The organism is Pseudomonas sp. N-1-13 (assembly GCF_057787095.1).
In genome coordinates this window covers 3,221,090-3,277,480 of record NZ_JBYNRI010000001.1, presented here as the reverse complement: position 1 = coordinate 3,277,480, position 56,391 = coordinate 3,221,090, and the positions used below count along the sequence as shown (strand labels likewise).

Here is a 56,391-nt window from a genome sequence, read left to right as displayed (position 1 = left end):
CACGCGTTCGAGCTCAAGCAGCTTCAACTGCCCGTCCATGAAGCCGCGATGCACCTGCTCCAGCTGCATTTTGGAGATGCAGAGAACGGCCTGATCATGCCCACCGCGGATGCGACGCCTGCGCAGATCCTGGAGCAGGCCGAGCGGGTAGGGCTGACGCAAATCAGGGTTGTCGATCAGCACATAATTGATTAATTAAAATAACCAGTTGTTCTGGTTTTTTGATCGTGAACCGTGTTTTACCGCCCATGAAAAACACCCACTACGGGTTTCCTTCTTTGCTGGTCTGAACCGGATATTATCGGTACTTCCGTTTGTTTATAGGGCTTATAGCCTCGCGTCTGGATATTTGTAAATTAAGAAACCTAGTGGTTTCCTTTCTGTTGTTTTTTGGCATACTCACCCAGCGAGTCGACATAGATGTCTGCTCGAAATGGTATTTAGTGCTGTCTAATAACAATATAACCAGCAGGAACCCACGCCATGCACAGTCCCGATCACCACGCTACGCCAGTCGGCGCCGAACAACTCACTGCCACGCTCGCACGGATGAAACAGGCCCACTTGGTTGACGGACCGGCCAGCCTGGAGCTGCGCCGCGACCGCCTCGATCGGGCCATTGCGCTACTGCTGGACAATCGTGACGCCATCGTCGCAGCGGTGTCGGCGGACTTCGGCAATCGTAGCCGCGAGCAGACGCTGCTTTCCGATATCGGCGGTTCGGTGGCAAGCCTCAAGCATTGCCGTGAGCATCTGGCCGAGTGGATGCAAGCGCAATCGCATCCGTCACCCTTCCCCGGCAGCGAGGCGCGGGTCGAGTACCAGCCGTTGGGCGTGGTGGGCGTGATCAGCCCCTGGAATTTTCCCATCGTACTGGCGTTCGGGCCTCTGGCGAGCATCTTCGCCGCCGGTAACCGGGCCATGCTCAAACCCTCGGAACTGACCCCACGCACCTCGGCATTGATGGGCGAATTGATCGCCCGATATTTTGACGAGAATGAACTCACCACGGTGCTGGGCGATGCCGAAGTCGGCGCGCTGTTCAGTGCCCAGCCGTTCGATCACCTGATCTTTACCGGTGGTACGGCGGTGGCTCGGCACATCATGCGTGCAGCCTCGGACAATCTGGTGCCGGTGACCCTGGAGCTGGGGGGCAAGTCGCCCGTGCTGGTGTCCCGTAGCGCCGATCTGGCGACGGTGGTGCAGCGGGTCATGACCGTGAAGACCTTCAACGCCGGGCAAATCTGCCTGGCCCCGGACTACGTGCTGCTGCCGGAAGAATGCCTGGAAGACTTCGTTGCCGAGGCGGTGCGCTTCGTCGGTGCCATGTACCCCTCCTTGCACAGCAACCCGGACTACACCTCCATCATCAACCCACGCAATTTCGACCGCCTGCAGGGTTATCTGGTCGATGCTAGCGCCAAAGGGGCGCGGCTGATCGAGATCAACCCGGCGCAGGAAGACCTGGGCGATCGCCAGACCCGCAAGATCGCTCCGACGCTGGTGCTGGATGCCACTGAACAGATGCAGGTGCTGCGCGAGGAAATCTTCGGCCCGCTGTTGCCGATCAAGACCTATCGCGATTTCGCCACGGCGATTGACTACGTCAACGGTCAACCTCGGCCCCTTGCCGCTTATTACTTCGGCGAGGACGCCGGTGAGCGCCAGCAGGTGCTGGAGCGCACGACTTCGGGCGGTGTGGTGATCAATGATGTCATGAGCCATGTGGTGTTCGAGGCGCTGCCGTTTGGCGGGGTCGGTCACTCGGGGATGGGGGCGTATCACGGTGTCTACGGTTTCCGTACGTTCAGCCATGCCAAGGCGGTGGTGGTGCAGAGCCCGCTCGGTGAGTCCAACCTGGCAATGCGCGCGCCTTACGGCGCAATGATCCACGGTCTGCTGGATCAATTGCTGACTGCCCACTGAGTCTTCAGGAGTTTGATCATGAACGTGTTGTCGACTCTCAAGGCCAAGCTGCTGCGTGCCTTTGCCAAGCGCATGAAAGCCAAGTTCACCTATGACGCGGCGCAGTATCCGTTGCGCCTGTTCGAGGAGAAGCTCATCCCCACGGCGTGGGGCCCGGCACGGGCCTTGTTCTATTGGCCCCAGGCGCCGTCCAGCGAACCTTTGCCCGTGTACCTGAACCTGCATGGCGGCGGTTTTGTGGCCGGGGTGCCGGAGCATGACGACAGCTATTGCCGGCGGTTGGCCCACAACCTGGGTTGCCTGGTGGTCAATCTGGATTATGTCCTGGCCCCCGAGTTTCCCTTTCCCGCCGGCTTGCGACAGAGCTTCGCGGTGCTTGAGTGGCTGGCCGAACAGGCCGCGGCCCTGGGTATCGACCCACAACGCATCGCAGTCGGTGGGCACAGCGCCGGCGGTAACCTGGCCACCGGCGTGGCCAATCTGGCGCGGGAGCACCAACGGTTGCGGGTGGTGCATCAGGTCATCGACTATGCGGCCGTGGACTTAGCCGCGGATCCGGAACTCAAGCGCTCGACCTCTGACAAACCCTTGCTCGGCCCGGGCCTGATGCGCTTCTTCAATCGCTGTTACCTGAGCAATCCGGCGCATGCCCGCGACCCTCTGGCATCGCCGTTACTGGCGACGGTCGAGCAATTGCAGGGCATGCCCCCCGCGACGGTGATCACTGCCGAGTACGATATCCTGCTCGCCGAGGGGCAGGCCTACGCGCAGAAACTGCGTCAGGCCGGTGTGGCGGTGACCGAGAGAATGTTCACCGGGTGCGACCATATGTTCACTCACCTGGGACCGGATGCTTCGGCACAGCAGGCGTGGCAGCTCATCGAGGACTCCCTGCGCGAGGCGTTTGCGAGCAGGCTGCGTTAAGCTGGGCACCTTTGTGAAACCACCATCAGGACATGCGCACCATGCCGTTCAACAGGACCCGTAATGCCTGAAACCGTAATGCCTGAAACCACCGGGCTGCCCACCCGGCGCGGTCGTCCGCCGGTGCGCAGCCGTCAGGAGCAGATGACCTCGCTGTTGGATGCGGCGGCGCAGGCGCTTGGCAGCGGCAATTTTGCCAACGTCACCATGGATGCTATCGCCCGCGCCGCCGGGATCTCCAAGAAGACCCTGTACCTGTTGGTGGCGAGCAAGGAAGCGTTGCTCTCGCAACTGGTGGCCAGGGACTTGTCCACCCTTGAACTGCTGTTGGAAAGCGGTATTGATTGCGCCGAGGACCTGCTCAGCGAGTTGCGCATGTACCTGACGTTATGGGCGCGCCTGACCCTGTCGCCGTTGGCGCTGGGGCTCTACCTGTTGGCTGCCCAGGGACGCGAAACGGCGCCGGGCCTTGCCAGGATCTGGTATCAGGAAGGTGCCGGGCGCTGCCTGAGCTTGTTGCGCGGCTGGCTGGGCAAGGCCGCCGGCAAGGGATTGTTGGCACACGAAGATGTCGAGTCAGCGGTGGAGCTGATCGACTCGCTGTTGATTTCCCAGCCGCTCAAGCTGTTCACCCTGGGGGTCCAACAGGCCTGGTCCGACGAGCAGATCGAGCAGCGGGTCGAGGTGACCTTGGGCCTGTTCGGCCGCTGCTTTATCCATCGATCATCTACGCCATAAGGCGCGCCTATTCGCTGGCCGAGCGTCGCGACAGGCGATAGGACAACTGAGCACGGGTCAGACCCAGACGGCGGGCCGCTTCAGAGACGTTGCCTTTCACTTCGCCCAGGCAGTGGTCAATGATGGTGTCCTCGATCTCTTGCAACGACAGCCGGCTCGGGTCCTTGCCGCCGAACAGCTCCAGACTCGCACCACTGCCGGTACTGGCTGCGGCGCTCGTTGCATGGCGGGCCGGCGGCGGGTCGTTGGGGCTCGCAGCCAGTTGGCCACGGGTGCCGATGGAGAACATGGGCTGGGCCAGGCGTTCACCGCTGGTAAACAAGTGCGCCAGGTCGATGGCGCCGCCGTCCGGGGCGCTGATCACGCCGCGCTCCACCAGGTTCTGTAGCTCGCGGATATTGCCCGGAAAGTCATAGGCCAGCAGCGTATCGGCCGTGCGCGGCGTGAAGCCGCTGATCTGCCGACCATGGCGCTGGGTGAAGCGATGCAGGAAGTGGGTCATCAGCAGCGGGATGTCTTCCTTGCGTTCGCGCAGCGGCGGCAGATGGATCGGAAATACATTCAAGCGAAAGAACAGGTCTTCACGGAACTCGCCCCGTTGCGCGGCGGCGCGAAGGTCGACGTTGGTCGCAGCGACCACCCGTACATCGACTTTCAACGTGCGGCTGCCACCGACTCGCTCGACTTCGCCCTCCTGCAAGGCGCGCAGCAGCTTGCCCTGGGCCACCAGGCTGAGGGTGGCGATCTCGTCAAGGAACAGGGTGCCGCCATCGGCACGCTCGAAGCGCCCGGCGCGCGATTGAGTGGCTCCGGTGTAGGCACCGCGCTCGACGCCGAACAGCTCCGACTCCATCAGGTTTTCCGGGATGGCAGCGCAGTTTATGGCGACGAAGGGTTCATCGTGGCGCGGGCTGATGCGGTGCAGCATCCGCGCAAACATTTCCTTGCCGACGCCGGACTCGCCAGTGAACAGCACCGTTGCCTGGGTCGGCGCGACCCGTCGCAACATGTGGCAGGCGGCGTTGAAGGCCGAGGAAATCCCCACCATGTCGCTGTCTTGTGCGGGAGTCGGATCAACCAGCAAACTGGTCGGCAGGGCGCCTTTATCGCTGCGGCTATGGGCTGTCACGCTGCGTCCGCCGGTGCTGACGAAAGGTTCGGCGTTCAGGTCGGCCAGGTCCGCTTCGGCGTCGTCCCATTCCTCCGCGGGTTTTCCAATCAGCCGGCAAATGCTGGAACCGGTGGAACGGCATTCGACCTCGCGGTAGAGAATCAGCCGGCCGACCATCGCCGAGGTGTACCCGGTGGCATAGCCGGTCTGCATCCAGCAGGCCGGTTCGGTGCCGATGCCGTATTGGGCGATGTGCTCGTCGTCCTCGCTGGAGTGATGCCAGAGGAATTCGCCGTAATAGGTGCCCAGGTTCATGTCGAATTCGAAATGCACCGGCTCGACCTTCACCGCGCCTTCGATCGCATGAATGATCGGACCGGCGGCGAACAGCGCCAGGATGTCGGCCTCGGGGAAGCGCTCCTTGATCAGGGCGGCGTCCCGGGCGCCGCAATGGTAGCCGGTGCGCAACATGATGCCTCGGGCGCGGGCCAGGCCCATGCTTTCAATCAGTTCTCGGCGTAGCGCGCCGATGCCGCTGTTGTGGATCAGCAGCATGCGCGCGCCGTTCAACCAGATGCGGCCGTCGCCCGGACTGAACATCAGGCATTCAGTCAGGTCCTGCAGGGTAGGCGGCGCCCCTGGTGGCAACTGCTCGCTGGCACCCCGCACGGGTTTGTTTGGCGTTGCGCGAGAGAGTTCGGCCAGGGAAATCAGCTTGTTCGCCATCACAAATCCTTAAACGGGATAATCATAATCCGCATAGTGCAGCATGAAATTGCTGAAATCATCACTTTTTTCACACGCCTGAATCCCCCCTCAAGATACCCACATGCCTCTGTTTGCGCTGGATGCCGCGTGCTTGAGCGGTTGCCTTGCGATTACTCAGAGATGGCATATCGCTTGCTACAACTAGTTACCGAGATTAACTAATTCGGCAATAACAATATGGCTTGGCTGTCGCCGCCTTCGAGCAGGCAGTACAAGCAAGAATCGGGAAGCCCGTATGAAGTTGACCAACAAGAGGATAGTCGTGACCGGGGTTTCCTCGGGCATCGGCGCCGAAACCGCGAGGATCCTGCGTGCCCACGGGGCCATCGTCATCGGCATGGATCGCAATGAGCCCAACCTGAGCCTGGACGATTTCATCCAGGCTGATCTCAGCCACCCGGATGTCATCGATGCGGCCGTGCAGCAGTTGCCGCAGGCGCTCGACGGCCTGTGCAACATTGCAGGAGTCCCCGGTACCGCCGATCCGCAAGCGGTTGCCCAGGTCAATTACCTGGGGGTGCGCCATCTCTGTGGGGCAGTGCTACCGCGCATTGTTACCGGAGGCAGCATCGTCAACGTCGCCTCGATTCTGGGTGCGCAATGGCCGCAGCGCCTGGACTTGCACAAGGCCCTGGCCGATACCCAAAGCTTTGCCCATGGCCAGGCCTGGCTGGCCGAGCATCCGGTGCCTCGGGAGAGCTGCTACCAGTATTTCAAAGAGGCCTTGATCGTCTGGAATTACCAGCAGTCCCAACCCTGGTTCCTGCAGACCTCTGTGCGCATGAACTGCGTGGCGCCGGGCCCGGTGTTCACGCCCATCCTGGGTGATTTCGTCAGCATGCTCGGTCAAGAGCGCGTCGAGGCTGACGCTCATCGTATGAAGCGCCCGGCCTACGCCGATGAAGTGGCGGCTGCCATCGCCTTTCTGTGTGCCGACGAATCGCGCTGGATCAATGGCGTCAATCTGCCGGTCGATGGTGGCCTGGCGTCCACCTACATCTGAACGAGGAGCCCTGGGCGAGTGACCACCGGCCGACTACGAGCGAACGGCCAGTTCAAAAAACATGCTTCCAACAACAAGAACAATGAGGAACACCATGCACAACTCTCGATGCTATCCAGGCTTCAAGCGTTCAGCCCTGGCACTCTCGGTCTGCCTGGCCGGCTGGGCCTCCCAGCCCCAGGCTGCGCAAATAGACTTGGGCGACAGTCAATGGCGCCTGCGCTGGGATAACACCCTCAAATACAGCCAGGCGTGGCGTCTGCAAGGGGCCGACGACAATCTGGTCAACGCGCCGACGGCGGGGGGCCTGTACCCCTCGATCCAGAGTCAGGGCGACAAGAATTTCAGCAGCGGCCTGGTCTCCAACCGCCTGGACCTGTTCAGTGAGATGGACCTGAGCCGGGAAAACTATGGCCTGCGCCTCAGCGGCGCGGCCTGGTACGACGATATCTACAACAAGAACACCGACAGCAGCGAGCAACGGCACTTTCTCGACGATACCCGCGAACTGCACGGGCGCGACGCCGAATTGCTTGACGCCTTCGTGTTTGTGCGGGGTGATGTCGGCGAGTCGAGCCAGGGCACCGTGCGGCTGGGCCGGCATAGCCTGATTTATGGCGAAAGCCTGTTCTACGGGGGCAACGGCATTGCCAATGCCCAGGGGCCGAGCGATATCGTCAAGCTGCTCAGCGTACCCGGCACCCAGTTCAAGGAAATCCTGCGTCCGGTCAATCAGGTGTCCGGGCAGTTGCAGATCAACCCGCAGTTGTCTGTGGGTGCCTACTATCAGTTCGAATGGGAGCGTTCCAACCTGCCGGGGGCGGGCAGCTACCTGAGTGACAACGATGGTATCGGCGAAGGTTCCGGCGACTGGACCCAGGTGTTTGGCAACACCACCGTGCATGCCTCCGATATCGAGGCCAGGAACTCCGGCCAAGGCGGCATGCAACTGCGCTACAAGCCCGAAGGCACCGAACTGGAACTGGGCTTCTACGCTGCCAAGTATCACGACAAGGCGCCGAGCGCGCTCTATGCCTATCTGGACGGTGCAGCGGCCGCGGCCACCGGGCTGCCGATCCTGGGGTCCTATCGCCAGGTTTACGCCGAAGACATCAAAACCCTCGGCGCCAGCTTCTCCACGGCTTATGGCCCGTTCAATTTCGCCGGCGAAACCTCGGTGCGCTGGGACGCACCGCTGGTGAGCAACCTGCAGGTGGTGACACCTGCCATGGCGGCGGACAACAACGGCGATGCGCTCTACGCCAAGGGCAAGACCGCCCACGTCAACCTCTCGACCATCTATCTGCTGTCGCCCGGCCCGCTGTGGGATGGTGGTTCGGTGCTCGCCGAACTGGCCTGGAACCGCACCCTCAGCGTCACCGACAACCGCGCGGCATTGGACGCCAACACCACCCGGGACGCCACGGCGCTGCGCGTGCTGGCCGAACCGGCTTATTTCCAGGTGGCCGACGGTCTCGACCTGAGCGTACCGATGGGTTTTGGCGTGGTCCTCGATGGGCGCTCCTCAGCGGTCAGCAAGGCCGGGTTCGGCAATACCCACGCAGGCGACTGGAGTGTCGGTGTCAAAGCCACTTACCTGCAACGCTGGGACTTCGGCATCAACTACGTGAACTTCTTCGGCAAGAAGGAGGCAGGGCTGCGCGAGGACGGCAACTTCAGCTACGGGCAATCGCTGGCCGACCGTGACTTTGTCTCCATGTATGTGAAAACCACATTCTAATAAGAGGTTTCATTCGTTATGCACAGCAACCTTTCCTTGCGTATTTCGGCCTTGGCCATTGCCTTGCTCAGTGCCGGCCTGGTGCACGCGGCCGTTTCCCCGGAGCAGGCCGCACGCCTGAACTCGGACCTCACCCCCCTTGGCGCCGAGCGCGCCGGCAACAAAGACGGCAGCATTCCGGAATGGACAGGTGGCTACACCACAGCACCGGCCGGCTACAAGAATGGCGATAAACGCGCTGATCCGTTCGCCGCCGACAAGCCGCTGTACTCGGTCAGCGCGTCCAACATGGCGCAGTACGCCGACCAATTGGCCGAAGGCACCAAAGCCCTGTTGCAGAAGTATCCCGCTTACCGTCTGGACGTCTATCCCACCCGGCGCAGTGCCGCAGCGCCTCAGTGGGTGTATGACAACACCCTGAAAAACGCTACCCGCGCGAACCTTGAGGTGGCCACCGAAAAGGTCAGCGGCGCCTATGGCGGGATCCCATTTCCATTGCCGCAAAACGGCGCCGAGGTGCTGTGGAACTACCGCCTGTCCTGGCAAGGCGGAGACACCTTCTATTCGCCTTTTGATACCTGGCTGATGACCGCAGGCGGCAAGAAAATCCAGGCCACCCGCGCGCGCTTCTGGTACCAGCAACCCTACTACTTCAAAGACGGCAGCCTGGAAACCTTCGCAGGCAAGTTTCTGATTGGCAAACTGGCCACGGAGCAACCGTCCTCCAAGGCCGGCGAGGGTCTGATGACCCACTGGGACATGGACCCCGGCAAACGTGCCGCCTGGCAGTACCTGGTCGGCCAGCGCCGGGTGCGTCGTGCGCCGAACGTTGCCTACGATACGCCGGACTTCGTCACCTCGGGCGTCGGTTTCTTCGACGAGGCCTTCATGATCTTCGGTCCGACCGACCGCCACGACCTCAAGCTGGTTGGCAAGAAAGAGTTGCTGGTGCCCTACAACAACAACCGCGCGGCAGCAGCGAGCAGCGACGAGTTGCTCAAGCCAGGCTTCCTCAACCCGGATCTGGTGCGGTGGGAGAAGCATCGGGTGTGGGTCGTGAGCGCGACACTCAAGGATGGCAAACGTCATGTGGTGCCCAAGCGCACCTATTACGTGGACGAGGACTCGTGGCAAGTACTGCTGCTCGACGGCTATGACGCCCAAGGCAAGTTGGGGCGGCATAACTATTCGCTGACGTTGCTGGCGCCTGAAATGCCCGCGCTGACCGCTCAGATGATGTGGGGCAGCTACAACCTGGAGACCGGCGCCTACTTCCTGAACTCCTCGGCCAACGACCTGGATGTGCAGTACCAGAGCTATCCGCGTCCGCCGTCCGCGTTCTTCACCCCTGACGCCATGGCCAGCGACAGTATGCGCTAAGCAATTGTGCAAGGCGCCGGAGCCCAGGCATCGGCGCCTTGTGCGATCAGCGGTTGGATAATTCTTATGCGGCGGTTGGAGCGGACATGATCGGTAATTTTTCACTCATGCGGGCGCTACCGGTGGCCTTGCTGCTGGCTGCGTTATCAGTGTCAGGCTGGGCGACGGCCAGCCCGGGCATAGCACTACTCAACCAGCCGGCCTTGCAAAGTGCCAAGGCACCCCGTGCGGTGCTGCTGGCGGTAACCCGGGCGGGCGATCGGCTGGTGGCGGTCGGCGAACGCGGCATCGTGCTGCTCTCTGATGACTCCGGCCAGAGCTGGCGCCAGGCCCGTGTGCCGGTCAGCGTCAGCCTGACGGCGGTGCAGTTCGTGGATGCCGAACGGGGCTGGGCTGTCGGTCATCTGGGCGTGATTCTTCACAGCACCGACGGTGGCGAAACCTGGGTCAAGCAACTCGATGGTGTCGCAGCGGCGCACCTGGCGCTGGTTTCGGCTCAACAAGGCAACGACGCCAAGCGGCTCAAGGACGCCGAGTGGCTGATCGCCGATGGCCCGGACAAGCCGTTTCTCGACCTGTATTTCAGCGACCGTCGCAACGGTTATGTGGTCGGCGCCTATGGCCTGATTCTGCGTACCGCTGACGGTGGCGACAGTTGGCAGCCGTGGATGCAGCAGGTGGATAACCCCGAGGGCCTCAACCTGTACGGCATTCGCCCGGCAGGCGGTGCGCTATTCATCGTCGGCGAACGCGGTCTGCTGCTGCGTTCGACTGACAACGGGAGCCGCTTCGAGGCCCTCGATTCACCCTATGACGGCAGTTTTTTCGGTGTGCAGGGCAGCTCGGCCGGAGAGTTGTTGGCCTTCGGTCTGCGCGGCAATGCTTATTGGTCGGGCGACCAGGGTGTGAGTTGGCGGCGGATCGAGACGGGGCTGGAAGTGGCTTTGTCGGCCGGCACTCGCTCGCCTGATGGCACGTTGATCCTGGCCAGCCAGGCCGGCGATCTGCTGCTCAGCCTCGATCGAGGCCGCAGCTTGCGGCACTTGAAAGGACCGACCGGCACCTCGATCGCCGGCCTGGTGGCCGCCCCGGACGGCAGCTTGATTGGTGTCGGCCTCAGTGGCGTGACCCGCCTCAAGCATGACCTTTACTCGGCGCAACGTTGAAACACTTGCCAGAGCCCTATGCGGCCGTATTCGGAGTCCGATGTGAACGACCATAATCCCGCCCTCGAACAGCAAGTGGTAATCGCCCGTCTGGAGGATTTCGATCCGCGTTCCGGAAACATGGGCGAGCGGGCGATCTTCAATCATCGCCCCTGGGTGATTCTGCTCTGCCTGCTGGCCACCCTGGTGCTGGGTTACCAGGCTAGCAAGATCGGTCTCAATGCCAGTTTCGAAAAAACCATTCCGACGTCGCACCCTTACGTCGCCAATTTCCTTGAGCGACGCAGCGAATTGAGCGGCCTGGGTAACTCAGTGCGCATTGCCGTGGCGGTCAAGGACGGCAACATCTTCGACAAGGATTACCTCGACGTTCTCGCCAGGCTCAACGACGAGATCTATTTGCTGCCGGGTGTCGACAAGCCTTATATGAAGTCGCTCTGGACGCCGACCACGCGCTGGACGGCCGTGACAGAGGAGGGCCTTGATGGCGGCACGGTGATCCCGGACACCTATGACGGTTCCGCCGCCAGTCTGGAGCAGGTGCGCACCAACGTTGCCCGCTCCGGCGAGATCGGCCAACTGGTGGCGGGCAACTTTCAGTCCAGCGTGATATTCGTGCCGCTGCTGGAAATCAATCCCGTGACCGGCAAGGCGCTGGATGCCGGCGAATTTTCCCGGCAGCTGGAAGCTTTGCGCGACAAATACCAGAGCGATCGAATCCAGATCCACATCACTGGGTTCACCAAGATCATCGGCGACCTGATTGCCGGACTGGTCCAGGTCATGCTGTTTTTCGTGGTTGCCGTGCTGGTGACGGTCGTGGTGCTCTACTGGTACACCCGTTGTGCCCGCAGCACCGCGCTGGTGGTGCTCTGCTCCCTGGTGGCGGTGCTCTGGCAGGTCGGGCTGCTCGCCAGCCTTGGTTACGACCTGGATCCCTATTCGGCGTTGGTGCCTTTTCTGGTGTTCGCCATCGGCATGAGCCACGGCGCGCAGAAGATGAACGGCATCATGCAGGACATCGGTCGTGGCACGCACCGGGTGGTCGCCGCGCGTTATACCTTCCGCCGCTTGTTTGCCGCCGGCATGACCGCGTTGCTTTGTGATGCGGTGGGGTTCGCGGTGCTGATGGTGATCAAGATCCGCGTGATCCAGGACCTGGCGATTACCGCCAGCATCGGAGTGGCGGTGCTGATCTTCACCAACCTGATCCTGCTGCCGATTCTGCTCAGCTATATCGGTGTCGGCGCCAAGGCGGCCGAGCGCAGCTTGCGGGCCGAAACCGCTGAGTTGAAAGCAAACGTCAAGCATCCGCTCTGGAGTTTCCTCGACCTGTTCACCCGGCGCTCCTGGGCTTACGGCGCTTGCCTGGTGGGCCTGGCGCTGGCGGTCGGCGGTTTCGCCGTCAGCCTGCACCTGAAAATCGGCGATCTGGACCCAGGCGCTCCGGAGCTGCGTCCAGACTCGCGCTACAACCGCGATGCGGCTTTCATGACGCAGAACTACGCGGCCAGTTCGGACATTTTCGTGGTCATGGTCAAAACCCCGGAAGACCAATGCACCCGCTATCCGACCCTGGCGGCGGTGGATGCTTTGGCCTGGCAACTGGAGCAATTGCCGGGCGTCGAGTCGACCAACTCCATGGCGGCCCTGAGCAAGATCGCCGCCGCCGGATATAACGAGGGCAACTTCAAATGGTACGAGTTGATTCCCAATGACGGGGCCCTCGGCGCGGTACAGACCCGTGCGCCGCGTGAGCTGTTCAACCAGGGCTGTTCGCTGCTCTCGCTTTACGTCTACCTGGCCGACCACAAGGCTGACACTCTGGAGCGGGTGGTGCAGACCAGCGAAGCCTTTGTCGCCCAGCAGCAACTGCCGGACGTGAAGTTTATGCTCGCTGCGGGGAGCGCCGGCATCGAGGCAGCCACCAACATTGTGGTGAAGAAGGCCATGCGCGAGATGCTGTTCTGGGTCTACGGTGCCGTGATCCTGCTTTGCTGGGTGACCTTCCGTTCCTGGCGCGCGGTACTCGCCGCGGTGCTGCCGCTGATGCTCACCTCGATCCTCTGCGAGGCGCTGATGGTGGGTCTGGGCATGGGCGTGAAGGTGGCGACTTTGCCGGTGATCGCCCTCGGGGTGGGCATTGGGGTCGACTACGCGCTGTATGTGCTGAGCGTGATCCTGACCCACATGCGCGCCGGCGCCACGCTGTCCGAGGCCTATTACCGCGCGCTGCTGTTCACCGGCAAGGTGGTTCTGCTGACCGGCGTCACCCTGGCTATCGCCGTGGCGACCTGGGCTTTCTCGCCGATCAAGTTCCAGGCCGACATGGGCATCCTGCTGGCCTTCATGTTCCTGGTGAACATGCTCGGCGCGCTGATCCTGTTGCCGGCACTGGCGTACTTCCTGTTGCCACAAAGGCTGTTCGCAAAAAAGCCTGAGGCCGCCGGCGTGTTGCAGCCGGTCGGGGAGGGCTGACTGACGGTCCGCTGGCAACCGAAGGGCCAGACCAGGCAAGCCAATGCGGCTTGCCTGGTCTGGCCATTTCCACGATCCGATGGAGACAAGTCAAAACGGTTTTTCTGCCGTTTATCTGGCGTCAAAACATAATCTTTCACGCCGTATTTAGCCTTCAGCCAACTCGCCGATACCCTCAATAAGGTCCGATCGATTTGTGGGTTCGCCGAGGGTACGTCATGTTTAATTCAACGCTGAAAAGTGAATTGATGGCTAGGACAGCCGAATTGGCAACGTACAAAGGATTGGTGGGTGCTCTGGAGCGGTCGATGGCCGTTGTGGAGTTCAGCCCAGATGGCAAGGTACTGCGCGCCAATGAGAATTTCTTGCATACGATGGGGCATCGGGCAGATCAACTGGCCGGTATGTCTCATCGGGATTTCTGCACGCCCGCGCTGGTCAGCAGCGCCGAGTATCGTCAGTTCTGGGACCGCCTGCGGTCCGGTCAATTCGTGTCCGGCACTTTTCAGCGAGTCAATGGCAAGGGTGGGAATGTCTGGCTGGAGGCCAGCTATAACCCGGTAGTGGACGAACAAGGCCGCGTTGTAAAAGTGGTCAAATATGCACTCGACGTCACCGCGCGGGTAGCAAACGAGGCGCAAACCCAAGGCAAGCTGGCCGCACTCGATCGCGCTATGGCGGTGATCGAATTCGATCTGAACGGCAACATCCTGACCGCTAACGACAACTTCCTCAGTGTCATGAATTACTCGCTGGCGGAACTCAAAGGCAAGCACCACCGGCTGTTCTGCGAGCAGGAGCTGGTGAGCAGCTCCGAATACAGCGATTTCTGGCGTCGCCTCAATAGCGGTGAATTTTTCAGTGGTCAATTCAAACGTCTGGGCAAGCACGGCAAGGTTGTCTGGTTGGAGGCCAGTTACAACCCGGTCTACGATGCCGAAGGCAAGCTGAGCAAAATCATCAAGTTCGCCAGTGACATCAGCGAACGAGTCGAGAAATTCGAAGAGGATTCGCGCGGCGCTTCCCGTGCCTACCACATCTCTGCCGAGACCGAGAAAGTCGCTGAACAGGGCTCGCAAGTGATTCAGCAGACGGCCAAGGAAATGCGCCAGATCGCTGACAATATCGGGGCCTCTGCACGATTGGTCGGCCAGTTGGGCGCGCGTTCTGAAGAGATCACGGCCATCGTCAATACCATTCGCGGCATCGCCGACCAGACCAACCTGCTTGCCCTTAACGCGGCCATCGAAGCGGCGCGGGCCGGCGATCAAGGGAGAGGGTTTGCGGTAGTCGCCGATGAAGTCCGGCAACTGGCCGGGCGCACCAGCCGTTCGACGGCCGAGATTGCCGAGATGATCGGCCTGATTCTGTCTGAAACCCGTGACGCCGTCGCCAGCATGACGGTGACCCAGGAGGGCGCCCTGCGTGGCGTAACCCTGGCCGATCAGGCCGGATCGGTTATTCTGCAGATCAGAACCGGTACCAGTGACGCACTCGAAGCGGTGAGCATGTTTGCCTCCAAACTCGATGAGTCCGAGGTCATCCCGAAAACGGCCATCGGCTGGGTAGGTTGATGCGTATGGGCGGCCCGAACCTCCTCACCAGCCTTTGACGCCGCTCATATCAGGCAACTTGTGAGCGATGCCCTTGTGGCAATCGATGCAGGTTGCCTCGCCATTGGCCAGTGAGGTCGAGTGCATGCTCGAGGCGCGCTTGCTTTGCCGGGTGAAGTCCATGAATTCGAAGTTGTGACAATTGCGGCATTCTCGCGAGTCGTTGGCCTTGAGTCGGGCCCATTCGTGCTCGGCCAGTTCACGTCGCAGGGCGAGGAATTTGTCGCGGGTGTCGATGGTACCGAAAATCTTGCCCCAGACCTCCTTGGAGGCCTGCATCTTGCGCGCGATCTTATGGGTCCACTCGTGTGGCACGTGACAGTCCGGACAACTGGCGCGTACGCCGGAGCGGTTGGTGTAGTGGATCGTGTCCTTGAGCTCGACAAACACGTTGTCACGCATTTCATGGCAGGACACGCAGAACGTCTCGGTATTGGTCGCCTCCAGTGCAGTGTTGAAGCCGCCCCAGAAAACGATACCGGCGATAAAGCCCCCAAGCGTCAGGAAACCCAGGCTGTAATACAGGCTCGGACGACGCAGGACGCCCCAGTAGTCCTTGAGCAAGGCGAACAGTGCTTTCATGTTGCCTCCTCAAGGTTTCTTCGTGGCGTTGGCGTTGTCTTGCAGCAGTTTGTCGATTGTCTCGAAATTGTTTCCCACCAAAGGCTTCACGTCCGCCTGCGGTACATGGCACTGGTTGCAGAAGTACCGACGTGGTGAGACGGCCGCCAGCGCTTGGCCATCGCGGTCCATGTAGTGGGTGATGCTGATCATCGTTGCCTGGGTCCGTGCGCTGTTGGCACGGCTGTGACAGGACAGGCACTTGTTGCCGTTCGCGTCGACCTGATAGCCACGGATGGTGTGGGGAATGGTCGGCGGCTGATCCGGGTAATTACGCTCGCGTTTGAGGTCTTTGTTTTCTTCATCGGTAATGGGCGGGGCGGGCATGTTCTGGGACAGAGTGCCGCCGGGGCGACGCCCATCCGGAGCTGGCGCGTCGAGCGGGTAGTTGATTTCAGCCGCGATCACCACGCCAATCGCGGCAAGCAGAAACAAGGGCAGCATTCGAAAAAGCATCAGGGTTCTCCTCAGGCCACGCTGACCAACTCGATGCGTATCGCGCACTTTTTGTAGTCGGTTTGCTTGGAGATCGGGTCGGTGGCATCGAGCGTGACCTTGTTGATCAGCTTGTTGGCGTCGAAAAACGGCACGAATACCAATCCTTGAGGCGGCTTGTTGCGCCCGCGGGTTTCGATGCGCGCACGGATCTCACCGCGTCGGCTGATCAGCTTCACTTCACTGCCGCGCCGTGCTTTCAAGGCCTTGGCATCCTCGGGATGCATGTACACCAGCGCATCCGGCACGGCTTTGTAGAGTTCTTCGACTCGCTGGGTCATGCTGCCCGTGTGCCAGTGTTCAAGAACGCGCCCGGTGCTCAGCCAGAACGGGTAGTCCGCATCCGGTGCCTCGGCCGGCGGTTCGTAGGGGAGGGCGAAAATGATCGCCTTCTTGTCCGGATAGCCATAGAACTGCACCTCGCTGCCTTTCTCCACATAGGGGTCCAGCCCCTCGCGATAACGCCAGCGGGTTTCCTTGCCATCCACCACCGGCCAGCGCAGGCCCCGTTCACTGTGGTAACGGTCAAATGCGGCAAGGTCATGTCCATGGCCGCGACCGAATTGGGCGTACTCCTCGAACAGCCCCTTCTGCGGGTAAAACCCAAAGGCCTTGGCTTCATCGTTTTTGTAGCCGGCTTCCAACTGCTCGACGGGGAACTGGTCCACCTGGCCATTTTTGAACAGCACCTCGAAGAGGGTCTTGCCCTTGAGCTCAGGTGCCTTGGCGAGCAATTCGGCGGGCCAGGTTTCATCGGTGGTGAAGCGCTTGGAAAATTCCATCAACTGCCACAGGTCCGACCGGGCGTCTCCCGGTGCCGTCACCAACTGATGCCAGAATTGCGTGCGTCGTTCAGCGTTACCGAAGGCGCCTTCCTTCTCCACCCACATGGCGCTGGGCAGAATCAGGTCGGCGGCCTGGGCGGAAACGGTGGGGTAGACGTCGGAGACAATCATGAAATTGTCCGGGTTGCGCCAACCCGGCAGGACTTCCTGCATGATGTTCGGTCCGGCCTGCATGTTGTTGCTGGCCTGGGTCCAGCACACGTTGAGCACACCGTCCTTGAGCATGCGGCTCTGTTCCACCGCGTGGAAGCCGGGCTTTTCCTGGATGGTGCCGGCGGGCAGCTTCCAGATTTTCTCGGCGGTGGCGCGATGCTTGGGATTGGTGACCACCAGGTCGGCCGGTAGTCGGTGGGAAAAAGTCCCCACTTCACGTGCCGTGCCACAGGCCGACGGTTGACCGGTCAACGAGAACGGGCTATTGCCCGGCTCACTGATCTTGCCGGTAAGCAGGTGGATGTTGTAGATCAGGTTGTTGGCCCAGACGCCACGCGTGTGCTGGTTGAACCCCATGGTCCAGAACGACACGACCTTACGCTTGGGGTCGGCATACAACTGCGCCAGGCTTTTCAGTCGCTCAGGTGCAACCCCCGTCTCCCTGGCGGTTCGCTCCAGCGTGTAAGGCTTGACGAAGGCGGCGTACGCCTCGAAGTCAATATCCGTCCAGGTGTTGGCCTTGCCGGCATTCTTCGCGCTGGTTTCCCGTGGGTCGTCAGGACGCAGACCGTAGCCGATGTCGTCGGCACCCCGGGCAAAGCGGGTGTGCTTGCTGATGAAATCCTGGTTCACCGCGCCGCTTTCAATGATGTGGTTGGCGATGTAGTTAAGAATCAGCAGGTCGGTTTGCGGCTTGAACACCATGGGGATGTCGGCCAACTCGAAACTGCGATGTTCGAAGGTGGACAGCACCGCCACTTTCACATGGGGCTGGCTCAGGCGGCGATCGGTGACCCGGCTCCAGAGCACCGGGTGCATCTCGGCCATGTTCGAGCCCCAGAGCACGAAGGCATCGGTGGCTTCGATGTCGTCATAACAACCCATGGGTTCATCGGCGCCAAAGGTGCGCATGAAACCCATCACCGCCGAGGCCATGCAATGGCGGGCGTTGGGGTCGATGTTGTTGGTGCGAAAGCCGGCCTTCATCAGTTTGTTGGCGGCGTAGCCTTCCCAGACCGTCCACTGTCCGGAGCCGAACATACCGACCGATTCGGGCCCCTTGCTTTTCAGGGCCTGCTTGAACTTCAGCTCCATGATGTCGAAGGCTTGCTCCCAACTGACCGGCTGGAATTCGCCCTGCTTGTCGTACTGACCGTTCTTCATGCGCAACAGCGGCTGGGTCAGGCGATCGACGCCATACATGATCTTTGAAAGAAAATAGCCTTTCACGCAGTTGAGCCCACGATTGACTTCGGCCTTCACGTCGCCATGGGTGGCGACCACCCGGTTATCCCGGGTCGCGACCATCACGCTGCACCCGGTGCCACAGAACCGGCAAGGCGCCTTGTTCCAGTCCAGGGTGACCATGTCCGCTTCGGTCACCAGGTTGCTGGCAGAGGTTACGATCGGCAGGCCCGCAGCGGCGGCTGCAATGGCGGCGGCCTGGGTCTTGACGAATGCACGGCGGGTCATGCTCATTCGATGTCTCCTTCGGGCTCGAGGAGTTCGTGATAGATCAACGCCGCGTTGAGTACGCCGGGCAGGTTGTTGATCTGGTCGATGCGTTGCAGGATCTGGTCTTCATGCACGGCTTCAAGCACTACCACCAGTTTTCCGGCGGCACTTTCCTGATGCAGCTCCAGGCCATCGAGCAGGCGCAGGTTGGCCTTGACCGCGTCGAACATCTCCGGTCGGGCAAGTACGACAAGACTGGCGATATGCAGGGTTTCGTCCATGAACGGGCTCCAATAGCCTCAAGAAAAAGCCACCGGTCAGTGGGGAGGGCCAGGAGGGCCATACAGCATCTGGAAAAACCAGACGAGGAAACCGTAGCCGCCGACGATGGCGACCGACAGCAGCGGAAAGAGGAACACGACAAGGAAGAGGAACAGCCGGGTTTCCTTGCGGCGTTCAGGTTTGCGTTCTTCAGCCAACGACATTGGGGCTTCTCCAGCCGAACCTGCGTTGATACTAGATCACGATTGCTGGACTGGCCTGTGTGCCCGATTTTGCTTTCGACCAACGGTCCCACCAAGGGCCAGTAAATGACTCTGACGATTGACCCGGACGGCGCGATGATGGGGAACATTTCTGAACTTTCACTGGGCAAATACTTCCACTACTCAGAGAGTCATACCACTGCCTGGCGCAACGCGAGGTACCCAACACGTGCATGTTTGAAGCAGAGCCAGAATATGAAAGTAACGCCCCCTAAATCCCGGACCTCCTTGCGCCGGGCGGTGACAGGACCGATGCTGTTTCTTTTCATTCTTGGCGATGTACTCGGCGCCGGCGTTTATGCGCTCGCCGGCACGATCGCGGGGGAGGTGGGCGGCGCGATCTGGGTGCCGTTGCTGGTCGCATTATTCTTCGCAATGCTGACGGCCGGTTCGTATGCGGAGCTGGTCACCAAATACCCCCATGCGGGAGCGGCGTCGGTGTATGCCGAGAAGGCATTCAAGTCACCGCTTATTTCGTTTTTGGTCGGGTTCTGCATGCTGGCTGCGGCTGTCACAAGCGCTGCCGGTCTTTCGCTGGCTTTCGCGGGTGATTATCTGGGCGCATTTGTTCAGGTCTCACCGCACGTCGCGGCCCTGGTGTTTCTGGTGGTCATAGCGCTCTTGAATGCCAGGGGAATAAAAGAGTCTCTGGGGGCGAATCTGGTGATGACGCTCATAGAACTGTCAGGCCTGATTCTGGTCGTTGTGGCTGCCGCCTGGTTTTTCCGTTCCGGTGATGCTCACCTGGAAGCCGCGTTGCAATTCAAGCCGGGGGTCAGTCCGATGCTGGCGGTGTTGGGGGCGGCATTGCTGGCCTTCTATTCGTTTGTCGGCTTTGAAACATCCGCCAATCTGGCTGAGGAAATACGTGATGTTCGAAAGGTCTATCCGCGCGCCTTATTTGCGGCATTGTTGACCGCCGGGGTCGTCTACATGGCCGTTGGTGTCGCAGCCTCTTCAGTGCTGCCGATGGAGCAACTGGTCGCAACGTCGGCCCCGTTGCTGGAAGTCGTCCGGGCATCGGGATTGAACATTCCACCTCGCGTGTTTGCCTTTATCGCGCTCATCGCCGTGGCCAACGGAGCGTTGCTGACTCTGATCATGGCCAGTCGACTCGCCTATGGAATGGCGTGTCTGGGGCTGTTGCCGGAGGCCTTGGCGCAGGTACTGCCCAACAGACGTACGCCTTGGGTCGCTATCATCGCCACGACCCTTGTATCTATTGCGTTGACACTGACCGGCACCCTTGCTGCATTGGCCCAGACAGTTGTTCTGCTGTTGCTTTTCGTATTCCTCAGCACAAATCTGGCGGTATTGGTGTTAAGGCGTGACACGGTTGAGGAAGCGCATTTTCGGGTGCCAACCTGGGTGCCCGTTCTGGCTATCGTTTCGTGTTTGATATTGCTCAGTCAGCAAAGCCTGGAAACCTGGCTTCGCGGTGCAGCCTTGATGGTTGTCGGAATATTGCTTTACGCCTGCACGCGTATCGCGATGCCCGTGGCGATAAAGCCTGGCTAGCGGGCTGGAGGAGTCCCGTCGGTAATCATGGACTCAAACGTCCTCCAGAAAGCTCGGACTGTGCCGATTCAAACGGTGTCGACTACAGTTCCTTGCATGTGCAGGGGATGCCCCGTTAAGCAACGGAATATTGATCATGACCCAAGACTCCTCCGATCCAGCCTTCAAATCCCTCGGTTGCGCCGAATGCCGCAACCACGAGGCGCTGGGGTTCGACTTCACAATGGCCTTTCAACCCATCTTCAATGTGCGAACGCGCACCGCGTTCGCTTATGAGGCGTTGGTGCGGGGCGTCAATGGCGAATCGGCAGGCTACATTCTTGGGCTGGTCAATGACGGTAACCGCTACCGGTTCGACCAGGCGTGTCGCGTGAAGGCGATCGAGGAAGCCGCCCGGCTGGGCATTCTGGACATTGCCGATTGCCTGCTCAGCATCAATTTCCTGCCCAATGCCGTGTACAGGCCCGAGACCTGTATCCGGGCAACCCTGGAAGCCGCACGTAATACAAACTTCCCGCCAAACCGACTCATGTTCGAAGTAACGGAAGGCGAGAAGGTGGTAGATCCTGACCACCTCAAGTCGATTTTCGTGGAGTACGAGCGCCAGGGTTTCACCACCGCCATTGACGATTTCGGCTCCGGTTACTCAGGGCTCAATCTGCTGGCCATGTTTCAGCCGCAAGTGCTGAAGATTGATATGGCGTTGACCCGCACGATTGATCAAGACACCGTCAAGCAAGCGATTGTCGAGGGTATCGTCCTGGTCGCCAAACGCCTGGGCATTACCGTCATAGCCGAGGGCATTGAGACGCGTGGGGAAAGCGCCGCGCTCCTGGAGCTGGGTATCGATCTGATGCAGGGATACCTGTTCGCAAGACCCGAGGTCGGTCGCCTCCCGCCTGGCTGTTTTGACTGAGGTGTACGGGGCGTTCACGGTCTGCTCCAAAGACACTTTTTGTTCGCTGGGTGAGATGGCAGAGGCTTTTCACGGTTTTTGTCGGCCGTGGTTGAGCCAGCGGGAGGCACCCAATATATAAAAAGCTCCTCCCGCGATAATAAAGAGCGCGAGCATGTAGAAAATGCTGTGGGGCGGTTGCGTGGCCAGGACCACGCCGCAGAGCAACGGCCCGGCCGCGGCCCCCAGGTTGCCGAGGTTCTGCGCGGCGTAGTACATGCCGCGCAGATGGTTGGGCGCGATGTTGTCGATGAACATGTATTCCGCGGGGAATACGATTATTTCCCCGACAGTGAATACAGCCATGGACATCACCCAGAACATCACCGAGTTGGACAGGGCGAAACCGGCCAGGCCCATGAGGAACATTCCCAGCCCGGCCACTAGCCAAAGATTCAGATGCCGATGGGATATTTTCTTGCCGATGGAATATTGCAAGCTGATCACCATCAGCGCATTGGTCGTGACGATAGCGCTGATGATTCGGTAGGTGTTCTCAGGCGTGGTGGTCACCACCAGATACTGCGAGAGATAGGCGGTGAACTGGCCGAAGACTACGGCGCTGAGCAGGCCGCCAAGGGTGAAACATACCAGCCGGTAGTCGTGAAACAGAACCTTGCCCACCGCCAGGAAAGGCACAGGCGCCTGGCCTGCGTCGACGGGGGCGGAATGTCTGTCGCCCCAAACGAAGTAAATGAGAAAGAAGCCGGCACCGAGCCCGGCAGACAATAGAAAGGGCAAGCTGATCCCTAGCTTGGCTATCCCCGCCCCGAGAAACGGTCCGACGGCATAGCCGATGTTGGTCAGCGTGTATTTGATCGAGAACACTTCGCTGCGTTCGGCGGCGGGGAGCAAGCTGCCAAATCCCGCTTTGACCGCTATATCGATGACGGCATATGCCAGATTGATCAGCACCAGGCAGATGAAAAAAAGCCAGAGTTCGCGCGTCACGACTGCCCCAAGGAACCCCAGGCTGAACAACCCACTGAACCCCAGAATGAGTCGGTAGCTGGAGAGCCTGTCCACGAGGAAACCGCCATAGAGGCTCAATAGCGATCCAATGATCAGTGTGCTGCCGATGACCACTCCGATATCCGCCACACCCATGGCGAAGTTTTCGGACAGATAGATAACCAGATAGGGCAGCGTGATCGCTCGGCCCAACGTCAGTATCGAAGACGCGCAAAGCAGCAGGTTGACGGTCGTGGGGTAGTTTCTAAGGGTAGCGAGCATCCTTGCCTCTTTGTTCAATCGATCATTGCCAGGGGCGCAGCGTGGCGCAATACGCTCGCGGCAAGTTTACTGAGGAATCCAGTTCTGATTTATGATGGATTTTCCATTGCAGGTTGAACTCAATTCATCAATAACAGGACGCCTAATGTTTTCCTCCGAGCGATTGAAGGGGATCGATGTCTTTGTCTGCGTCGCCGAATCCGGCAGCTTCAAGGCCGCCGCAGAGCGGATGAGCCTCACGGGCTCGGCCATCAGCAAAAGCGTCGCCCGTCTGGAGAGCCGTCTTGGCGCTCGATTGTTCGATCGCACCACCCGGCGGGTATCGCTGACGGACGCTGGGACGGCGTTCTATCGCACCTGCACGGGGGTGCTTGCAGACCTTGAAGAGGCCGAGCTGTCGCTGCGTGCTGAAGACGCCGAGCCACAGGGCAGGGTCCGGCTTGACCTTCCGGCAGCCTTTGGTCGTTCGCAAGTGATGCCCATCATCTTGCGGTGTATCCAGGACTATCCGCGGCTGGTGCCGCACATCTCGTTCACGGATCGTTTCATCGACCCTCTCCAGGAAGGCGTGGATATCGTCGTCACCATTGGCGGCTCACAGGTTTGGCCTGACGCGCTGGGGCATCGTTACCTGGGTCGTGAATGGCATGTCTTCTGTGCCTCACCCATGTACTTGGCCAAGCATGGCATCCCCATGACCGATCGCGATCTGGAACATCACCAGTGCCTCGCCTACGGCTGGCCGGACGGCAAGCTCAGTCCGTGGAATTTTGCCGGTGAGCGTCCCGGCGAGACGGTAAGAAAACAGGTGTCGCCAGCGTTGGTCGTGGGGGACGGTGAAGGGCTGGTTGCTGCGGTATCGGCCGGGTGCGGGATTGCACAGTTACCTTCATGGTTGATCCAGCGGCAGCTTGAGGAGGGCACGTTGATTGAGGTGCTTGCCCATCTGGCAACCGACGGAATGGTGATCAACCTTGCCTGGCAGAAAAGCCGTGAGAAGCTTCCCAAGGTCAGTGCCTTGCTGGAAGCACTTGCGGCCAATTTGTGTCAGCCGGTAGAAGGCAAGCCTCGCAAAGCCGTGGACGTCTAACCCAGCGGATCATGGCAGCAGACACACAGCTTGTTGCCGTCGAGGTCTCGAAAATAGGCGCCGTAATAGTCGGGGTGGTAATGGGGCCTCAATCCAGGCGCTCCCTCACACGTTCCTCCCAGGGCCAGCGCCATTGCGTGGCTGCGTGCGACAAGCTCCCGGCTGGGTGCCAGCAGCGCCACCATCTGACCGTTACCGGGCGCGCTTGGGTTGCCGTCAAATGGTTTTCCAATCACGAAGATCGGCCGAGGCGAGCCCTCGCAAACCCAACCGGCCCAGCCTTTAGTGGCGTCGCAGAACTTCAACGTAAGGCCCAGCCCGGCCATTATCTTTGAATGGAAAGCGAACGCGCGGTCGAAATCGCCTATGCCTAGGAAAACGTGAGAGATCATGCTGGCTATCCTTGCGGTCAGGGAATCGAATGAGTCTGGCGCGAAACGATGATCAGTGAAAGATGCATCACCGGGTGCGCCTGGCGATGTTCTCCTCGTGTCGGGCGCGGTCGGTCGATTCGCTGGATGTCAGGATGATACGAACGGCCACAACCACGCCGACAAGAACACCGGCTAGCCCTGAGGTTTCCCAAAGAGTGGGCAGTCGCTGATGAAACACCAGGCCTAGTATCGTCGCGAAGAGTGACTCCAGGGATATCAGCTGCCCGCTAAGCACCATGGGCAGGCGACGGGACGCGGCATTCCACGCCCAGGCCCCGACGACCGACGACATCAGCGCGATAAAGAGCCCCCAGGCATACAACGGCCCAGCCACGGAAACACTGAAGCCCAGACTTGGCAGTTTCAGAAGATCAAGCACCAGTACGGCGGGTAAGGCGATCAAGGTGCCCAGCCCGGCGCCTGCCATCATCAAGCCGGTCCAGGCCCCTGATGCGTTGACGGCAAGTTTTTCCAGGCCCCTTTGATTCAACGCGGCGAATACGAGCCAGAGGATCACTGCGCTGATTGAAAAGAACAGCCCCTTGCGCCAGGCACTGTCGCCAGTTGGGAGGTGATTGAGACTGCCGACGTTCAACAGCAACAGCCCGCCTGTCATCAACGCCAGTGGTATCACGAGCTTGCGCCATTCGAGGGTTCTGCTCGTGGCGTTGCCGAGCACGGCCTGCAGAAGCGGCACCATGCCAATAAGTGCAGGGGTCAGTACCGGCCCTCCGTAAATCACTCCGGCGGCAATGCAAGTGCTATACCCGAGGTACCCGATAATTCCCAGGCTTGCGCCAAGAAGCTGCTGTTCGCGGCTCAGGCGTCGAAGTCGAGCTCGATAGAACACCATGACGCCCATACCCAGCGTCCCGGCGATCAGAAACCGAACGATCATCAAGTCGTAGATCGAATAGGCACCGGTGACGTAGGGCGCTACGAAATTCAAGGCCCAACTCAGAGTGGCGACGACGGCGAGGGCCACGCCTGCGGTGGTGTTTGAGTCATTCCTGAGCATCGGTCTATCCATGAGATATTCAGCTCATGTTGCGTAGCGTCAGGGCTATGCTACAAACGAGTTCTCGGCCACGGATGCATTACCGGTGATTATGAATACGCTTGGAAAGTCTTTACCGCCGCTCGCCAGTTTATTGCCTTTTGAAGCGGCGGCGCGGCTGGAGAGTTTTTCGAAGGCCGCCGAGGAGCTGCACATTACCCAAGCGGCGATCAGTCGGCAGATACGGGGACTTGAAGAGAATCTTGGGCTAAAGCTCTTCAGTCGGCGCAACCGCGCAGTGTCGGTTTTCAGAAGTTCGCACGCAGCAGATCGCGCTGAAGTGAGCGCACTGATCGAGTGGCTTGAGGGGGAGTTGGAAAGTGAGGGCTGACGGCTGTCACCCTGGCGGATTTGCGTGAATCCACTAGAACCTGGCTTGCTTGCACAGGTCATCTGAAAGGAATCAGGTGTGGATTAGTATTTATGCAAATTGTCCGTGTTTACACAGTGGGTCATTCGACCCGAACCCTCGAACAGTTCGTGGAGATCGTCAGCGGTTTTGGTGTCGATACCATTGTCGATATCAGGACCGTCCCGCGATCACGGACAAATCCTCAATACAATCTGGATACGCTTGCACAACGACTGGCCGAATTCGATATCGGGCATCAACAGATTCCGGAGCTTGGCGGATTACGAAAAAAATCAAAGACCGTTGCCGATGAGGTCAACGCATTCTGGGTCAATCGAAGTTTCCATAACTACGCGGACTACGCCCTTTCGCAAGAATTTGAGGTCGGTCTGAATCGCCTCCTCGCGCTCAGCAAGACTCACCACTGCGCCATCATGTGTGCGGAGGCTGTTTGGTGGCGTTGCCATCGCAGGATCGTCGCCGACTATCTGTTGCTTCGCGGTGTAGAAGTCATCCATATCATGGACAAAGATAAAGCCAATACAGCGGTGTTGAGTCCGGCTGCGAAGGTTCACGGGCTGAAATTGACTTATCCCGCTGGAGAGTGAACAGGGCTACTGAGCTGTGTCGGCCACTGGCTGCCGAGTTTCGGTGCGCACCACCATCCAGATGCCGATCCCGGACACCGCCATGCCCGACACCATTTGCCAGGAAAGAGGTTCGTTGAACATCGCCCAGGCCCACAGCATCGTAACGGGGGGGCTGAGGTACAGGACGCTGGCGACCCGGGTGGCTGACGCGCGGCGCAGACACAGCCAGTAGAGCCCATATCCGCCAATCGTAGACAAGCCCGCGGTCCACAGGACACTCAAGATAAAACCTGTGCTGGGTATCGGTGCGAGGCTGCCCTGTAAGCCCTCGACCAAAGCGAAGGCAAAGCCCGAAACACAGCATTGCAGCCATAGGTTGGGGAGTAGGCCCAAGGACTGCGATGGCGGGAGGTGCTTTTGCCACAATGTCGCGACGGCGAGTGAAAGCATGCCAAGCAGCGGCAGCGCATAAGCCCATAAGGGCGCATCGCCCCAGGCCAGCGCGCCATGTGTCACCAGCGCGGCCCCGACCAAACCGATGACCAGGCCGGCCCAAACCGGCCAGGCCAGTCGCTGTCCCAGGACGCCTGCGGCCAATAAAGCCAGGCCCATGGGCAGAAGGTCGGCGAACAGGGCAGCGAGCCCGGCCGGTACGCCCAAGGCAATGCCTTGGGTAATACCCGCCAGATACCCCGCCATGGCCAGCAAACCGATGCCGGCGTTTTTCAGCAGCACGGCAGCCGAGGTTCGCCTCAAGTTCCTGGCGACAAACGGGAACAGCACGAGCGTGACCAGCACGCAGCGCCAGAACACGACCAGTAACGGCGGCGCGTAATCAAGCGAGAAGCGCGCGCCGATGAAGCCTGAACTCCAGCTCAACACCAGCGCCGCCTCGAGTAAGAACAGAGGTATCGCCTGGTGCCATTGAGGTTTGGAGAGAGCAGGGCATGAGATCGATCGGTATGCATTCATGCCCACAGGCTACGAAAGCAGGCTAATCTAATAAATCAAAATATAATGCAACAGTCATTCACAAAGGTTGAATTATGCCGGCCATACTCGATATCGAACTGATACGGACTTTTCATGCGGTGGCGCGCATCGGCAAATTCAGTGCGGCGGCGGAGCAACTGCACAAAAGCCCGGCAGCGGTGAGCGTGCACATCCAGCGGCTGGAAGCGGTCGCCGGTGGACGATTGCTCAACCGTGACAATCAGGCGGTTTCCCTGACCGCACTGGGCAAGCGTTTGCTCCTGTCTACCACCGAGTTGCTCAGTACCCACGACCGGGTCTTGGCCGACCTGCATGGCACCCGTCTGGCGGGGCGTATCACCTTGGGCGTGCCGGATGAATATGCGGACCATGTCATCCGCGACATCCTTCCGACATTCGCAGCCGCCTGGCCGAACGTGGTACTGGAGCTCAGGACGGCGCCAAGCTACGCGCTACGTGATCAGGTTCAACGTGAAAAACTCCAGGCTGCGGTGATTGCCCGGCCGAAGGAGCTGCCGGACACAGAGTCTCTGCGGTTAACCTCCACGACACCTGTTTGGGTCGGCCCGATCAATAGCGTGATTGCCTCGACGCAGCCGCTGCCACTGGCCGTGCATGCGGCGCAGTGCCCTTATCGACAAGCCATGGTGGAAGCGCTGAAGCAATGCGCTCGCAAGTCGCGCATTGTCCTGGAAAGCCCCTCCACCCAGGCCGTCAAGGCGTGTGTGGAGGCCGGCTTGGCGATCAGTCTGATAGACCGGGCCCGGGTGACGGACAAGATGCAGATCCTCGATGATCTGCCCCGGGTGCCGGAGCACGAGGTGGTGTTCATTCGAGCGCAGGCGTCCCATGCCGATGAGGCGGTGAACCTGCTCTCCCGGGCCATGCAGCAATATTTTCGGCTTTGATGAAAGGGGCGGGGGCAACCACGCCAGGGTTGTTTTTTATCGCCCGACAACGGCGGCGTCCGGGATGGGATCACCCGTATCGCCCCGTCAGTGCGTCTGAATGCGCGTTTGCAATTGTCCGCCGACAATCGAGATTTCTTTGAACTGGTCTGCATCACGCAGGACGAATAAAGCGTCCATGCCGCGCTCTTGTGCCAGGCGAGGGCCCTCGGTTTCGCCCAATACCAGCAGCGCTGTGGCCCAGGCGTCGGCGAGCATGCAGGAATTGGCCACCACCGTGACGGCCACGAGCGAGTTGCGCGCTGGAGTGCCCGTAGCCGGGTTCATAGTATGGGCGTAGGACTGCCCCTTCACATCGATCCAGTGTCGGTAATCCCCGGATGTTGCGATGGCAGCCTCGCTGAGTTCCATGACGCCCATGACTTCACGCACGCCCCGACAGGGTTTTTCGATGGCCACTTTCCAAGGTTGGGCGTCAGGTTTTAGACCCCCGGCACGCATCTCGCCGTCAATACCAACCAGATAGCAAGTGATACCAAACCTTTCCAGGCAGCGGGCCAGTTCATCGACACCAAAACCCTTGGCAATCCCATTCAGGTTGAGATGCAGCGGCCCACGTTTACGCACTTGATTATGCTGCCGGTCCACCACCAGTCCTGCGCTGGCGGATGGTCTGGCATGGAGTGGCAACGTACCGAGCACCGGTTGCGTGGCAGATTTTTCGCTGCAACCAAATCCCCAAGCCTCTACCAGGTCACCGACGGCGATATCAAAAGCGCCGCCAGATTGCTCGCTGACACGCAGCGCAGCCGCCAGCACCGTAACCAGTTCTTTGGGCGCAGGCACCCATTGGTGTTCGGGGGCGCTGTTGAGGCGGTTGAGATCGGAGTCGGGTTTCCAAATGGACATTTGCTGGTCTACCCGGGAAACGGCACATGCCAGGCTGCAGCCAACCTCGTTGGTATCCAGCTCGGCTCCAGCATAGAACAGGGCCGTGTATCGGGTGCCCATGGTCTCGCCATTGAGGCTGTAGCGTTGCAGTTCAGTAGACATCTTCACGGTAGCGTCCTTGTACCTTGAGGGCCTGCACACTCAGGTTGAGCGGCGCGAGTATTTCATCCAGTGCCTGCATCACGCCTTTGGCCATTTCACGGCCGCCACATACCAACACCTGAGCACCATTCTCAATCAACTGTCGCAGGATTTTCGTATCGTTGATCAGCCGGTCTTGCACGTAACAGGGATCCATCGCCTGGGAGAAGGCGGGGCGCAGTGCGGTGAGGCGGTGGTCGGCCAGGTAGCCGTTCAGCTCCGACTCGTAAAGGAAATCCGATGTCGGGTTGCGCCCGCCCCAATACAGATGCATGGGATGGTGGGCCGTGTTATTACGAATAAAACCGGCGAGGGGACCTATGCCAGTACCGGCGCCGATGAGAATCACGGGGTGAGCGCCCAAGGCCGGGCGAAATTGTGGGTTGGGCTGGATAAAGGCTTCTATCGGCGCGCCGATGTCCAGACTGTGGAGCAATTGTGAGCACAAGCCCCCTTTGTGTTTGCGTACGCATATCTCCAACACGCCGTCCTGTGAACCACAGGCCAGCGAGTAGAAACGCGGAACCGAGCTGCCAGGGGGCAGAATGCCAACCAGGTCACCGGCTTCAAAGGTGGGCAACCTTCCAGGCGCCTTGAAACGCAGTACGTGGGTGGGGGTGTCTACCTTTTCACCGTAGACGATGCGCTCGGCCAGCACCAGTCTATGGGTATGCGGTCGTTTTGCCGTGTGGACCAGCATCAGGTCATCCCCCAACACCTCGCCCAATGCGTGGCCCCAACGGGCAAACTCCTGAGAAGATTGGCGGTTGATGGTCTCCAGCCCCATCAAGGGTGAACCACCGGCCTGCAACAAGGCTTCCTGTACCTGCTGGGCGAACTGACAGAAACGTGGAAACTGCCGGTCACCAAAGCCCAGTACGGCGAATGGCTGACCAGGCTTGAGACCGACTTTGGCCAGCCTTGCCAGAAACTGCGCAGCCTGGGCCGGTGCGTCGCCGTCGCCGTGGGTCGCGGTGAGGATGAACAGGCGCTGGGCGTTGCCGTAGTCATTGGAATACTGGTTCATCGCCGCGCTATGGACACGGTGGCCGGCCTCATGCAAAGCAACATGCAAGGCGTTGGCGAACCCCCACGTGGTGTTGTGTTCACTGCCCACCAGGATCACGCTGTCGGCGGTTTGCGCGGTGCTGTTATTGCGGATGTTGGGTCCGGATCTGCGGCGGTCCCACCACATCAGGATGCCGGTGATGCTCATCAACGGCACACAGAGTGCACAGAGGCCTAGCAACAAGCCGAGCCACCAGAGGCCCTCACCTGTATGCAGTTGATAGATCATTTCGTAGGCGTTGTGCATGGCGTCGTGGGCCTGGTAAGACAGCAAGGCGCCTGAGGCCTGGTCCACGTAGCCGTCACCCTGGGCTGTGCGTAAGGAGTACACGTCCTGCGGGTTGCTGGGACTTGGATAGACCAGTTCGCGCAGGTCATTCAGATCGGTGACCTGCAAGGCTGGCAGGTTCGCCACCGACAACGCCGGGCCGGTACTGACATAGGTGGGAAAGGTGGGCTCACTTTGGCTGCCGTCGGCAATCAAGTCGAAGGTCGTGGCGCACATATAAAGCCCGCTGAGTGCCGACAGGAGCAGCCCAGGCAAGATCAGACGGCCGACTTCAGCGTGCCAGCGCTGGTTGAAGTCGCCACGCAATGGCCGCAGAAGGTTGCGCCAGCCGCCCACCCGACGGACCAACAACAGCACTCCGGAGACTGACAGTAGCAGCATGAACAGCGCGCCGACGCCCGCTACTCCATGACCTGGTGTGCCAAGCAACAGCGACCGGTGCAGCCCCTTCATCCAGCGCGAGAAGGCGGATGGTTCATAAGCCTCCAAGCCTCGACCCGTCAGTGGGTCAACCTTTTCGGCTCCAGCCTGACCGTCCTGGTTGTAGTAGACGATGACGGTCCCCGACGCTGTGCGCTGGATCTGCTCCACGCCGGGAAAGTGCTTGGCTACGCGCCCGGCCAACTGACCGACGTTGACCTGCCCGGCGGCGGTGGCCGTGCCGGCCAAGCGCTCCAGAGCCGGGTTGACCGACAAAATCGCGCCGCTGATGGCCAACAACATGACCAGCAGGACGGCGATCAGGCCGGGCAGGGAATGAAACTGGCGAAGCATGTTCAGTCTCCGGAAACGGCAGGGGCTACAAATCGTAAGTAAAGGATTCGACGTAAGTACTGCCGGCCGCCGGCTTGCCTGCGCCTTCGGACGTCAGGGGGACACTGACATCGGCGCGGACATCACGCTTGTCTTCAACGGCACTGTCGATTCGGATCTGATACCCGGCATCGATCAGGGTATCTGCAAGCTCGACGCTGACTTTGAGTGTGCGCCCACTGCCGACACTGGCGCCGCTGACCCCGTCGAACTCACTGGGATTGAGCTTGCTTCCACGTGCCCAGTCACTCAGGTGCTTGTAATACTTGGCTTTTTTTCCGGCCACCCAAAGAGTCTTCTGGTATTGACCGTTGGCATCAGTGAGATAAATCGCCAGATACGCATCATTTCCGCTGTAGCGTTTGAGTTGGGTCGTCAGGGTGACTTCGCGGGCCTGGGCCAGCCCCGGCAGGGCGATGCTGATGGCGCCGGCGATACAGGTTGCAGCGATAAATTTTTTCATGGCCTTGTCCTTTCTTGAGCGTTGATACAGAGCCTGGACCTGCTTGCTGACAGCAACCTGAAGGGCCGCAAAATTGTCATTTGATCAACGGCTTTCCGAGGTATTCCCCGCCATCGCTGTCGGCCCGGAAGTGGATCTCCAGCTTGCGCAGGTGCAGCGATGCCGGTGAGTAGCGGGCTTCGACAACATTGCCTTGGCGGTCCAGTCCCTTGAGCTTGTAACAACCGTCGTCGACCTTGATGCGCTGCACACTCCAGCCGTATTGCCGCTCTACCTGCTGACGCAAGGTTTCGCGTGATTGCCAGTCGCTGACGGGGTCGCTGCAGTCTTCATCGGCCACCGCGTATCCGTTGAAAAGCACGCTCAATAACGCGGTACTGGCTATAAAACCTGATTTCATGATCCATCTCCTATCAAGGCGCCATCGTTGGCATAACCTACGGCGCAATCCTGACATTCACCTGAATCTTCAGATTGACCTCAGTTAAGACGGTCAAGGTTCTGCACGACACGATCACAGGAGCTGCCAGATGCGGGTTTTATTGGTTGAAGATGCGCCAGGTTTGGGGGAAGCGGTGCGAGAGCAGATAGCCGATGATGGCCATGCGATCGATTGGGTCCAGCGCCTGGACCATGCGGGTAACAGCATGCGTACCACACCGTACGATTTGATACTGCTTGACCTGATGCTTCCGGACGGTCGCGGACTTGATTTCTTGCGTCAGCAGCGTGGCGCCGGGGTCGCGACACCGGTGATCATCCTGACCGCACAGGATCAGATATCTGATCGCATCGCGGGTCTTAATGCCGGGGCCGATGATTATCTGGTCAAACCGTTCGACCTGTTCGAGCTTTCGGCACGCGTTGCAGCTGTGGCGCGCCGTTACAGCGGTAACCCCAACCCGCAGATCAAGATTGGCGAACTGCAACTGGATATGAGCGCGCGTACGGTGCTGCGCGCCGGTACCACAGTGGACCTTACGGCGCGGGAGTGGGCATTGTTCGAGGCCTTCGTGCAGCGCCCTGGCGCGCTATTGTCCAAGTCGCAGCTTGAAGAGCGCTTATACGCCTTCGGCGCCGAAATCGAGAGCAACACTATCGAGGTGTACATCAGCCGGCTGCGCAAGAAGCTAGGCCGTGACGTCATCGAAACCGTGCGTGGCATGGGCTACCGGCTGATATCCCTATGAGCGCCTCGGGCAGTCTGCAAAAGCGTCTTGGCGTTGGATTGACGCTGGGCATGACCTTGCTTTGGCTGGCGGCGACCGTCGGCACATGGCGGGTGGTGCAACATGAGTTGGATGAAGTGTTCGACAGCGCCCTGGAGGAAACCGCGCAACGGATCCTGCCTCTGGCTGTTCTGGAGATCAGCAATCGCGAAGAACCGCAAAGCGCACAACTTGTGGCTACCTTGAAAATGCACAAGGAACATCTGACCTACCTGGTGCGCGATGCCAGGGGCAAGATCCTGATGCAGTCTCACGATGCCAACCCGAAGATATTTCGCAAAACACCGGCTGAAGGTTTCTCCACAACCGAAAAATATCGCCTGTATGGCGCCAGTGCGTTACGCGAGTCGGTGTTCATCGAAATCGCCGAACCTCTTGACCATCGCCGAGAGGCCGCGCGGGAGGCCTTGCTGGCCTTGTTATTGCCGTTGTTGGCGCTGATTCCCATCAGTCTGGTGGGCACTTGGTTATTCGTACGTCTGAGTTTGCGCAGCGTCATGGCCTATCGGCGTGCCGTGGAGGCCCGGGGAGCGGGTGACCTTTCGCCGATCAAAGTGTTGCGATTGCCAGCAGAGATCGATCCGCTGGCTGAGGCGGTCAACCATCTGCTCAAACGTTTGCGCAAGACCCTGGAGGCCGAGCGTAGTTTCACCGCCAACAGTGCCCATGAACTGCGTACGCCACTGGCTGCGACGCTGGCGCAGGTCCAGCGACTGCGCCAAGAAGCGCCTGAAGGCCCCTTGCGGCTGCGTGCAGCGAAGATCGAAAACTCGTTGCGCGAGCTGGCCCGGCTCTCGGAAAAACTCATGCAATTGGCCAAGGCTGAGGGCGGTGGGCTATTGGCGCAGAGGCCTCAGGACCTCATCCCGTTGTTGGCCCATGTGGTCGATGAGTGGCGTCAAAGCAGCGGTCGCCAGATCGAACTCTTGCTTCCGGCTCAGGCCGGCGTCTACTCGACCATCGATCCAGACGCTTTTGGCATCCTTTTGCGCAACCTGATCGAAAATGCCTTGAAATACGGCGCGACGGAGCACCCCCTGGAGGTCAGCCTTTCTGACCAGGCGCAACTGCGGGTGGTCAATGGCGGCCCGATAGTGCCGCCGGCCAGATTGCAGCGCCTGACCGAGCGTTTTGTACGCGGTCAGAGCGACGCAAGCGGGTCAGGATTGGGATTGGCGATCGCCAAAGCGATTGTGCTGGGGATCAACGGACAAATAACACTGGCATCGCCGGCGAAGGGCCGCCAGGACGGATTCGAAGTCAGCGTATGGTTACCGCTCGCCTCGACGACCCAAGGTTGAAAAGCATGTTTTGCACGTGCTGCAGCCTTGGGCTCGGTTTGGACAGGGAAGCAGGCGGGGGGACCCCCGCCACACTTATTGCTTGCGACCCGGCAGCGGCGGCGTCCGCGGCGGGACCACCCGTTTGGAGCCCAGCGACTCAAACGCCGAAGCCAGGCGCAACAGGGTCGAATCGTCATAGGCACGTCCGGCAAACGTCAGCCCTACAGGCATGCCAATGTCCGTCATCACGCCCATCGGCACCGTGACGGTGGGCACGCCCAGGTGCCGGATGGCCAGGTTGCCATTGGCGACCCAGACCCCGTTGCTCCAGGCGATATCGGCGGACGCCGGGTTGATATCTGCATCTGCGGGGCCAACGTCGGCGACTGTCGGGAATATCACCGCATCGAGCCCAAGCCGGTCCATCCAGTCTTCAAGATCGATTCGACGTGTCTGTTCAAGGCCCCGCAGTCCGTCCGCCAGGGTGGGGATCTGGTCCCACGGCGTAATGCCGCGCTCGGCCATCCTGACGTATTCATCCATGCCAGCGGCCAGGTCGTCCTCACGGTTGGGCAGGGTGCCCGGGTCATGGGGGAATATCAGTGGTCCGTCAACATCGGCCAGGCGATTGAGTTTCGGATCACCGTTGGCGCGCAGAAAGTCATCGAACGCCCAGGCTGACAGGTCCCACAACTCATGGTGCAGGAACTCCTTGGACACCAGGCCCCGAGTGAACACGGTCGGCGCGCCCGGACGATCACCTTCGCAGTTGGACACCAGCGGGAAATCGACCTCAATCACTTGCGCGCCACAGGCTTGGAGCGCCTTGCGGGCGTCTTCCCACAGGGCCATGACCGAGGCACGGGTGTTGATTCGCTGCCCCGTCGGCCCGCCAATGCCGGGAGCCTCAGCCGTGCCCGCTTCGGGATCGGCGTTGATGTACATGCGCGGAACCCCGAAGCGGACCCCAGCGAGTGCTTCCTTATGGGCGGCAAGGCCCGGGTATGAGGCGGGGCGAACCGAGTCGACAGGCGGGAGGGGCACCCAGGGTTGCATGCGCCACAGATCGCCCCGGGTATCAGGATCGTCCGCTACCACGACGTCGAGCACTTCGAGAAGATCCGCCATCGTCCTGGCATAGGGCACGACGACGTCCATTGTTGGCGTCAACGGCCAGTTGCCGCGTACCGAAATCACCCCGCGCGAAGGTGTATAGGCACACAATCCGTTGTTCGAGGCCGGGCCCCGGCCGCTCGACCAGGTTTCTTCGGCAAGGCCGAATGCGGCGAAACTGGCTGCCGTTGCAGTGCCTGCACCGTTCGAGGAGCCCGATGCGAAAGGGGCGGTGAGGTAGTCCGCGTTATAGGGGCTTTCAGCCCGGCCATAGACACCGCGCTGCATGCCGCCATTGGCCATGGGCGGCATGTTGGTCTTGCCCAGGCAGATCGCCCCGGCGGCGCGAAGCCGTTCGATGGTGAACGCATCGCGATAAGCGATCAGGTTCGCGAACGCCGGACTGCCAGAAGCCGCCGTGAGCCCCTTCACCAGATAACTGTCCTTGGCGGTATAGGGAATGCCATCGAGCGGACCGAGGGTTTGCCCCTTGGCCCGACGGGCATCGGACGCCTGTGCTTCTTCCAGGGCATCGGGATTTCGCACGACCACAGCGTTGAGGGCGGTGGACGTGTCGGCGCCGTCATAGGCATCGATCCTGGCAAGGTAGGCCTGGACGAGTTCGACCGCGGTCGTCTGACCGGACTGGAGCGCTGCGCGCAGTTGTGCGATGGAGACTTCGGTAATTTCGATCATGCTGTTACCGTTGCGGCTGACTGGGGGTGTGACGCGCGGGGCCATTCAAACTGGGTCTTGGGCACTTCAGACATCTCAAAGTGGGTTCTCATGTTGGTTGCATGCACTTTACTACGGGATAACCGCCAGAGGGCCTAATTAGAAAACCGCCCACACTCGGGCACTACCTTTTGTATAGAATACGGCCCAAGGGTGTCACCGCAAAACGCGGCAGGGCAGGTTTAATCAAGCGCAGGTCGGGCCGCCAGCGCGGAGTCGCTGTGCCTATGAGCCCGGAACCGTTGCGCCAGAATAATAAAAGTGAGTCACCTTCCGCCATGGCTTTCCTCTCCCGTTTTTTCGCCGCTGAATCCGCTGGCGGCCTGATCCTGATGGCTTCCGCCCTGGCCGCGCTGATCGTAGCCAATTCGCCCTGGTCAGAAGTGTACTTCTCCACGCTGCACATCAAAGCCCTGGGGCTTTCGGTGGGGCACTGGATCAATGATGGCCTGATGGCTCTGTTCTTTTTACTGGTCGGCCTTGAGATCAAGCGTGAAATGCTTGAAGGCCAGTTGTCGAGTTGGGGCCAACGAGCCCTTCCGGGATTTGCGGCGCTGGGCGGTATGCTGCTGCCGGGCTTGATCTACGTGGCGATCAACTGGGGTAATGCACAGACTTTGAGCGGCTGGGCGATTCCCACCGCAACTGACATCGCGTTTGCTTTGGGGGTGTTGTCGCTGCTGGGCAAGCGTGTGCCCATTTCCTTGAAAATCTTTCTCTCCGCGCTGGCGATTCTGGATGACCTTGGGGCCGTCCTCATCATCGCGATCTTCTACACCAGCGACTTGTCGACGAACATGCTGCTGGCGTCCCTGGGCGTTACGGCACTGCTGGTGGTACTCAACCGTTGCGGCGTCAAGCGGCTGTTTCCCTATGTGATAGCCGGTGCACTGCTCTGGTACTTCATGCTGCAATCGGGCATCCATGCGACCTTGGCCGGGGTCATTCTTGCCCTCTGTATCCCCCTTGGAGACTCCAACGAAGGCGGGTGGTCGCCACTGCTCTACCTCGAAGAAAAGATGCATCCATGGGTGGCTTTTGCGGTCGTGCCCATCTTCGGCTTCGCCAATGCCGGCGTGTCCCTGGCCGGTATTTCGCCGAATAATCTGCTTGATCCGGTACCGATGGGCGTGGCGATGGGGCTGTTGCTGGGCAAACAGCTTGGGGTGTTCGGGTTGGCGGCGCTGGCCATTCGTTTCGGCTTGGCCAAACTGCCTGAGGGGGCCAGATGGTCGCAGATGTACGGCGTGGCGCTGTTGTGCGGGATCGGATTCACCATGAGCCTGTTCATCGGTGCGCTGGCATTTCCCAATGCGCCGCATCTGGTCGATGAGGTCAAAGTCGGTGTGCTGCTGGGCTCGACCCTGTCGGCCATCATCGGCGTCATGTTGCTGATGAAAGTAGGTCCCAAGAAAAACTGATGTGAGACGCGGCAGGGGCATTGTCCATGCCGCGTTATCCAGTTCATCTCGCCTGGGTTAACCACAGTATTTCTCGTTCGCAGCGATGCTGTGGTCATGGCGAGGCGGTTGGCGTCATCCCTACGCCTTCTTTCGGGAACCAGGCCTGGGTCCGGTTGGCAAAAGCCACCAGCGACAGCATCACCGGCACTTCCACCAGCACCCCGACCACGGTGACCAGGGCCGCCCCGGAGTTAAGGCCGAACAAACCAATTGCCACCGCCACCGCCAGCTCGAAGAAATTCGAGGTGCCGATCAGGGCGCAGGGTGCTGCCACGTTAAAGGGTACTTTCCATAGCCGCGCCGCCGCGTAAGCAATGGCAAAAATGCCGTAGGACTGGATCAGCAAGGGCACGGCAATCAAAGCAATCAGCAGTGGTTTATCCAGAATGATCTGCCCCTGAAACCCGAAAAGCAGCACCACGGTGCCCAGCAGGCCGAGTATCGACAGGGGTTTGACCCGAGCGTTGAAGCGCGTGACCGCATACTCGGCCTCGCCGGCGTTTTGCGCCGAGGCACTGAGCTTCAGCCGGGTGAGTACCCCGGCAATCAGCGGGATCAACACATACAGCCCGACCGAAAGGATCAGGGTTGCCCAAGGCACCTCAATGTCAGTCACGCCGAGCAACAGCGCCACCAGCGGCGCGAAGGCGAAGATCATGATCACGTCATTCAGTGCCACCTGCGCCAGGGTGTAGGTGGCGTCGCCGCGTGTCAGCTGCGACCAGACGAACACCATGGCGGTACACGGCGCGGCGCCGAGCAGGATCAGACCGGCGATGTATTGGCCGGCATCGCGAGGATCGATCAGGTCGATAAAGAAATAATGAAAGAACAACACCCCCAGCCCGGCCATGGTGAACGGTTTGATCAACCAGTTGACCACCAGGGTGATGATCAGCCCCTTGGGCCGTTCGTGAATGCGCTTGAGGCTGGAGAAGTCCACCGACACCATCATCGGATAGACCATCAGCCAGATCAGTACCGCGACAATGAAATTGACCGAACCGTATTCATAATCGGCCATGGTCTGGAACAGCCGTGGGAACAGACTGCCCAGACCAATGCCGGCGGCGATACAGAGGGCGACCCACACTGACAGGTAGCGCTCGAAAAAGCCGATGGGCTGGCGGGTGCTCATACTCAAACCTCTTCTTTGTACGTCTGCGCGCACAGGTTCCGGATGCAGAGCGTATATGGAAAAAAACATATATTTCTGAACTGAGCGCGATCCTGTTCAGAGAATACCCCCAAGAGGATTCTATCTCGTTCTGATTGTAGACGTTGCGTGGCAGGGAAAATAAACGGCGGGGGCTTTACCTTATATTCGGATAATCATATATTCGGTTTTCCGTATATTGGATGAGGCTTCATCATGACTGGCAAAGCCCGCGTTCTCTTCGTCTGCACCGCCAACGCTGCTCGTTCCCAGTTAGCCCAAGCGCTGCTCAGGCACACGGATTCGGAACATTTCGAGGCGTTCAGCGCCGGCACGGTTCCGACCGCGGTCGACCCGCGCACCTTCGAGGTCTTGTCGCACCTTGGAATCAGTACTGACGGGTTACGCAGCAAGTCGATTGATGAGTTTCAGGGAGAGCGTTTCGATTACGTGATTACCCTGTGCGATAAAGCAACTGCGCAGTGCCAGTCGCTCCCCGATGCTGGCGAGGCCTTGACCTGGAGCTTTGAAGATCCGGTCACCAGCACCAAGCCCGACGCGTTCCGTCACACGCTTCACGAAATTCATGAGCGCATCAAGATGTTTGTCTTGGTGAAAACCAAACACTGAGAACTGAAATGGCTGACCATCTGACCCCGACCACTGTCTTCAAATGCCTGGCCGACGACAATCGGGTGCGCATGATGCTGCTGATCACCCGAGAGGGGGAGTTGTGCGTCTGCGAGCTGACCTGTGCGTTGAACGAGAGTCAACCCAAAGTCTCCAGGCACTTGGCGCAGTTGCGCACCTGCGGTTTGCTCTCGGACCGTCGGCAAGGTCAATGGGTTTACTACCGACTGCACCCCAATCTTCCTGACTGGGTGCTGCAGGTACTGACCGTGGTACTCGAAACCAACAAGCACTGGTTAAGCCCCGATGCCAAGCGTCTGGAAGCAATGGGGGACCGTCCTGAACGGGTCGCCATTTGTTGTGAGAGCAAAATTGCCTGACGAGCCCCGGTAGACGATGCCGCTGGTTCGATGATTCCCAAAGCGCCGTCGCGCAGGAAAAGACTATGTTTGATGACTCTATTCCCCAACTCGAAACCGAACTGGCTGATCTTCCGTCGACAGACAAACTCGGTATCGAAACCACATCCAGCCACAAGCCACGCATTTTGCTGCTGTACGGATCGACGCGCGAGCGTTCCTTCAGTCGCCTGTTGGTAGAGGAGGCCGCTCGGCTGTTGGAACATTTCGGCGCCGAGGCGCGGATTTTCAATCCGTCGGGGCTGCCGCTGCCGGATGACGCGCCGGTCGATCATCCCCGGGTCCAGGAACTGCGCAAGCTGATGCAGTGGTCCGAAGGCCAGGTCTGGTGCTCGCCGGAACGCCACGGGTCCATGAGCGCGGTGTTCAAGGCGCAGATTGATTGGGTGCCGCTGGCCATGGGCGCGGTGCGCCCGACCCAGGGCAAAACCCTCGCTGTCATGCAGGTATGCGGTGGCTCGCAGTCGTTCAACGTGGTCAATCAGCTGCGGGTGCTGGGACGCTGGATGCGCATGTTCACCATTCCCAACCAATCTTCCGTGCCGAAGGCCTATATGGAGTTTGACGATAGCGGCCGGATGAAGCCTTCACCGTTCTATGACCGCGTGGTGGATGTGATGGAGGAGTTGGTGAAGTTCACGCTGCTGCTTCGCGACCGCCAGGATTACCTGGTCGACCGTTATTCCGAGCGCAAGGAGTCGGCGCAAGAATTGATGAATCGCGTCAATCAGCGCTCCATCTGAGTCAAGCCCAACGCCTGGTTCGACGGGCAGTCGAACTCCATAGACACCAGCCACAGGAGCACAACAACATGACGATCAAAGTGGGTATCAACGGTTTTGGGCGTATTGGTCGCCTGGCATTGCGGGCCGCCTGGCATTGGCCGGAATTCGACTTTGTGCAGATCAACGACCCGGCGGGTGACGCCGCGACCCATGCGCATCTGCTGAACTTCGATTCGGTGCATGGTCGCTGGAATGCAGAGGCTGGCTCCGAGGGCGACAACATCGTCATCGATGGCAAGCGGATCAAGGTCACGGCCAATAAAGCGATTGCCGACACCGATTGGTCGGGCTGTGATCTGGTGATCGAAGCCAGCGGAAAAATGAAGACGGTTGCCGTGCTTCAGGGCTATCTCGACCAGGGTGTGAAGCGCGTGGTGGTCAGCGCCCCGGTGAAGGAAAAAGGTGCATTGAACGTCGTCATGGGCGTCAATCATCAGCTGTTCAAACCCGACGACCATGCCATCGTCACCGCCGCTTCATGCACCACCAACTGCCTGGCGCCGGTGGTGAAAGTCATCCACGAGAAGCTCGGCATACGCCACGGTTCGATCACCACCATTCACGACCTGACCAACACCCAGAGCATCCTCGATCAACCCCACAAGGACCTGCGCCGTGCGCGGGCTTCGGGCATGAGTCTGATTCCCACCAGCACCGGCTCGGCCACCGCCATCGCGGAAATCTTCCCGGAGCTGCGCGGGCGCCTCAATGGTCATGCCGTGCGCGTGCCACTGGCCAACGCTTCGCTGACCGATTGTGTCTTCGAGGTCGAGCGAGCCACCACCGTCGAAGAAGTGAATCAGTTCCTCAAGGACGCTTCCGAGAACGAACTCAAGGACATTCTCGGTTTTGAGGAGCGCCCATTGGTGTCCATCGATTACCGAACCGACCCGCGCTCGTCGATCATTGATGCGCTGTCGACCATGGTCATCAATGGCACCCAGGTCAAACTCTACGCCTGGTACGACAATGAGTGGGGCTATGCCAACCGCACCGTGGAACTGGCCCGGATGGTCGGTCGGACAGTCTGAGGAATGGTCATGAAAGCGTTGTCAGCCCTCGCTCCGCAAGTGCGGCAGTACCTGCTCGTCACCGGCAATTACTGGGCCTTCACCCTCACCGATGGCGCCTTGCGGATGTTGGTGGTGCTGCATTTTCATGCGTTGGGCTACAGCCCGCTGCAAATCGCCGCGCTGTTTTTGTTCTACGAAATCTTCGGCGTGATCACCAACCTGGTGGGCGGCTACCTCGGTGCCCGGCTTGGCCTGAACCGAACCATGAATATCGGCCTGGGGATGCAGGTCGTGGCGCTGTTGATGCTGACAGTTCCCTTGGCCTGGTTGACCATCCCCTGGGTGATGGGCGCTCAGGCGCTGTCCGGGATCGCCAAAGACCTGAACAAGATGAGCGCGAAAAGCTCGATCAAGCTGCTGGTTCCCGATGGTCAACAGGGGCAACTGTACAAGTGGGTGGCGATTCTCACCGGCTCCAAGAATGCCCTCAAGGGCGTTGGTTTCTTCCTCGGGGGCGCCTTGCTGGCCCTCATCGGTTTCAAAGGTGCGCTGCTGGCGATGGCCGGCGTACTGGCGTTGATCTGGATCGCCAGCCTGATCCTGTTGAAGAAAGACTTGGGTAAAGCGAAAGCCAAGCCCAGGTTTCGCGACATCCTCTCCAAGAGCCGCGCGATCAACATTTTGTCGGCGGCACGGATGTTCTTGTTCGGTGCCCGCGACGTCTGGTTTGTGGTGGCCCTGCCGGTTTACCTGAGCAGCGTTTTCGGTTGGGACTTCTGGAAGGTCGGCGGTTTCCTCGCGGCCTGGGTGATCGGCTACGGCATCGTGCAGTCTTTTGCGCCCAACATCACTGGCAAGAAACGTGGGCACGTGCCGGATGGTCGCGCGGCGTGTCTGTGGGCAATGGCATTGGCAGGTCTGCCCGCGGCCATTGCGCTAGGACTCGACAGCGGGTTGGCACCACAGACGGTGCTGCTGGGTGGGCTCATGGTCTTTGGAGCGCTGTTCGCGGTGAACTCTTCGTTGCACAGCTACTTGATCGTGTCTTACGCCAAGGAAGACGGCGTGTCGCTGGATGTGGGTTTTTACTACATGTCCAACGCCATGGGACGGCTGATCGGAACGGTGCTTTCTGGCTGGGTTTATCAAGTGTACGGGCTGCAGGCGTGCTTATGGATCTCCAGCGCCTTCGTGCTGCTCGCCGCTTTGATTTCCATTGGATTGCCTCGTCACGCCAGTCCGGCGGTCGATCTTTAACCACCTTCAGACTTCGTTAAGAAACGGCCTCGATACTTTCTCCCCATACCCAAGGGAGAACGTTGACCCATGCCCGATTCTGACTGGAACATCCATCTACCGCTGGCTTTCGGCAATGCCGGCCAGCCGGTTCGCCACTTGCACCGGGCTATGCCGGGAGAGCCCCGCCGGGATGAGTTCGAAGCCTTCATCCACCGACGTTTCCACCAGGCGCACGGCGCCGAGATTCGTCACTTCATGCCCGAACTGTTCGGGCTCGATGATGCTGACGGCAGGCTTTGCGCCGTGGCAGGCGTGCGTCTGGCCGCCCAGGGACCGCTGTTTCTCGAGCATTATCTGGACGATCCCATCGAGCCTTTGATCAAGGCCGATGCAGACTGCGCAGTGGATCGTGCCGGCATTGTCGAAGTTGGCAATCTGGCCGCCAGCGACACCGGCAGCGCTCGCCTGAGCATTATCGCGATCACCTATCTGTTGGCGATGGGCGGGCTGGAGTGGGTGGCGTTCACCGGCAATATCGGCCTGGTCAACAGTTTCCATCGCCTTGGCCTCAAGCCCGTGACCCTGTGTCCGGCCGACCCGCAGCGCCTGGGGGAAGACCGTCACCTCTGGGGCCGCTACTACGAGAGTCAGCCATGGGTTCATGTCGGCAACATCCGCGCCGGCTTCGTTCATCTGCGCGATGCCGGTCTGTTCGATCGCCTGGGTTTTTCACAGACCTACGGGGAGGCGTGCCATGTTGCCTGAAGTGGAGCGCTTCAAACTCACCCTGCGTGAGCATGCCCAACGCAAGGGCTACGCCGTGGCGCTGTGGGGCGATAACTTGCGGCTGGACTACGCCACGCTTTATTCCGAAGTGGTGTACCGCCAGCAACGCCTGCGCGATGAACACATAAAGGTTGTTGCCCTGGCCCTGGATAACGGTGTCGAAGCCATGCTTTGGGACCTGGCGGCTTTGTTCGAAGGTCTGGCTTGCGTCATCCTGCCGGGTTTTTTCAGTCCGGCTCAACGCTTGCACTGCCTGGAGCAGAGCCAGGCGCAGCGGGTGATTGCCGAGCCGGGACTGGCCGCCGAACTCCAGGCCGCCGGTTACCACTACAGCGGCGAGTTCTGGCAAAAAGATTACGCCGGACCGAGCCGCCTGCCGGCGGGCACCGCCAAGCTGACCTTTACCTCGGGCACCACCGGCACGCCAAAAGGTGTCTGCCTGAGTGCCGACAGCCTGCTGCGGGTCGCCCGTGAGCTGGAACAGGCCAGTCAGCCGGTCAACCCAAGGCATCACCTGGCGCTGCTACCCCTGGCGGTGCTACTGGAAAACCTCGGGTGCTACGCGGCGCTGTATGCCGGGGCGATGCTCAGCCTGCCTGGCCAGAAAACCCTTGGCATCCAGGGCGCCAGTGGCGTCGACCCGGCGCGCCTGTTGGCGTGCCTGACCGAGCGCAGGGCGCAGAGTCTGATCCTGGTTCCACAATTGCTGCTTATGCTGGTCACGGCCGCCGAGCAGAAAGCGTTCTACCCACACGCTTTGCGGTTCGCCGCCGTGGGCGGTGCGCGGGTATCCCATGATCTTCTGCAACGAGCCCAGCGTGCTGGCGTGCCGGTATTCGAAGGCTACGGGCTGTCGGAATGCGCTTCGGTGGTGTGCCTCAACCGCCCACAGGCCAACCGCGCCGGCAGTGTCGGTCAGCCGTTGCCCCATGTGCAGGTTCGTCTGGCCGAAGACGGCGAGGTCATGATCAAGGGCTCGACCTTGCTCGGATACCTGGGGGAGCCTCCGCCGCCCGACGACTGGTGGCCCAGCGGCGACTTGGGGGAGTTCGACGCCGACGGGTTCCTGTACCTGCGCGGGCGCAAGAAGCACCAATTCGTCACCAGCTTCGGTCGCAACGTTAACCCTGAATGGGTCGAAGCCGAACTTACCCAAGGCGGCACCATCAGTCAGGCCTTCGTCTATGGCGAAGCCTTGCCGCACAACCATGCATTGCTGTGGCCCACCCGCGCTGACTGCTCTGACCAAGCGCTGGAGCTGGCGGTGAGCAAGGCCAACGAGGCGTTGCCCGATTACGCGCAGGTCCATCACTGGACGCGACTGGCGCACCCCTTCACCGCAGCCAACGGCCTGCTCACCGCCAACGGCCGACCGCGCCGTGAAGCGATTGTCGAGCATTACCGCGGGTTGTTCAGCGAATCCATTCTGTCCGAGGAATATCCGTCATGAGTTTTTTCGACACCTTGCAAGAAGCCACCCATCAGGAACGTCAGACGCTGTTTAATCTGCCGATTATCCGTGACGCCCTCGACGGCCAGGTCAGCCTGGCCAGTTACCGGGCGTTTCTGATCCAGGCCTACTACCACGTGCGCCACACCGTACCGTTGATGATGGCTTGCGGTGCACGCCTGCCAGCGCACCTGGAATGGCTGCGCAAGGCCGTGTGCGAGTACATCGACGAGGAATACGGTCATGAGCAATGGGTGCTGGATGACATCGCCGTGTGTGGAGGCGACAAGGATGCGGTGCGTGATGGTCAGCCGTCGCTGCCTATCGAATTGATGGTCAGTTACCTGTATGACTTGATCGCCCGGGGCAATCCGGTGGGGCTGTTCGGCATGGTCAATGTGCTCGAGGGCACCAGCATCGCTCTGGCGACCCACGCCGCCGACGCCATTCGTGAACACCTGGAACTGCCGCCCACCGCTTTCAGTTACCTCAGCTCCCACGGCTCGCTGGATATCGAGCACATGCAGACCTATCGCGGCCTGATGAACAAGCTGGAGGATCCGGCCGACCAGGCGGCGGTGATCCACGCCTCCAAAGTGGTGTACACGCTCTACACCGAGATGTTCCGGGGCCTGCCCCGTGACAAGGGGGACCAGCATGCGCCTGTGTGACGCCCGGATCGTCTTGACCGGTGCCAGTGGCGGAATTGGCCTGGCCATCGCCCAGGCCCTATGCGCCAGTGGCGCTCGGGTGTTGGCCGTGGCCAGGCATCGCGAAGCGCTGGAACCCTTGATCGAACGCTACCCGCAGCAGTTGTACTGGGTTGGCGCAGACCTGACTGTGCCAGGTGATCGGCGCAAGGTGCTGGCCGCCGCCGAGGCCTTGGGCGGCATCAACCTGCTGATCAATGCCGCCGGTGTTAACCACTTTGCCATGCTCGAACAACTCGAGGACAGTGAGATCGACGCCATGCTGGCGTTGAACATCAGCGCGCCGATCTGTTTGAGCAAACTGTTGCTGCCACTGCTTAAACAGGCCGCCAGCGCCATGGTGGTCAATGTCGGCTCGACCTACGGCTCGATCGGCTACCCAGGCTACGCCAGTTACTGCGCCAGCAAGTTCGCCCTGCGCGGGTTCTCCGAAGCACTGCGCCGGGAATTGGCGGACACCCGTGTCGGCGTGCTCTACGTGGCGCCCCGGGCTACACGTACGTCGATGAACAGCCCAGCGGCCCAATCCCTCAACCAGGCGCTCAAGGCCAACGTCGATGATCCGCACGCGGTGGCCTCGGCGGTCATACATGCCATTACCGGCGACCGTCGCGAGCTGTATCTGGGCTGGCCCGAGCGTTTTTTCGTCGGTCTCAACAGCCTGCTGCCCAACCTGGTGGACCGTGGCCTGCGCAAGCAACTGCCACTGGTTCGCCGTCTGAGCCATAAACCTGAGAACGAGCACCTCAAACCATGAAAAAAATTCTGATCTGTTTACTGTTCGGCGCCCTGGCTCAAAGCGCCTGGGCCTTGGATGACGCCGACCAGCAGCGTCTCACAGGCATCCAGCAAAGCTGGGCGCATATTCAATATGAGTTGCCTGAGGGGCAGCGTGCCGATGCCTTTGAAAAACTCGCCGCCCAGGCTTCGGCGTTCAAGCAGCAACGCCAGTCAGTGGCCGAGGCCTGGATCTGGTCGGGCATTGTCAAAAGCAGTTGGGCAGGGGCCGCAGGCGGGATCGGTGCGCTGGGCAAGGTCAAGGACGCCAAGGCCGATCTGGAACAGGCCCTGGCCCTGGATCCCAAAGCCTTGCAAGGCTCGGCCTACACCAGCCTCGGCGCACTCTATGATCGGGTTCCCGGCTGGCCCTTGGGGTTTGGCGACTCGGACAAGGCCGAGCAACTGCTCCAGCAGGCGCTGCAACTGAACCCAAACGGCATTGACAGTCTGTACTTCTGGGGCGATCACCTCTACCGTCAGAAACGCTACGCTGAAGCCCGGGTTGCCCTGCAAAAAGCCTTGCAGGCAGCGCCACGGCCCGGCCGGGAAACCGCTGACGCGGGGCGCCGCAAGGAAATCGAAGCGTTGCTGGTGGATGTGAACAAAAAACTTGGCTGAGAGGAGTGTGCGTGCGCTTATTACTGATCGAGGATGACGTGGCCCTGGGCGAAGGCATCCATCAGGCCCTGAGCCGCGAAGGCTATACCGTAGACTGGTTGAAGGACGGGAGCAGCGCCTTGCACGCACTGCTCAGCGAAACCTTTGACCTGGCTGTGCTTGACCTGGGCCTGCCACGGATGGACGGCCTGCAGGTGTTGCGTCGCTTGCGTGACAGCGGTTCCAACCTGCCGGTGCTGATCCTCACCGCCCGGGACGCCACCGAAGATCGCATTGCCGGGCTCGATGCCGGGGCCGACGACTACTTGATCAAACCCTTCGATCTGGCGGAACTCAAGGCCCGGTTGCGGGCCTTGTTGCGCCGCAGCGCCGGTCGTGCCCAGGCGCTGATCGAGCATGCCGGCATCAGCCTCAATCCGGGGACCCAGCAGGTCAGCTATCAGGGCAACCCGGTGGCGTTGACGCCCAAGGAGTATCAGTTGCTCCATGAATTGCTGTCGCCGCCGGGCCGGGTCATGACGCGCGATCATCTGATGCAATTGCTTTACGGCTGGAACGAGGAGGCCGAGAGCAACACCCTGGAAGTGCATATTCACCACCTGCGCAAGAAATTTTCCACCGACCTGATCCGTACCATTCGTGGCGTCGGGTATCTGGTGGAGGAGCGCCGATGACTTCAATCCGGCGGCGCACCCTCACGCTGATCCTGGGGCTTTTGTTCGTTGGCCTGTTGATCATCACCGTATTCAATCTGCATGACAGCAACCACGAGATCGCTGAAGTCTACGATGCTCAATTGGCCCAGAACGCCCGGCTGTTGCAGGGTGTCATGCGCATGCCCATGGCCAGCAAGGAACATGCGCAGTTGTATCAGGCATTCAATTCGGCCTTGGCGTCGGCGGTTCCCAAAGTCGATGGACATCCCTATGAGAGCAAAATCGCCTTTCAGGTCTGGGATTCAAAAGGTGCGTTGCTGGTTCACACCTCCAGTGCACCGACATTCACCTCACCGCCGATTGCTCCTGGTTTCAGCGACGTGATAGACCAAAAGGACCGTATGTGGCGGGCGTTCGTACTGGATGATACACAGTACGGCCTGAAAATCTGGGTAGGGGAGCGTGATGATGTGCGGTCCGATCTGGTCGATCGTATTGTCCGTCACACGGTGGTGCCCAATCTGATCGGCAGCCTGATTCTGGCCGCCGTGATCTGGTTGGCCATCGGCTGGGGGCTCAAGCCTCTGGTCGACATGGCAGCCAAGTTGCGTGCGCGGCATCCGGGCTCACTGGAGCCTCTGCAATTGGTGCCGCTGCCCAGCGAACTGGAGCCCATGCAAGCGGCGCTCAATCGGGTGCTGGCGCAGATTCAGGAGTTGATGGGCCGTGAACGGCGTTTTATTGCCGACGCAGCCCATGAGATGCGAACCCCCCTGGCGGTGCTCAGGGTTCATGCGCAGAACCTGATGGAGGCGGGGAATGAGCAGAGCCGGCGTGAGTCCCTGCAACACCTGATCGTCGGAGTGGATCGCACCACGCGCCTGGTCAATCAGTTGCTCACCATGGCACGGCTTGAACCGCAAGCCGGCGTGCCTGCACCCGCCGTGATCGATCTGCCCGCCACGGTGCGTGAAAGTCTGGTTCAGATGACTCCCTGGTTGCTCAGCAAGGGGCTGGAGCTGGTCCTGGACGTCAGTGATGACATCGACCCGGTGAGGATTGATCCGGTGTCCATCGATATTGCCTTGAACAACCTGGTGACCAATGCGGCCAACTTTTCTCCCCCCAACGGCTTGATTACGGTGCGACTGGCCCGACAGGGAGATCATTACGAGCTGGCGGTCGAGGATCAGGGGCCAGGCATAGACGAGGCCGAACGGGACCGGCTTTTTGAACGCTTCTACAGCCGCGGCAACGACCAGGGTGCCGGGTTGGGCTTGACGATCGTGCGGACCATCGCCAATCGGCTTGGCGGGCAGGTTCGGTTGGAGAATCGCCCCGAGGGAGGTCTGCGCGCCACGTTGCAGATGGGCCGTCTTTAACCTTGCTCGTCGCGTGCCGGTAGTGTTTGGGCATCGGATGGACCGACGAGGAAAGCGGCAATTTCGTTGACCGTGCTGCGGGCCGTGCGTGTTACGCCGATCAGCGTAGCGGAGGCCGCACCGGTCCATTCGCCATAGCCGACCAGCCATAGCCTGGGCTCTTGAATCGAATGAGTCCCGTCAACGTCCACGCGTCCTTCAGCGTTGAGCACACCCAGTGGCTCCAGATGCTGCAGGGCGGGGCGGAAGCCGGTGCACCAGATCACCACGTCCACCGCAGACTCGCTCCCGTCGGTCCAGATTACGCCGTTGCGGGTGAAGCGTTCGAAAGGTCGGACTGATTTGAGCGCGTTGCGCGACCGGGCCTCGACAACGGGCGGTACCATGACGATGTCACCCAGCCCACCCACGGGCTGTTCGATGACGCGACCTTCCTGTTGCGCTTTCCAGCGCTGCGTGGCGCGCTCGAACAACACCTGCCCATCCACTTCATCAGGCAGGAACAGGGGTTCAACAGGTGTCACCCATGTGGTTTCGGCAACCCTGGAAACCTCGGCCAGAATCTGCGCCCCTGAATTGCCGCCACCGATGACCAGGAATTTTTTTCCGGTGAACGGCTGCGCTTGGAGGTAGTTTGCCGAGTGCAACTGTTGACCGGCGAATAATCCCTCGCCGGGGTAGTGGGGGATGAACGGGGTACTCCAGGTGCCGGTGGCGCTGACCACAACCTTGGCGTCCCAATGTCTATCGTGCGCCTTAATCCGCAACCCGGTTTCTGTACGCTCTACAGAAGTGACGCGCACGGGACGCACGATGGGCAATTGATAGCGCTGTTCGTACTGCTTGAGGTAGTCGATCACATGGTCGCGTGATGGGTAGCCCTCCTGCGTGGGCGGCATCATCCAGCCTGGGATCGAGCTCCAGGTGGCGGGGGAGAATAGACGCAAAGAATTCCAGCCATGGCGCCAGGCACCTCCTGGCCCTTGCTCGGCATCGAGAATGACGAACGAAAGTCGGGTGCGCCGCAGGAAATACGCCACTGCCAAGGCGGATTGGCCTCCACCGACAATCACCACGTCATATTGACTGGCAGTGGCAGGCGAATGAGTCATGACGGTGGTCTCCGATTGAGGTGGGAAAACAAGCCGGTGTAATGGCTGACAGTACCGTCATTTGCAGGCGCGGCAGCACCCGCCTCAGCAGCGTTTGCAGGTCCTGATGCCCAGTAATGTATAGACCGGGCAGAAACGGAAGATCCCCGTCGCCAGTGGCACCAGGCCGATCCAGCCCCACAAGCCGATCACGCCGCTCAGGCTGAGGGCAATGAGGACAAGTCCCGCGGCAATACGCAAGCTACGGTCGATGGTTCCGATATTGGCTTTCATGACGATCTCCCGATCAGTGAGTGCGCCGGTTCTCCAGCGCGGTGAACAACAACATGCCAGCCAGCATGGCCGCCATGAATACGATGATTTGCCAGTGCCCGGTGAGCAGGATCGCCACGGCGGGCCCCGGACAGATACCGGCTATCCCCCAACCGATGCCAAACAGCAGGCTGCCGCCGATCAAGCGTGGGTCCAGCTCACGCTTGACCGGCAATTGCATCGGGTTTCCCAGCATCGAACGGGGCTGGCGGCGGGCCCAGGTCAGTGGGCCGATCGCGACACCAATCGCTGCGAGCATGACCAGGGCCAGGGAGGGGTCCCAAGTGCCGGTCACATCCAGGAACGCCAAGACTTTGCTCGGATTGGCCATGCCCGCCAGGAGCAGACCGAAGCCGAACACCAGACCGGCCATGAATGCAGTCAGTTTGAGCATGTTCAACCCTCCAGCACATGACGCAGGACAAAGACCGTGGCGAAACCGCTGAACATGAAACATGCCGTGGCGATCATCGAACGCAGTGAAAGGCGCGACAGGCCACATACGCCGTGGCCGCTGGTACAGCCCGATCCGTAGCGGGTGCCGATGCCCACCAGCAGGCCGGCGACGCTGAGGCCGAGCCAGCCGCTCTGAAACTCGATCTGCGGCAACGCGGTGAACAGGCCCCATACCAGCGGGGCAACGAGCAGCCCCAACAGAAACAGCGCTTTCTCGCTAACCCCCTCGCTACCACGCTGCAGCAGGCTGCCGAGTAAACCGCTGATGCCGGCGATACGCCCATTGGCGACAACGAAAAGGCTGGCAGCCAAACCAATCAACGCACCGCCGGCAAGGGCTGACCAGGGCGTGAAGTTGAGCCAGTCAATGTTCATGAGATTTCTCCGATACAAACCACGTTGAGACTCCATGAGGCGATTAACCCAAGGCTTTTACAACCAATGCCAGGGCCACCAGCGCAGCCAGAATGGCGAAGCCTTTTTGCAGATAGGGCTCCGGCAGTCGGGCGGCGAGCAAGCGGCCGCCGGTCATTCCCAACAATGCGCCAAGGGTAAAAGGTACGGCAATCGCCCATTGCAAATGACCCGCCGCCGAGCTCGCCACCACGCCGGAAATTGAAACCAGGGCAATGACCGTCAGAGACGTGGCGAGCACCGATTGGGTGGTCAGATTGGTGTAGCGCTGGAGTGCCGGGACCATGACAAAACCGCCGCCCACACCCAGCAGGCCGGACAGCGCGCCGGCGACCATGCCGGAGACCGTCAGCGCCCAGGCACAGGGTGCGGTCCAATGGAGCTTGCCGCGGTTTTCGTCCAGTACACAAGGCGGGGGTTTGCGCTTCGACGTGGCTTTGCAATCGGCGCGCGAGGGCAGTGACTTTTGAAAGGCCCGGAAGGCCACGTACATCAATAGAAGGGCAAACAGTAGCGCCAAAGGACGGTTGGGCGTGCGCTGAGCCAGCCAGATCCCCAGTGGAGAGCAGATGATGCCCGCGCCTGCGGTCAGCAGCGCAGCCTTATAGCGTACGGTGCCGTTTCTAAGGCCCATCACCGCACCCAGGGACGCGGCCAAACCCACCGCCATCAAGCCAATGGGCCCGGCTTCGGCCATGCTCAGGCCCGCGCCGAAGACCAGCAGGGGAACCGCCAGGATTCCTCCGCCAGCGCCGGTCAGCGCCAGAATCACACCCACGGTCAGGCCGAGCAGCAAGATGATGATCATCCCTCTCTCCTTGCCTTGAGGTCTGGTTTCATAGATCCGCCAACTCCGGTTTAGCCAGCCACTCATGTCCCTTGAGCATGCCCTTCCAATACAACGGAGGGAGAATCCGCTCCTTGAGTAGCCAGGCCAGCCGCGATGGCCGGGTACCGTCAATCAGCCAGGACGGGAAGCTGGGGGCGACGGTGCCGCCATAGGTGAACTCCGCCAGGACGATCTTGCCCCGTTCGACTGTCAGCGGACAGGAGCCGTAACCGTCGTAATGAGCGTTGCCCTTGGCTTTGCCCATGGCTGCCAGCACGTTATGGGCGACCACGGGCGCCTGCTTGCGCGCGGCCGCGGCGGTCTTGGCATTGCTGGAGTTGGTGGCGTCGCCCAGTGCGTGAATATTCGCCCAGGTTTTATGGCGCAGCGTGTCGGGGTCGACATCAATCCAGCCAGCGGCATCGGCGAGGGGGCTGACGCGGATAAAGTCTGGTGCAACCTGTGGGGGCACCACATGCAGCAGGTCGAAGTCACGCGTGACAAGCTGGCGTGTGCCATCAGGCTGGGCGCAACTGAAGGTGGCGGTTCGCGCGGGACCGTCAACGCTCGTCAGCGTGCTGCCGAAGTTCAGGTCGATGCCATAGGCGCGGATGTACTCCATCAGGGCCGGCACGTAATCGGGCACGCCGAACAGCACAGCTGCGGCACTGCAGAAATCGATCTTGATGTTGCCGAGTACCCCTTCACGCCGCCAGTGGTCGGCAGAGAGATACATGGCTTTTTGCGGCGCCCCGGCACATTTGATCGGCATCGGCGGTTGCGTGAAGATGGCCCGGCCACCGCGCAGTTGCTGCACGCACTCCCAGGTATAGGGGGCGAGGTGATACAGGTAGTTGGATGTAACGCCGTTGCGACCCAATGTCTGCGGCAGACCTTCAATGGCATTCCAGTTGAGTTTCAGGCCAGGGCATACGATCAGTTGTTGATACTTGACGACTCTGCACCCATCGAGAATGAGCGCATCTTTCTCGGGTTCAAAAGCGGCCACGGCGGCTTTGATCCAGTGCACGCCGCGAGGAATGGTCGAGCCCATCGTATGGGCGGTCCGGGGGGCATCGAAGACACCGCAACCGACCAGCGTCCAGCCGGGCTGGTAATAATGCACATCTGCCGGGTCAATGATGGCGATGTCGAGCCCCGGTTCCCTGGCCAATAAGCTGGATGCCGCCGCAATGCCCGCTGCGCCGCCCCCGATAATGACCACCGCATGTTCGGCCTCGGCCACTTCGATCGGGGTCTGCCCCTTGTTTGCAATCCGGCGGATAACGCCTTTCATGTCAAACCCGGCATCTTTGGCTGTTTCGACGATCTGCGGCAGAGGAAGTAGGTTCGCTTGTGACAGCGCCCACATCGTTGTCGAACGCATGCCGGAGCGGCAATACGCCAACACCGGTTTTGGCAGCGATTCAAATAGCCGGCCGAAGGCAACGCCTTGTTCGTCGGTGACCTTGCCCGATTCCGCAGGCAGATAGTGAGCTTCAATGCCCATCGCTTCAGCCGCGCGCTTGATTTCGGCAAACAAGGGTTGATCGCTGCCTTCGCCATCCGGGCGATTACACACGATGGCGCGAAAGCCGGTGTTTTTCAGTTCCGTCAATTGATCGGGGAAAATCTGCTCCGATACCGCTAAGCCTGGCGCAAGGTGGCGGATGTCCATGGTGGTCTCCGTGATGGGATTTTCTTATAGGGGGAGGGGACGTCAGAGCACGTTGAGCGGGATCTTCAGATAGCGTGTGCCGTTCGATTCCGGCTCAGGAAAGTGTCCGGCGCGCATGTTCACCTGAACCGATGGCAGGATCAGCGTCGGCATTTCCAACGTGCTGTCACGCTTGGTGCGCATGGCCACGAACTCTTCTTCACTGATGCCGTTGCGCACATGGATATTGTCGGCGCGCTGCTCGGCAACGGTACTGGCGAACAGTACCTCGCGGCCGTCGGGCTGGTAGTCGTGGCACATGTACAGCACCGTATCGGCCGGCAGGCTCAGTACCTTGTTGATGGACCGGAACAAGGTGCGGGCATCGCCACCAGGAAAATCACAGCGCGCCGTACCGTAGTCGGGCATGAACAGGGTGTCGCCGACGAATGCCACCGTTTGCCTGGCGTCGCTGACGACGTACGTCATGCAGGCGGGTGTATGGCCCGGCGTATGCAGTGCGCGGCATTGCAGCGAACCAATGGAGAACGTGTATTCATTGACGAACAGATGATCGAACTGACTTCCATCCTGGGCCATGTCATCACCGGTATTGAACAGCGTGCCAAAGGCTTGCTGCACGGTGGTGATGCGACTGCCGATGCCGATCTTGCCTCCCAGCTTTTCTTTGAGGTAAGGCGCTGCCGTGAGGTGGTCGGCGTGGACATGGGTTTCAAGAATCCATTGAACCTTGGCGTCCAGCTCGGCCACCCTGGCGATCAACGTGTCGGCAGACGTCGTCGTGGTATGGCCGGACTTGGGATCGTAATCCAGTACGCTGTCCACGAGTGCGCAGTGGCGGGTCGCCTGATCAAGCACGATATAACTGACAGTATGAGTATCGGGATCGAAAAATCCTTCGACGTGCAGTGTAGCGGTCATGATCGGTCTCCTGGTCTTGTTGCCGACTGGTTTAACCTGACATAGCAATAAGTCTGCCATGGACCGAGTGAGCGAAAAATCAAAACTATCTATCTGAATTTGTTGTGTTTATTTTTGTAGGTTGGATGCGGCATTTTCACGCACACGAATAAACAACTGCCATTGGCAGTGTTTGTTGGCATAGTGGCAGTGTCGCTTGCGTCCGGATGAATCCACAGGAACCCCGATGAGCACTATCCTGCCAACCCCGAACAATTCGATCCCCCCGCCGGACCAGGTGCAGTCTCTGGTTTCGTTTCTCGAGCACGAGCCGCAGCCGATGATCGTGCTGGACCCGGACTACAACATTCTGGCGGCGAACACCGCCTATCGGCGCCAGTTCGGCAGTGCCGATCAACCGTTTATTGGTCATAAGTGCTATCGGATTTCCCACCATTACGATGTGCCTTGCGATCAGGCGGGGGAGAACTGCCCGATGAAGAAGGCCAGGGAAATGCGCGGCCCGGACCGGGTCCTGCACATTCACCACACCCCCCGCGGGCCTGAACATGTCGACGTGGAACTGCGGCCGATCCTCAATGACCATGGCGACATAACCGCGTATGTGGAGCGCCTTACCCTGGTACGCAGCGCCTCAGCACGGCCCAGCAACGAGGGCCTGGTGGGCAGCTCTCCGGCGTTCAACCGTGCACTGTCGGAACTGCAGCGGGTCGCGCCGTCCATGTTGCCGGTGCTGCTGTTGGGAGAGTCCGGTACGGGCAAGGAACTGTTTGCCCGTGCGGTCCATGAAACCAGCGAGCGGGCCAACGGGCCCTTTGTGGTAGTGGACTGTTCCGGGTTGACTGAAACGCTGTTTGAGAGCGAACTGTTCGGCCACGAGAAAGGCGCGTTCACCGGGGCCACCCTGCGCAAGCAGGGCCTGGTCGAAACAGCCCAGGGCGGTACGCTGTTTCTTGATGAAATCGGCGACGTTCCCCTGGCCATGCAGGTGAAACTGCTCAGGCTGATTGAATCGGGAACCTATCGCCGTGTTGGCGGCGTGGAAACCTTGCATGCCGATTTCCGATTGGTTGCCGCCACCCATAAGCCCTTGGAACAGATGATGGCCCAGGGTGAGTTCAGGCAAGACCTGTACTACCGCATCAGCGTATTTCCCATTCATTTACCGCCTCTGCGCAATCGCATGGAGGACATCGCGCTGCTGGTCAATTCGTTATTGCAACGTTCCGGTACGGGCAAGCGCCGGCTGACCATCGACGCCGATGCCTTGATGCAACTGCAGCGATACTCCTGGCCGGGCAATATCCGCGAGCTTCGTAATGTGCTGGAAAGAGCCAGCCTGTTTGCCGATGACGGGGTCATTCATTCCGTGCATTTACCCCAGGTCCCCGATGCGACAGCCCAA

General features: G+C 60.3%; 54 protein-coding genes and 2 pseudogenes (2 of these 56 only partly in view). 33 read left to right on the top strand and 23 right to left on the bottom strand.

Annotated features, from left to right (window positions below; translation table 11 throughout):
- The 4 genes from AC3I65_RS14790 to AC3I65_RS14775 all read left to right on the top strand — a co-directional run.
- Positions 1–195 carry the 3' portion of a hypothetical protein gene (locus tag AC3I65_RS14790; RefSeq protein ID WP_107322806.1) on the top strand. 48 nt of this gene lie to the left of the window's left edge, so only the last 195 of its 243 coding nucleotides appear in the window; the start codon falls outside the window, past its left edge; it ends in the stop codon at positions 193–195.
- A gap of 288 nt (positions 196–483) precedes the next feature.
- The gene (locus AC3I65_RS14785) at positions 484–1,926 is read left to right on the top strand and encodes a coniferyl aldehyde dehydrogenase (protein ID WP_488523932.1); all 1,443 of its coding nucleotides are present in this window, start codon (positions 484–486) and stop codon (positions 1,924–1,926) included.
- An 18-nt stretch (positions 1,927–1,944) separates the two neighbouring features.
- Complete coding sequence (locus AC3I65_RS14780; RefSeq protein ID WP_488523931.1) at positions 1,945–2,850, top strand: alpha/beta hydrolase; 906 nt, start codon at positions 1,945–1,947, stop codon at positions 2,848–2,850.
- A 63-nt stretch (positions 2,851–2,913) separates the two neighbouring features.
- Positions 2,914–3,588, top strand: a complete 675-nt coding sequence (locus AC3I65_RS14775) for a TetR/AcrR family transcriptional regulator (protein ID WP_488523930.1) — start codon at positions 2,914–2,916, stop codon at positions 3,586–3,588.
- Positions 3,589–3,595: 7 nt separating this feature from the next.
- Here the strand turns inward: AC3I65_RS14775 and AC3I65_RS14770 are convergent, their stop codons facing one another.
- Positions 3,596–5,425: a sigma-54-dependent Fis family transcriptional regulator gene (locus tag AC3I65_RS14770; RefSeq protein WP_047225625.1), complete on the bottom strand. Its 1,830-nt coding sequence runs from the start codon at positions 5,423–5,425 to the stop codon at positions 3,596–3,598.
- A 277-nt stretch (positions 5,426–5,702) separates the two neighbouring features.
- On the opposite strand from AC3I65_RS14770, the gene AC3I65_RS14765 reads away from it, so the two are divergent.
- The 7 genes and pseudogenes from AC3I65_RS14765 to AC3I65_RS14735 all read left to right on the top strand — a co-directional run bounded on the left by AC3I65_RS14765 (position 5,703) and on the right by AC3I65_RS14735 (position 14,809).
- Positions 5,703–6,470 carry a coniferyl-alcohol dehydrogenase gene (locus AC3I65_RS14765; protein ID WP_488523929.1) on the top strand — a complete coding sequence of 256 codons (768 nt, stop codon included), beginning with the start codon at positions 5,703–5,705 and terminating at the stop codon, positions 6,468–6,470.
- Positions 6,471–6,564: 94 nt separating this feature from the next.
- Positions 6,565–8,211, top strand: coding sequence for a DUF1302 domain-containing protein (locus tag AC3I65_RS14760; RefSeq protein ID WP_076384270.1), 1,647 nt, complete (start codon positions 6,565–6,567; stop codon positions 8,209–8,211).
- Between the two features lie 18 nt (positions 8,212–8,229).
- On the top strand, positions 8,230–9,591 hold the full coding sequence (locus AC3I65_RS14755; RefSeq protein ID WP_107322802.1) for a DUF1329 domain-containing protein: 1,362 nt from the start codon (positions 8,230–8,232) through the stop codon (positions 9,589–9,591).
- Between the two features lie 86 nt (positions 9,592–9,677).
- On the top strand, positions 9,678–10,757 hold the full coding sequence (locus tag AC3I65_RS14750) for a WD40/YVTN/BNR-like repeat-containing protein (protein ID WP_488523928.1): 1,080 nt from the start codon (positions 9,678–9,680) through the stop codon (positions 10,755–10,757).
- A 120-nt stretch (positions 10,758–10,877) separates the two neighbouring features.
- Entirely contained in the window at positions 10,878–13,235 is a 2,358-nt protein-coding gene (locus AC3I65_RS14745; protein WP_488524315.1) for an efflux RND transporter permease subunit, read from the top strand.
- A gap of 218 nt (positions 13,236–13,453) precedes the next feature.
- Positions 13,454–14,221, top strand: a pseudogene (locus AC3I65_RS14740) (PAS domain-containing protein); the annotation flags it as partial.
- 93 nt (positions 14,222–14,314) lie between these two features.
- Positions 14,315–14,809: a methyl-accepting chemotaxis protein gene (locus AC3I65_RS14735; protein WP_370695198.1), complete on the top strand. Its 495-nt coding sequence runs from the start codon at positions 14,315–14,317 to the stop codon at positions 14,807–14,809.
- 24 nt (positions 14,810–14,833) lie between these two features.
- On the opposite strand, the gene AC3I65_RS14730 is transcribed toward AC3I65_RS14735, so the two are convergent.
- Genes AC3I65_RS14730 through napE form a run of 5 tightly spaced genes read right to left on the bottom strand, consistent with a single transcriptional unit; the run spans position 14,834 to position 18,902 of the window.
- Positions 14,834–15,430, bottom strand: coding sequence for a cytochrome c3 family protein (locus tag AC3I65_RS14730; RefSeq protein ID WP_013692861.1), 597 nt, complete (start codon positions 15,428–15,430; stop codon positions 14,834–14,836).
- A 9-nt stretch (positions 15,431–15,439) separates the two neighbouring features.
- Positions 15,440–15,925: a nitrate reductase cytochrome c-type subunit gene (locus tag AC3I65_RS14725; protein WP_047225631.1), complete on the bottom strand. Its 486-nt coding sequence runs from the start codon at positions 15,923–15,925 to the stop codon at positions 15,440–15,442.
- A gap of 11 nt (positions 15,926–15,936) precedes the next feature.
- On the bottom strand, positions 15,937–18,441 hold the full coding sequence (gene napA, locus AC3I65_RS14720) for a nitrate reductase catalytic subunit NapA (RefSeq protein WP_139049864.1): 2,505 nt from the start codon (positions 18,439–18,441) through the stop codon (positions 15,937–15,939).
- The gene (locus AC3I65_RS14715) at positions 18,438–18,698 is read right to left on the bottom strand and encodes a chaperone NapD (protein ID WP_047225633.1); all 261 of its coding nucleotides are present in this window, start codon (positions 18,696–18,698) and stop codon (positions 18,438–18,440) included. Before AC3I65_RS14715 ends, napA begins: the two co-directional genes overlap by 4 nt.
- 36 nt (positions 18,699–18,734) lie before the next feature.
- Positions 18,735–18,902: a periplasmic nitrate reductase, NapE protein gene (gene napE, locus AC3I65_RS14710; protein WP_047225634.1), complete on the bottom strand. Its 168-nt coding sequence runs from the start codon at positions 18,900–18,902 to the stop codon at positions 18,735–18,737.
- A gap of 255 nt (positions 18,903–19,157) precedes the next feature.
- On the opposite strand from napE, the gene AC3I65_RS14705 reads away from it, so the two are divergent.
- Entirely contained in the window at positions 19,158–20,480 is a 1,323-nt protein-coding gene (locus tag AC3I65_RS14705) for an APC family permease (RefSeq protein WP_139050065.1), read from the top strand.
- 136 nt (positions 20,481–20,616) lie between these two features.
- Positions 20,617–21,396, top strand: coding sequence for an EAL domain-containing protein (locus AC3I65_RS14700; protein WP_488524314.1), 780 nt, complete (start codon positions 20,617–20,619; stop codon positions 21,394–21,396).
- 69 nt (positions 21,397–21,465) lie between these two features.
- Here AC3I65_RS14700 and AC3I65_RS14695 read toward each other — a convergent pair whose 3' ends face one another.
- Positions 21,466–22,668: an MFS transporter gene (locus AC3I65_RS14695; protein ID WP_488524313.1), complete on the bottom strand. Its 1,203-nt coding sequence runs from the start codon at positions 22,666–22,668 to the stop codon at positions 21,466–21,468.
- Positions 22,669–22,813: 145 nt separating this feature from the next.
- Here AC3I65_RS14695 and AC3I65_RS14690 point away from each other — a divergent pair, with 145 nt between their 5' ends.
- Positions 22,814–23,758 (top strand): LysR family transcriptional regulator, encoded by a 945-nt coding sequence (locus tag AC3I65_RS14690; RefSeq protein ID WP_488524312.1) that lies wholly within the window; start codon positions 22,814–22,816, stop codon positions 23,756–23,758.
- Here AC3I65_RS14690 and AC3I65_RS14685 read toward each other — a convergent pair.
- Together AC3I65_RS14685 and AC3I65_RS14680 are read right to left on the bottom strand one after the other, a co-directional pair.
- On the bottom strand, positions 23,755–24,150 hold the full coding sequence (locus tag AC3I65_RS14685; protein WP_076384292.1) for a VOC family protein: 396 nt from the start codon (positions 24,148–24,150) through the stop codon (positions 23,755–23,757). The two genes, AC3I65_RS14690 and AC3I65_RS14685, sit on opposite strands and share 4 nt — an antisense overlap.
- A gap of 67 nt (positions 24,151–24,217) precedes the next feature.
- The gene (locus AC3I65_RS14680; protein ID WP_488523927.1) at positions 24,218–25,210 is read right to left on the bottom strand and encodes a DMT family transporter; all 993 of its coding nucleotides are present in this window, start codon (positions 25,208–25,210) and stop codon (positions 24,218–24,220) included.
- A 91-nt stretch (positions 25,211–25,301) separates the two neighbouring features.
- Here AC3I65_RS14680 and AC3I65_RS14675 point away from each other — a divergent pair.
- A pseudogene (locus AC3I65_RS14675) lies at positions 25,302–25,541 on the top strand (LysR family transcriptional regulator); the annotation flags it as partial.
- A gap of 131 nt (positions 25,542–25,672) precedes the next feature.
- Positions 25,673–26,209, top strand: coding sequence for a DUF488 domain-containing protein (locus tag AC3I65_RS14670; RefSeq protein WP_160892168.1), 537 nt, complete (start codon positions 25,673–25,675; stop codon positions 26,207–26,209).
- Positions 26,210–26,215: 6 nt separating this feature from the next.
- On the opposite strand, the gene AC3I65_RS14665 is transcribed toward AC3I65_RS14670, so the two are convergent.
- Positions 26,216–27,163 (bottom strand): DMT family transporter, encoded by a 948-nt coding sequence (locus AC3I65_RS14665; RefSeq protein WP_107322796.1) that lies wholly within the window; start codon positions 27,161–27,163, stop codon positions 26,216–26,218.
- 74 nt (positions 27,164–27,237) lie between these two features.
- On the opposite strand from AC3I65_RS14665, the gene AC3I65_RS14660 reads away from it, so the two are divergent.
- The gene (locus AC3I65_RS14660) at positions 27,238–28,092 is read left to right on the top strand and encodes a LysR family transcriptional regulator (RefSeq protein ID WP_107322795.1); all 855 of its coding nucleotides are present in this window, start codon (positions 27,238–27,240) and stop codon (positions 28,090–28,092) included.
- Between the two features lie 87 nt (positions 28,093–28,179).
- Here AC3I65_RS14660 and AC3I65_RS14655 read toward each other — a convergent pair whose 3' ends face one another.
- The 4 genes from AC3I65_RS14655 to AC3I65_RS14640 all read right to left on the bottom strand — a co-directional run bounded on the left by AC3I65_RS14655 (position 28,180) and on the right by AC3I65_RS14640 (position 32,217).
- Positions 28,180–29,145 (bottom strand): FAD:protein FMN transferase, encoded by a 966-nt coding sequence (locus AC3I65_RS14655; protein ID WP_488524311.1) that lies wholly within the window; start codon positions 29,143–29,145, stop codon positions 28,180–28,182.
- Positions 29,135–31,315, bottom strand: coding sequence for a PepSY domain-containing protein (locus tag AC3I65_RS14650; RefSeq protein ID WP_488523926.1), 2,181 nt, complete (start codon positions 31,313–31,315; stop codon positions 29,135–29,137). Before AC3I65_RS14650 ends, AC3I65_RS14655 begins: the two co-directional genes overlap by 11 nt.
- A gap of 25 nt (positions 31,316–31,340) precedes the next feature.
- Positions 31,341–31,817, bottom strand: a complete 477-nt coding sequence (locus tag AC3I65_RS14645; protein WP_160892172.1) for a DUF2271 domain-containing protein — start codon at positions 31,815–31,817, stop codon at positions 31,341–31,343.
- Between the two features lie 76 nt (positions 31,818–31,893).
- Positions 31,894–32,217, bottom strand: a complete 324-nt coding sequence (locus AC3I65_RS14640) for a PepSY domain-containing protein (RefSeq protein ID WP_139049870.1) — start codon at positions 32,215–32,217, stop codon at positions 31,894–31,896.
- Between the two features lie 130 nt (positions 32,218–32,347).
- Here AC3I65_RS14640 and AC3I65_RS14635 point away from each other — a divergent pair, with 130 nt between their 5' ends.
- Both AC3I65_RS14635 and AC3I65_RS14630 read left to right on the top strand, forming a co-directional pair.
- The gene (locus AC3I65_RS14635; protein WP_488523925.1) at positions 32,348–33,007 is read left to right on the top strand and encodes a response regulator transcription factor; all 660 of its coding nucleotides are present in this window, start codon (positions 32,348–32,350) and stop codon (positions 33,005–33,007) included.
- Complete coding sequence (locus AC3I65_RS14630; RefSeq protein ID WP_488523924.1) at positions 33,004–34,347, top strand: sensor histidine kinase; 1,344 nt, start codon at positions 33,004–33,006, stop codon at positions 34,345–34,347. Before AC3I65_RS14635 ends, AC3I65_RS14630 begins: the two co-directional genes overlap by 4 nt.
- 75 nt (positions 34,348–34,422) lie before the next feature.
- On the opposite strand, the gene AC3I65_RS14625 is transcribed toward AC3I65_RS14630, so the two are convergent.
- Positions 34,423–36,138 (bottom strand): amidase, encoded by a 1,716-nt coding sequence (locus AC3I65_RS14625; RefSeq protein WP_488523923.1) that lies wholly within the window; start codon positions 36,136–36,138, stop codon positions 34,423–34,425.
- Positions 36,139–36,404: 266 nt separating this feature from the next.
- On the opposite strand from AC3I65_RS14625, the gene nhaA reads away from it, so the two are divergent.
- On the top strand, positions 36,405–37,598 hold the full coding sequence (gene nhaA / locus AC3I65_RS14620; protein WP_488523922.1) for a Na+/H+ antiporter NhaA: 1,194 nt from the start codon (positions 36,405–36,407) through the stop codon (positions 37,596–37,598).
- 94 nt (positions 37,599–37,692) lie between these two features.
- On the opposite strand, the gene arsB is transcribed toward nhaA, so the two are convergent.
- Positions 37,693–38,778, bottom strand: coding sequence for an ACR3 family arsenite efflux transporter (gene arsB / locus AC3I65_RS14615; RefSeq protein ID WP_047225644.1), 1,086 nt, complete (start codon positions 38,776–38,778; stop codon positions 37,693–37,695).
- A gap of 234 nt (positions 38,779–39,012) precedes the next feature.
- Between arsB and AC3I65_RS14610 the strand changes: the two genes are divergently transcribed.
- From AC3I65_RS14610 to AC3I65_RS14555, 12 genes are all read left to right on the top strand, one after another.
- Positions 39,013–39,426: an arsenate reductase ArsC gene (locus AC3I65_RS14610; protein ID WP_047225645.1), complete on the top strand. Its 414-nt coding sequence runs from the start codon at positions 39,013–39,015 to the stop codon at positions 39,424–39,426.
- A gap of 8 nt (positions 39,427–39,434) precedes the next feature.
- On the top strand, positions 39,435–39,806 hold the full coding sequence (locus tag AC3I65_RS14605) for a metalloregulator ArsR/SmtB family transcription factor (protein ID WP_047225646.1): 372 nt from the start codon (positions 39,435–39,437) through the stop codon (positions 39,804–39,806).
- A gap of 65 nt (positions 39,807–39,871) precedes the next feature.
- On the top strand, positions 39,872–40,588 hold the full coding sequence (gene arsH / locus AC3I65_RS14600) for an arsenical resistance protein ArsH (protein WP_139049875.1): 717 nt from the start codon (positions 39,872–39,874) through the stop codon (positions 40,586–40,588).
- A 68-nt stretch (positions 40,589–40,656) separates the two neighbouring features.
- On the top strand, positions 40,657–41,661 hold the full coding sequence (locus tag AC3I65_RS14595; RefSeq protein WP_076384302.1) for an ArsJ-associated glyceraldehyde-3-phosphate dehydrogenase: 1,005 nt from the start codon (positions 40,657–40,659) through the stop codon (positions 41,659–41,661).
- A gap of 9 nt (positions 41,662–41,670) precedes the next feature.
- Complete coding sequence (gene arsJ, locus AC3I65_RS14590; protein WP_076384304.1) at positions 41,671–42,900, top strand: organoarsenical effux MFS transporter ArsJ; 1,230 nt, start codon at positions 41,671–41,673, stop codon at positions 42,898–42,900.
- A 69-nt stretch (positions 42,901–42,969) separates the two neighbouring features.
- On the top strand, positions 42,970–43,647 hold the full coding sequence (locus AC3I65_RS14585) for a thermostable hemolysin (protein WP_047225650.1): 678 nt from the start codon (positions 42,970–42,972) through the stop codon (positions 43,645–43,647).
- Positions 43,637–45,118: an AMP-binding protein gene (locus AC3I65_RS14580; protein ID WP_488523921.1), complete on the top strand. Its 1,482-nt coding sequence runs from the start codon at positions 43,637–43,639 to the stop codon at positions 45,116–45,118. Before AC3I65_RS14585 ends, AC3I65_RS14580 begins: the two co-directional genes overlap by 11 nt.
- Entirely contained in the window at positions 45,115–45,789 is a 675-nt protein-coding gene (locus AC3I65_RS14575; protein WP_076384308.1) for an iron-containing redox enzyme family protein, read from the top strand. Before AC3I65_RS14580 ends, AC3I65_RS14575 begins: the two co-directional genes overlap by 4 nt.
- Positions 45,776–46,585 (top strand): SDR family oxidoreductase, encoded by an 810-nt coding sequence (locus tag AC3I65_RS14570; RefSeq protein WP_488523920.1) that lies wholly within the window; start codon positions 45,776–45,778, stop codon positions 46,583–46,585. The genes AC3I65_RS14575 and AC3I65_RS14570 overlap by 14 nt, the downstream gene beginning before the upstream one ends.
- Entirely contained in the window at positions 46,582–47,226 is a 645-nt protein-coding gene (locus AC3I65_RS14565; RefSeq protein WP_076384310.1) for a tetratricopeptide repeat protein, read from the top strand. The genes AC3I65_RS14570 and AC3I65_RS14565 overlap by 4 nt, the downstream gene beginning before the upstream one ends.
- Positions 47,227–47,237: 11 nt before the next feature.
- The gene (locus tag AC3I65_RS14560) at positions 47,238–47,900 is read left to right on the top strand and encodes a response regulator (RefSeq protein WP_047225655.1); all 663 of its coding nucleotides are present in this window, start codon (positions 47,238–47,240) and stop codon (positions 47,898–47,900) included.
- Positions 47,897–49,264, top strand: coding sequence for a sensor histidine kinase (locus AC3I65_RS14555; RefSeq protein WP_047225656.1), 1,368 nt, complete (start codon positions 47,897–47,899; stop codon positions 49,262–49,264). The genes AC3I65_RS14560 and AC3I65_RS14555 overlap by 4 nt, the downstream gene beginning before the upstream one ends.
- On the opposite strand, the gene AC3I65_RS14550 is transcribed toward AC3I65_RS14555, so the two are convergent.
- From AC3I65_RS14550 to AC3I65_RS14520, 7 genes are all read right to left on the bottom strand, one after another.
- Complete coding sequence (locus AC3I65_RS14550; protein ID WP_488523919.1) at positions 49,261–50,376, bottom strand: ArsO family NAD(P)H-dependent flavin-containing monooxygenase; 1,116 nt, start codon at positions 50,374–50,376, stop codon at positions 49,261–49,263. The two genes, AC3I65_RS14555 and AC3I65_RS14550, sit on opposite strands and share 4 nt — an antisense overlap.
- Before the next feature lie 84 nt (positions 50,377–50,460).
- Positions 50,461–50,649, bottom strand: coding sequence for a YgaP family membrane protein (locus tag AC3I65_RS14545; RefSeq protein WP_047225658.1), 189 nt, complete (start codon positions 50,647–50,649; stop codon positions 50,461–50,463).
- Positions 50,650–50,662: 13 nt separating this feature from the next.
- Positions 50,663–51,082, bottom strand: coding sequence for a DUF6691 family protein (locus AC3I65_RS14540; protein WP_160892186.1), 420 nt, complete (start codon positions 51,080–51,082; stop codon positions 50,663–50,665).
- 2 nt (positions 51,083–51,084) lie between these two features.
- Complete coding sequence (locus AC3I65_RS14535; protein WP_488523918.1) at positions 51,085–51,519, bottom strand: YeeE/YedE family protein; 435 nt, start codon at positions 51,517–51,519, stop codon at positions 51,085–51,087.
- A gap of 43 nt (positions 51,520–51,562) precedes the next feature.
- Entirely contained in the window at positions 51,563–52,366 is an 804-nt protein-coding gene (locus tag AC3I65_RS14530) for a sulfite exporter TauE/SafE family protein (protein WP_076384314.1), read from the bottom strand.
- A 28-nt stretch (positions 52,367–52,394) separates the two neighbouring features.
- A complete protein-coding gene (locus AC3I65_RS14525) occupies positions 52,395–54,065 on the bottom strand; it encodes a bifunctional protein tyrosine phosphatase family protein/NAD(P)/FAD-dependent oxidoreductase (RefSeq protein WP_488523917.1) in 1,671 nt (556 codons plus the stop codon).
- Positions 54,066–54,107: 42 nt separating this feature from the next.
- Positions 54,108–54,986, bottom strand: a complete 879-nt coding sequence (locus AC3I65_RS14520; RefSeq protein WP_339488304.1) for an MBL fold metallo-hydrolase — start codon at positions 54,984–54,986, stop codon at positions 54,108–54,110.
- Between the two features lie 226 nt (positions 54,987–55,212).
- On the opposite strand from AC3I65_RS14520, the gene AC3I65_RS14515 reads away from it, so the two are divergent.
- Positions 55,213–56,391 carry the 5' portion of a sigma-54 interaction domain-containing protein gene (locus tag AC3I65_RS14515; protein ID WP_139049885.1) on the top strand. 147 nt of this gene lie beyond the right edge of the window, so 1,179 of the gene's 1,326 nt are visible here — the first part of the coding sequence; the start codon lies at positions 55,213–55,215; its stop codon lies beyond the right edge, outside the window.

Coding starts and splice junctions, on each gene's coding strand:
- AC3I65_RS14785 (WP_488523932.1), top strand. CDS start 484: ATGCACAGTCCCGATCACCACGCTACGCCAGTCGGCGCCGAACAACTC.
- AC3I65_RS14780 (WP_488523931.1), top strand. CDS start 1,945: ATGAACGTGTTGTCGACTCTCAAGGCCAAGCTGCTGCGTGCCTTTGCC.
- AC3I65_RS14775 (WP_488523930.1), top strand. CDS start 2,914: ATGCCTGAAACCGTAATGCCTGAAACCACCGGGCTGCCCACCCGGCGC.
- AC3I65_RS14770 (WP_047225625.1), bottom strand. CDS start 5,425: ATGGCGAACAAGCTGATTTCCCTGGCCGAACTCTCTCGCGCAACGCCA.
- AC3I65_RS14765 (WP_488523929.1), top strand. CDS start 5,703: ATGAAGTTGACCAACAAGAGGATAGTCGTGACCGGGGTTTCCTCGGGC.
- AC3I65_RS14760 (WP_076384270.1), top strand. CDS start 6,565: ATGCACAACTCTCGATGCTATCCAGGCTTCAAGCGTTCAGCCCTGGCA.
- AC3I65_RS14755 (WP_107322802.1), top strand. CDS start 8,230: ATGCACAGCAACCTTTCCTTGCGTATTTCGGCCTTGGCCATTGCCTTG.
- AC3I65_RS14750 (WP_488523928.1), top strand. CDS start 9,678: ATGATCGGTAATTTTTCACTCATGCGGGCGCTACCGGTGGCCTTGCTG.
- AC3I65_RS14745 (WP_488524315.1), top strand. CDS start 10,878: ATGGGCGAGCGGGCGATCTTCAATCATCGCCCCTGGGTGATTCTGCTC.
- AC3I65_RS14730 (WP_013692861.1), bottom strand. CDS start 15,430: ATGAAAGCACTGTTCGCCTTGCTCAAGGACTACTGGGGCGTCCTGCGT.
- AC3I65_RS14725 (WP_047225631.1), bottom strand. CDS start 15,925: ATGCTTTTTCGAATGCTGCCCTTGTTTCTGCTTGCCGCGATTGGCGTG.
- napA (WP_139049864.1), bottom strand. CDS start 18,441: ATGAGCATGACCCGCCGTGCATTCGTCAAGACCCAGGCCGCCGCCATT.
- AC3I65_RS14715 (WP_047225633.1), bottom strand. CDS start 18,698: ATGGACGAAACCCTGCATATCGCCAGTCTTGTCGTACTTGCCCGACCG.
- napE (WP_047225634.1), bottom strand. CDS start 18,902: ATGTCGTTGGCTGAAGAACGCAAACCTGAACGCCGCAAGGAAACCCGG.
- AC3I65_RS14705 (WP_139050065.1), top strand. CDS start 19,158: ATGAAAGTAACGCCCCCTAAATCCCGGACCTCCTTGCGCCGGGCGGTG.
- AC3I65_RS14700 (WP_488524314.1), top strand. CDS start 20,617: ATGACCCAAGACTCCTCCGATCCAGCCTTCAAATCCCTCGGTTGCGCC.
- AC3I65_RS14695 (WP_488524313.1), bottom strand. CDS start 22,668: ATGCTCGCTACCCTTAGAAACTACCCCACGACCGTCAACCTGCTGCTT.
- AC3I65_RS14690 (WP_488524312.1), top strand. CDS start 22,814: ATGTTTTCCTCCGAGCGATTGAAGGGGATCGATGTCTTTGTCTGCGTC.
- AC3I65_RS14685 (WP_076384292.1), bottom strand. CDS start 24,150: ATGATCTCTCACGTTTTCCTAGGCATAGGCGATTTCGACCGCGCGTTC.
- AC3I65_RS14680 (WP_488523927.1), bottom strand. CDS start 25,210: ATGCTCAGGAATGACTCAAACACCACCGCAGGCGTGGCCCTCGCCGTC.
- AC3I65_RS14670 (WP_160892168.1), top strand. CDS start 25,673: ATGCAAATTGTCCGTGTTTACACAGTGGGTCATTCGACCCGAACCCTC.
- AC3I65_RS14665 (WP_107322796.1), bottom strand. CDS start 27,163: ATGAATGCATACCGATCGATCTCATGCCCTGCTCTCTCCAAACCTCAA.
- AC3I65_RS14660 (WP_107322795.1), top strand. CDS start 27,238: ATGCCGGCCATACTCGATATCGAACTGATACGGACTTTTCATGCGGTG.
- AC3I65_RS14655 (WP_488524311.1), bottom strand. CDS start 29,145: ATGTCTACTGAACTGCAACGCTACAGCCTCAATGGCGAGACCATGGGC.
- AC3I65_RS14650 (WP_488523926.1), bottom strand. CDS start 31,315: ATGCTTCGCCAGTTTCATTCCCTGCCCGGCCTGATCGCCGTCCTGCTG.
- AC3I65_RS14645 (WP_160892172.1), bottom strand. CDS start 31,817: ATGAAAAAATTTATCGCTGCAACCTGTATCGCCGGCGCCATCAGCATC.
- AC3I65_RS14640 (WP_139049870.1), bottom strand. CDS start 32,217: ATGAAATCAGGTTTTATAGCCAGTACCGCGTTATTGAGCGTGCTTTTC.
- AC3I65_RS14635 (WP_488523925.1), top strand. CDS start 32,348: ATGCGGGTTTTATTGGTTGAAGATGCGCCAGGTTTGGGGGAAGCGGTG.
- AC3I65_RS14630 (WP_488523924.1), top strand. CDS start 33,004: ATGAGCGCCTCGGGCAGTCTGCAAAAGCGTCTTGGCGTTGGATTGACG.
- AC3I65_RS14625 (WP_488523923.1), bottom strand. CDS start 36,138: ATGATCGAAATTACCGAAGTCTCCATCGCACAACTGCGCGCAGCGCTC.
- nhaA (WP_488523922.1), top strand. CDS start 36,405: ATGAGCCCGGAACCGTTGCGCCAGAATAATAAAAGTGAGTCACCTTCC.
- arsB (WP_047225644.1), bottom strand. CDS start 38,778: ATGAGCACCCGCCAGCCCATCGGCTTTTTCGAGCGCTACCTGTCAGTG.
- AC3I65_RS14610 (WP_047225645.1), top strand. CDS start 39,013: ATGACTGGCAAAGCCCGCGTTCTCTTCGTCTGCACCGCCAACGCTGCT.
- AC3I65_RS14605 (WP_047225646.1), top strand. CDS start 39,435: ATGGCTGACCATCTGACCCCGACCACTGTCTTCAAATGCCTGGCCGAC.
- arsH (WP_139049875.1), top strand. CDS start 39,872: ATGTTTGATGACTCTATTCCCCAACTCGAAACCGAACTGGCTGATCTT.
- AC3I65_RS14595 (WP_076384302.1), top strand. CDS start 40,657: ATGACGATCAAAGTGGGTATCAACGGTTTTGGGCGTATTGGTCGCCTG.
- arsJ (WP_076384304.1), top strand. CDS start 41,671: ATGAAAGCGTTGTCAGCCCTCGCTCCGCAAGTGCGGCAGTACCTGCTC.
- AC3I65_RS14585 (WP_047225650.1), top strand. CDS start 42,970: ATGCCCGATTCTGACTGGAACATCCATCTACCGCTGGCTTTCGGCAAT.
- AC3I65_RS14580 (WP_488523921.1), top strand. CDS start 43,637: ATGTTGCCTGAAGTGGAGCGCTTCAAACTCACCCTGCGTGAGCATGCC.
- AC3I65_RS14575 (WP_076384308.1), top strand. CDS start 45,115: ATGAGTTTTTTCGACACCTTGCAAGAAGCCACCCATCAGGAACGTCAG.
- AC3I65_RS14570 (WP_488523920.1), top strand. CDS start 45,776: ATGCGCCTGTGTGACGCCCGGATCGTCTTGACCGGTGCCAGTGGCGGA.
- AC3I65_RS14565 (WP_076384310.1), top strand. CDS start 46,582: ATGAAAAAAATTCTGATCTGTTTACTGTTCGGCGCCCTGGCTCAAAGC.
- AC3I65_RS14555 (WP_047225656.1), top strand. CDS start 47,897: ATGACTTCAATCCGGCGGCGCACCCTCACGCTGATCCTGGGGCTTTTG.
- AC3I65_RS14550 (WP_488523919.1), bottom strand. CDS start 50,376: ATGACTCATTCGCCTGCCACTGCCAGTCAATATGACGTGGTGATTGTC.
- AC3I65_RS14545 (WP_047225658.1), bottom strand. CDS start 50,649: ATGAAAGCCAATATCGGAACCATCGACCGTAGCTTGCGTATTGCCGCG.
- AC3I65_RS14540 (WP_160892186.1), bottom strand. CDS start 51,082: ATGCTCAAACTGACTGCATTCATGGCCGGTCTGGTGTTCGGCTTCGGT.
- AC3I65_RS14535 (WP_488523918.1), bottom strand. CDS start 51,519: ATGAACATTGACTGGCTCAACTTCACGCCCTGGTCAGCCCTTGCCGGC.
- AC3I65_RS14530 (WP_076384314.1), bottom strand. CDS start 52,366: ATGATCATCATCTTGCTGCTCGGCCTGACCGTGGGTGTGATTCTGGCG.
- AC3I65_RS14525 (WP_488523917.1), bottom strand. CDS start 54,065: ATGGACATCCGCCACCTTGCGCCAGGCTTAGCGGTATCGGAGCAGATT.
- AC3I65_RS14520 (WP_339488304.1), bottom strand. CDS start 54,986: ATGACCGCTACACTGCACGTCGAAGGATTTTTCGATCCCGATACTCAT.